Raw genomic sequence first — 54657 nt, forward strand, 5'->3', positions numbered from 1 at the left:
GCAGCACGCCGCCCGCGAGGTCCACGCGGAGCAGGGCATCGCCACCGAGGCGTGGTCCCCGCTCGGCTCGGGCAAGGGCATCCTGGAGATCCCTGCGATCGTGGCGATCGCGCAGAAGCACCAGCGCACCCCGGCCCAGGTCGTGCTGCGCTGGCACCTCCAGCTCGGCAACGTGGTGATCCCGAAGTCCGTGACGCCGTCGCGGATCAAGGAGAACATCGACGTGTTCGACTTCTCCCTGGACACCGAGGACCTCGCGGCGATCAGCGCGCTGAACGAGGACCGCCGGCTGGGCCCGGACCCGGCGGAGTTCGACGTCGCCTGACCCGCGCACGCCCGGAGGGGCCCGGTCCCACGGACCGGGCCCCTCGGCGTCGGCGCGTCAGACCGTCGGCCGCACCGCGGTAAGGAGTCCCCGGAGGTCTCCATGCTCGCCCTGCACCTGCTCCGGTCGGCGCTGGTGCATGTCACCCCCCTGCTCCTCCAGAACATCCTGAGCGAGGAGAAGTGGCAGCAGCGGCCCACCGACGCCGACCGGCGGGCCCTGTCCCCGCCGGTCCGGTCCCATGTGAACCCCTACGGCCGGTTCGAGCCGGACATGGACTCCCACCTCGAACTGGTCGCCGCCCCCAAAGTGCCCACTGCCCAGCCGGCGGGCGGCTGAGCAGCCCGGTGCCGCGGCAGGCGACGTTCGCCCGGTGAGGAGCGGCGTCCGGTGCGTGCTCCGGAGGTCCCCCCCGGCCGGAGGCTGGGGGGAGTGCCGGCCGGAAGCCCTCGCACTGGACGTACGCGGGCTTCCGGCCGGTGCGGCGAGCGGGGGCACCCCCTCCGGGGGGGGCGTGCCGGACGCCGCGACGGAGCGAACGTCGCCTGTTGCGGCACTAGCTGTGCCGGAGCCCGCTCACGGCAGGGGCGGGTAGGCGTTCTTCATCAGCTCCTGGAACTGCGCGGAGAACCACTTCCCGGAGAGGGGGGCGTCCGGGAGGGCGCCGGACATGCTGTTGCCGTTGCGGGCGTTGCCGGTGTACGTCGGGTCGCACATCCGGTCGAATCCCTTGCCCTCGTCGTTCGGGATCTCCTTGCTCGCGCCGTCCGACTCCCCCGGCGGCTTCATCCACACGTAGGCGTCGATGCCCGGCTCGGGGTTGGCCCTCGGCCGTTCGCCGAGGCCCGCTCCGGACTGGTTGCACCAGTTGCCGAGGTGGATGCGGCGGTCGTAGCGGCCGCCGTCGACGTAGGTGTCGACGTTGGTGGTGGCGCCGGGGCCGGCGGGCCGCTGGGTGCCGCCCCAGCCGTTGCGGGAGGTGTCGATCAGCATGCCGATGTTCTTGTCGAAGCCGATCGAGACCAGCTTGTCGCGCATGGCCTGGGCGTAGGAGAGCTCGTCGGTGTAGCGGTTCCAGTCGACCCACTTGGACTGGCGCACGGACGTGCCGTTCACACTGTCCGTGATCTTGAAGTGGTCCTCCTTCAACGCGCTGTAGTTGGCGGTGTTGACGATGAAGCCGTGGACGTCGTTCACGGTGGCGCCCTCGGTGGTGGCGGCCGTCTTGAACATGTCGGCCGAGGCGCCGAAGTTGTCGTCCCAGCCGAGCCATCCGTGGTGGCCGGCGTCGATGTAGTTGTAGACGTTGGGGATGTCGCCGAGTTTGTTCAGGGCGTAGCCGACGCCCTTCTGGTAGTTGCCGTTGGCCTTCATCACGTCGCAGTTGGGCGTGGCGGTCGGCCGGCCCGAGACGTTGGTGACGAGGTTGGGCAGCGAGTCGATCTCGACGGTGGTGACGATCCTGAGCGAGGCGTACTTCGGGTCGGCGAGGATCGCGGCGATGGGGTCGATGTACTGCGTCTTGTACTTGTCGATCTCCGTCGGGCCCAGCTCGCCGTTGGAGGCCAGGGCCGAGCAGTCGCGCCCGGGCAGGTTGTAGACGACGAGCTGGATGTACAGCTCGCCGGAGCCCTTCTGCCGCAGCGCCTCGTCGAGGTGGTCGCGCAGGCCCATGCCGTCGCCCACGCCCTCGACGGCCGCGATCCGGTCCAGCCAGACACCGGTGGGCTGGTCGGCGATCCGGCTGCCGCCGGGTTCGGCCGCCGCCTTCGCGGACCACTCCGGGTTCACGTACCCCTTGGCGCCGGCGTACGGGTTGTCCACCCGGCCGGACGGCCCGGTGGGGTCCGGCGGGTCGGTCGGCCCGCCGTCGACGTTGCAGGTCACCCCGTTGAGGGTGAAGGTGGCCGGGATCGCGTTGCCGCCGCTGTAGGTGGCCTGGAATCCGAAGCTCGCCGAACCACCGGTGGCGAGCGTGCCGTTGTAGGACTCGTTGACGGCCGTGACGGCGGCACCGCTCTGACTGATCTTCGCGTTCCAGCCGTTGGTCACCTTCTGGCTGCCGGCGTACGTCCAGCCCAGCGACCAACCGGAGGTGGGGGCGCCGTTGTTGGTGACGGTCACGGCGGCGGTGAAGCCGCTGCCCCAGTCGTTCTGCACCTGGTAGTCGACGGTACAGGCGGCGGCCGCCGCGCCGGCGGTCGCGGTGTGGGCGGCGAGGGCCGTGCCGGAGGCTCCGGCGACCAGCGTCAGAGCGGCGAGCATCGCGGTTCTCGTCCGGGTCATGTGTGGGGGTCCCTTCTTTCGTCGGGGTGGGGGGTGCGGGGTCGTACGCCTGCCGGGCGCGGGCCCGAGCCGGGCGGCATGGGGGCACCGCCGCGGCCGGAGGCCGGGAACGGCCCGTGGGCAGGGGGAGGCGGCCCGCGGGGGAGCTGTGCACCGGTACATCGGCCGATCACGCGTCGGACCGGCCGCAACGGCGGCTGGAGGTCCTGAGCGCGGGAGGTGGAGCGGGGGGTGACGCACGAGCGGCTCCTTGCGGCCCGGACGCGCCGTGGCGGCCGTACCGACCGGTGGAACCGCTCCCACTGGTTCAGCGAAGGTAGCGCCAAGTGACGGTGAAGAACAGAGGAGTCACCGACTTTCCGCGACTTTCCGTCCGCACCGCCTGTCGAATTTTTTCGACTCCTCACACGTCTTGACCGCCCGGAACCCCCTCCTCAGTATGGGAGCGCTCCCACTGGTTCACGGCTTGCCGCCCCTCCCCCCACTCCCCTTCGAGCCGCAAGGAGGAACCAGCACCATGCACCCCCGACGCGGGCACGGACGCCGCCGCACGCACCATGAGCCTGACTCCCCCTCAACTCCATTGATTACCAGGCATGTTGGACCGGAAGGGCCGTACGCCAGGGGATGAACACCGTCGGCCTCGGTGCCGTCACGGATCACGGGACGAACCTCCCGGGAACGGATGGGTTCCGCCTCCCGGTCGCCGCCGGGGACAGCCGGGTTGCCGCCCTGCGGTGAGCGACCTGACCGGTGGGTACGGGCCGTGAGACACCCGCGGGCAGGCCGGCCCCTGCCGATTGCGGGCCGCCATCACCGCCGTGCACGACGAGGCCGAGCACACCGACGCCACCGAGCGGCCCCAGGCCTTCGCCCTGTACGACCTCCTTCAGCGGTCCGGGCCGAATCCGTCCGGCCCGCCGTCGAAGTCCCCTTCGCCCTGCGACCAGTGCCACCCCACGGCCCAGCGGCCACAGTGCTCGACGAGGGCACACGACACGGCGTCCGCCCAGGGCCCGGCCACGTCCGGCTCCAGGCGCTCGTCGCCGGGTCGGCGAAGCAGACGCCGGGGCGTCACGGCGCGTACTCGGCCGGTCCGAGCGAGCGCACCGCCGACACGCTGTCGAAGGGAGGACGGCCCGCGCCGGAAACAACTGCGGCCCGTCGGTCCGCCGCCTCCACGCGCGCGTTCGAATCCGCCTCGTCCGGGGCCTTCCCCCTACACCCGGACGGACTAGTCGACAGAGCACGCCCCTTCTCCCACCTGGCCCGTGCACCCGTTGGAGTTGCGTCGTCACGGAGCGCATGAGTCCTTGGTAAGCGTGTCCTACCGGATCTCACCATCAGGAGGAGACATGGGCACTGTCCAGAGCGGCCAGACGGCCGAGAGGCTGTCCGTCGTTTTCGCGGTCCGTGTGATCGAGGGCGGCGAGCAAGGGTTCCTGGAGATGTACGAGCAGATGCGGAAATCCGTCGCTCGTACCCCCGGGCACATCGTCGAACGGCTGGGAGAGCCGGTCGACGGCTCCCGCCAGTGGGTGATCACCAGCGAGTGGGAGACCCCCGAGCACTTTTTCGCCTGGCAGCAGAGCGATGACCACCAGGAACTGGTGGCCCCGCTCCGCAACTGGGTCGACTCGACGCAGTCACTGCGGTTCCGGGTCGTCAAGGAGACCGTGAAGGAGAAGTCATGACGCACCCCACCGATGGCCCCGTCGCCGTCCTCGGCCTCGGCACGATGGGTGCCGGCCTCGCCTCACGCCTGCTCGCACAGGGCATATCCGTGCGGGTCTGGAACCGTACCCCCGAGCGGGCCGAACCACTCGTCCGGGCCGGCGCCGTCGGCGCCGGACGCCCCAGCGAAGCCGTCGAGGGCACGAGCGCCGTCATCTGCACCGTCTCCGACGGAGACGCCCTCAGAACCGTGCTGCGCGGCCCGGACGGCGTCCTGTCCAGGGGCACCTACCCCGGCGCACTGATCTGCGCCAGCACCGTCGCTCCCGAGGAAGTCGTCCGCCTCGCCGAGGACGTGCCCTCCGTCATGGACGTCGGCATGCTCGGCAACCGCGACCACGCCCGCGACGGCGAACTGCGGCTGTTCGTCGGCGGCGAGGAGCGGGTCTTCGCCGCCGGCCGGCCCCTGCTGGAGATGCTGGGCAAGGAGGTCGTCCACCTGGGCGCACTCGGCTCCGGCATGCGGATGAAGCTGCTCCTCAATCTCCTCATGGGGATAGAAGTGCAGGCCATGGCCGAGGCCGCCGAACTGGCGGCCGTCTCCGGCCTCGACAAGCAGCTCGTCCTCAGGACGATCGCGGGCAGCGGCTTCGCCTCGCCGGTCATGTCGTTCAAGTCGCGGCGCCTGGCCACCGGGCATTTCGACGAGCCGGACTTCCGGCTGCGTCTGATGGCGAAGGACCTCATGCTCGCCACGGAGCAGGCGGCCGCGGCAGGCCTGCGTCTTCCGCTCACCGCCGCAGCCGCACAGACCCACGCCCGTGCCACCGAGCAGGGGCTCGGCGACAAGGACTGTGCCGCGGTGATCCGCGCAGTCACATCGGAACAGGGAACCCACGCATGATCATCGACATCCACGGGCATCTGTCCCCGCCCCAGGCGGCCGGCCGCTTCCCCATGCCTCCGAGCCTGACCGACGTCGACGGCATGCTCGCGGCCCGCGCCGAGGCCGGGATCGACCTCACCATCATCGGCAGCCCGGTGGGCGCCGGCGCGATGGCACGGGTCCCGGGCGTGGACAACTACAAGCAGCCGCGCGACCGGCTGCGTGGTTTCCACGCCTGGATGTCGGGGCTGATCTCCCAGTTCCCGGACCAGTTGCGCGGGTACGTCTACGCCAACCCGTTCGGCGACGACGATCACCTGGAAGGGGTGCGGGAGACCCTGGCGGACCCCGCGTTCGTCGGCCTGATCACCACGTCCAGCGTCCACGGCGAGCTGCTCGGCTCGCCGCGGGCGGACTCCTTCTTCGCGCTGGCCGCGGAGGCGGGAGTCCCGGTCCTGGTACACGCACCGGCCGAACCGGCCGGCACGGAGAAGGTGGACACCATGGGCTTCGTCGAGCAGATCGGCCGGTTCGGCGACGTCACCCTGGGCATGGCCATGATCGCGTTCGCGGGATGGCTGGACAAGTACCCGGACCTGCGGCTGATCGGCGCGACCGGCGGCGGCGCGATGGCGCTGCTGCCGGAGCGCCTGCAGACGGCGGCGAGCCCTCGGCACTGGGGCGGCGGAGCGCCGCCCCCCGCCGCCGCGCCGCCCTCCGCCGCCCCGGCCGCCCGGCCGGCGGCCCCCGCCGCGCCGCCTTCCATCCCGCCGTCGGCCGACCCCGCCGCGGCCCTGCAGCGCATGTACGTCGACACCAGCCCGTCCAGCCCCGCGCACCTGAGTCTCAACGCGGAGGTCCTCGGACCCGAGCGGATGCTGTTCGGCAGCGACTCGCCGCCGTTGTCCGCGCCGCTGGGGGACCTCATCCGCATGATCGAGAAGCTGCCCCTGGACAAGGCGTCCCAGCAGCTCATCCTCGGCGGCAACGCCGAGGCCCTCTTCGACCTCGGGAGCCGCCCGTGACCACCACGCAGGACCCCGTCACCACAGCCGAGCGGTGCACCGCCGATTTCCGGCGCAATCCGCACCCGGTCTACGCCGCCCTCCGGGACACGGCGCCCGTCTGCCCGATGAAGCCGCCGCACGGCGTCGAAACGTATCTGATCACACGGTACGAGGACGCCCGGGCCGCGCTCTCCGACCCCCGGCTGGGCAAGGACATGTACGGGGCCATGGACGCCTACCGGAGAATCTTCGGTGACTCGTCGGTCTCGCTGGACGACAACATGCTCAACGCCGACGCGCCCAAACACACCCGGCTGCGCGAACTCGTCAGCGCCGAGTTCACCCCGCGCCGCGTCGAGGCGCTGCGGCCGAAGATCCAGGCGATCGTCGACCAGCTCCTCGACGCCTGCCCCACCCGCGAACCGCTGGACCTGCTGCCCGCGTTCGCGTTCCCCCTGCCGATCAACGTGATCTGCGAACTGCTCGGCGTGCCGCCCGGGGAACGGGCCCGCATGCAGCACCTGTCCACCACAGTGGCGCAGACAGGCTTCGGCAAGGAAGCCAAGCAGGCCCAGCAGAAGGCGGAAGAGGACCTGCACGCCTACTTCACCGAACTCGTCGCGCGCAAGCGCGAACACCCCGGTGACGACCTGCTCAGCGCGCTCACCGAGGTCCAGGACAAGGACGGCGGCCTCACGGAGAACGAGCTGGTCTCGACGGCGTTCCTGCTGATGTTCGCCGGCCACAAGACGACCGCGTACCTCATCGGCAACGCCGTCCACCACCTCCTGGCCAATCCCGCACAGCTGCACGCCGTCCAGGAAAACCCGGAGCTGGTCGGCCCCGCGGTGGAAGAACTGGTGCGCTACGACGGGTCGGTGGAAAGCGCTACGTTCCGGTTCGCGACCGAGGACGTGGAGATCGGCGGTACGCGGATTCCCAAGGGCGCACTGGTACAGATCTCGCTCCTCTCGGCGAATCGCGACCCACGGAAGTTCGACGCTCCGGACGACTTCGACGTGAACCGGCCGGGAAGCACGCACCTGGGCTTCGGCCACGGCAGCCACTACTGCCTGGGCGCACCCCTGGCTCGGCTGGAGATGCGACTGGCCCTCACCAGTCTGTTCGGCCGGTTCCCCGGGATCGCTCTGGCCGCTCCCGAAGCCGGGCCGAAGTGGTTGGAAGTCCCCTTCCCGGCCTTCCGCGGCCTGGCGGAACTGCCCGTCGTGCTCGACCCGCACAAGTGACCGGCCGACCGGCCACCGTTCAACTCAGCACTGCCGCCGCACCGCGCGCCGAGGACCGGCTCCCCGCCAAGGGAGCCGGCCCCGGCCGTTCCCCCTCCGGGTCAGCCGGCCCCGACCATCGTTGCGCCGCTCCTCGGCCACCTGCACGTCGTCTCATGTGGGTTCGTGACCTTGGGGCATGACGCTCGTGGAGCGGCTGGCCCCGGGCAGGTCGCGGGAGTTGTCCCAGCGGGTGGTACCGCCCGCTCCGACACGGCCGCAAGGCGGTGGGCGGCGTCGTCACGGTGACCGTGAGGTGCTCGCGGCGATCGTCTCCGCGGCCACGACGGGCTGCACGTGGCGGCGGTTGCCGCCGGTCTTCGGTCCGTCGGCGCCGACCGCGCACCGGTGTTCCACCGAGTGGAGCACCGCCCGGGTCCGGGCGGGACCGCACCGCCCGGTCGGGGACGGGACGGTTCCTGCTGCGGGGCCGCGGAGCGCCGCGTCGCCGCAACGGGTCGGACGCTCGTGCGTCTGGACCGCCTGGCCGTCAACGCGCGCCTGAACCCCTACTGCCCGGACACCGGTTACCGCGTCGTCGGCCACCAGGCGGGCAAGCCGCGGCCGAGCGGCACGCCCGAGTCGTTCACTCTCTGGAGAAGACCTGCGGGCCGGTCGCGGAATGGTCCGGCCGGTGCGCCGTCCTCGGCACGCTTGATCCATGTGCTCGCCGGTGCGGCGAGGTGAGGTACTCCCGCGGTCCGGCCTTCCCGCTACGGTTTCGCGAAGGCGCGGAGGGTGAACACCGGGTCGGGGCGAGGGCGTTCCTGGTCCGGTAAGGCCGCGAGGCGGGTGGCGAAGCGGTCGGCGAGTTCCCCGCCCGGCGGGAGCGTGACGAACCAGCCGCGTCGCAGGTCGGCGATCGTGCGGCGGGGGCTGCGGCCCTGGCCGTGGCCGGTGAAGCGGGCCTCACCGGCCGGTGTCAGGCCGTGGGCGCGGGCGTAGGACTCGACCCGCTCGGCGGCGTCGCGTGCCGTGCTGGGCGGCCGGGAGGCGAGTACGGCGTCGATGTCGCTGCCCACGTTGTGCGAGGCGCCCTTGTCGACCGTCGTGATGTACACCCCGCCGGGCCGCAGCACGCGGGCGCACTCGCCGACGACGGTGCGCGCGTCCTCCGCGCCGCCGGCCAGGTGCAGCAGCCACACGCTGCTCACGGCGTCGAACTCGCCGTCCCGGAAGGGCAGCCGGCGGCCGTCGGCCAGCACGACGGCGCCGGGCAGCCGGGCGGCGGCCCGGCGGGCCATGGCGGGGGCGAGGTCGGCTCCGGTCACGCGCAGGCCCGCCCGTCCGGCCGCGAGCCGTCCGGTGACGAGGCCGGTGCCGCAGGCGACGTCGAGGAGGCCGCGGGCGTGCGGCGGCACCAGGCTCAGGACCGCCCGGGCGGCCGCTTCCGCACGGGGCTCGCCGCCGCGCAGGACGTCGTACCGTTCCGCTTCCTCGTCGTAGTCGAGCACCCCGTCAGTGTGCCCCGTGGCTCCCGGCCAGGTCCTCCACCCTGCGGGCGAGCTCGACGTCCTTCTCGGTGACGGCGCCGCCCGCGCTGTGGGTGCTGACCGCCAGGGTCACCGTGTTGTAGCCGAGGGTCAGGTCGGAGTGGTGGTCGAGTTCCTCCTGCACCTGCGCGATGTGCACGACCATCGCGGTGGCCGCGAAGTGCGAGTCGAGCCGGTAGGCGCGGGTGAGGCGGTCCCCGTCGAGGGACCAGCCCGGCAGCTCGGCCAGCCGTTCCTCGATCTCCTTGTGCGACAGCGGTTCCACGGGCATGGGCTGCGCTCCTCGTCTGCTGGGATACGGGCACGGCACCGTACGACTCCGTCCCCTTCCAGCCTGCCACAGCAGGGCCGGGGCGGGCCCGCGGTCGGCTACCGTTCGGCGTATGACCGCACTCGTGTCCGGTACCACTCCCCTCGCCCAGGGCGTGGGCCCGCTGCTGCGGGCCTGGCGGGAACAGCGGCGGATCAGCCAGCTGGAACTGGCGCTGCGCGCCGACTCCTCCGCCCGGCACATCAGCTTCATCGAGACGGGGCGTTCCCGGCCCAGCGAGGAGATGGTGCTGAGGCTCGCCGAACGGCTCGACGTCCCGATGCGGGAGCGCAACGCGCTGCTCCTCGCGGCCGGCTACGCCCCGCACTATCCGGAGACCCCGCTGGACGACCCGGCCCTCGACGCGCTGCGCGCGGGCATGGAGCGCCTGATCAGGGGCTACGAGCCCTATCCCGCGCTGGTGGTCGACGCGCGGTACGACGTGCTGGCCGCCAACCGGGGCATCGCGATGCTGATGGACGGCCTGCCCGAGCACCTGCTCACCCCCCGGCCGAACGCGATGCGGCTGGCCCTGCACCCCGAGGGCCTGGCGCCGCGCATCCGCAACCTGCGCGAGTGGCGCGGCCACCTGCTGGAGCAGATGCAACGGCAGATCGCCCTGCACCGCTCAGGGCCCCTGCGGGCGCTGTACGAGGAGGTCGCGGCGTACCCGGTGCCGGACGACACGGCCGGTGAGGAACCGGACGAGCCGGTGCCGTACTTCGCGCTGCCGTTGCGCATCGAGCACGAGGGCCGGACGCTGTCGTTCATCTCGTCCATCTCCACCTTCAACACGCCGATGGACGTGACGGTCGCCGAGCTGGCCATCGAGACGCTGCTCCCGGCCGACCCGGCGACGGTCAAGTACCTTCACTCGCTGATGTCCTGACGCCACCTCAGCGCCGCGTACTGCAGCAGCGCGAATCCCGTGACGACGAGCGCCTGGAGCACCGTCCACACCGCGCCGGCCGTGGTGGGCGCGAGCCAGAGGGCCAGGGCGGCGCAACTCACCACCGCCCAGGCCAGGTTGGTCTCCACGACGACCCGCACCGCGAGCGCCGGCGGGTGTCGGCGCGCGGCCAGCAGGCCCACGGCCGCCGCGTACACGGCGAGGAACGCGCCGAGGCCGGTCAGCAGCCCGGAGCCGGCCCCGAGGAAGCGGCCCAGCGGCCCGGACAGGGTGAGGTAGGCGAGCGCGTTGGCGCCGGTCACGACCGCGTCCAGGGCCAGGAAGCGGCGGAGCGCCGGCTGCGGATCGAGGGTGCGGGCGAGTGCGGCGAGCTGGTTCGTGGACATGGTGGGTCACCCTCCGTCGGGATCGGCAGGCTGCGGGGACCGGGGGCCGGGCCGGAGTGCGCCGGCCCGGCCCCCGGTGTGTCTCCACGATCCCGTCCGCGCACGGAACGGTCGATTACCCGAGGGGTAATGCCGTCGGCGTCCGCCGCCCCTGTCGGGCCGGCCGGGGAACATGACAGACTGCGGGCGGACTTCGGCGCGTTGGGGAGGCGTGGCGTGAGCGAGCGGCGGGTGGCACCCACCGTGGGTCAGGTGGTGCTCGGCAAACGGCTCCAGGAACTGCGGGAGACGGCGGGCCTGAAGCGCGAGGAGGCGGCGAAGGTCCTCCGGGTGGCCCCGGCGACCGTACGGCGCATGGAAACGGCCGAGGTCGCGCTGAAAATACCGTACGTCCAGATCCTGTTGACGGCGTACGGCGTGTCCGAGGACGAGATCGCGGCGTTCGTCACGCTGGCCGAGGAGGCGAACCAGCCGGGCTGGTGGCAGCGCTACACCGACGTGCTGCCGGACTGGTTCAGCCTGTACGTGAGCCTGGAGGGCGCGGCACGGATCGTCCGCTCCTACGAACCGCACTTCGTGCCCGGCCTGCTGCAGACCGAGGACTACGCGCGTGCGGTCCTGGAGGCGGGGACGATAGGGGCCGCGGGCCGGGAGGCCGTCGAGCGGCACGTGTCGCTGCGCATGGAGCGGCAGCGGCTGCTGGACCGGCCCGACCCGCCGCACCTGTGGGTGATCATGGACGAGACGGTGCTGCGGCGCCCGGTGAGCGTCCACGGCCGGGTGATGCGCGAGCAGCTCGACCGGCTGCTGGAGTTCGCCGCCCGGGACCGGGTGACGCTGCAGGTCGCCGAGTTCGAGGACGGTCCGCACCCGGGAACGTACGCCCCGTTCACCCTGTTCCGCTTCGCCGAGCCGGAGCTGCCCGACATGGTCTTCACCGAGTACCTGACCGGCGCGCTGTACCTCGACTCCCGTGCGGAGGTCTCCACGCACCTGGAGGTCCTGGACCACATGACGGCACGCGCCGCCTCCACCCAGCGCACCGAGAAGATCCTGCGCGCATACCGCGAGAACCACTGACCGGACCACCCGAACAGCACCGCCCGAGGGAGAAGACACCGCATGACCGGATCCGACGCCGCGTCCGCCCCCATCGACACCAGTCGGCCGCACCCGGCCCGGGTCTACGACTGGTGGCTGGGCGGCAAGGACAACTACCCCGTGGACGAGGAGCTGGCCCGCAAGATCCTCGCCGCGGACGACACGGCGGTGCGCGGGGCCCGCGCCAACCGCCGGTTCATGCAGCGTGCGGTCCGTACGGTCGCCGAGGCCGGGATCCGCCAGTTCCTGGACATCGGCACGGGCATCCCCACCGAGCCGAACCTGCACCAGGTGGCCCAGGGCGTCGCACCCGAGGCGCGGGTGGTGTACGCCGACAACGACCCGATCGTGCTCCGGCACGCCGAGGCGCTGCTGCACGGCTCGGCGGAGGGGGCCACCGAGTACGTCCACGCGGACGTCCGGGAGCCGGACACCATCCTGCGGCTGGCGGGCGAGTGCCTGGACTTCGGCCGGCCCGTCGCCCTGTCGCTGGTGGCCCTGACGCACTACCTCGGGGACGCGGTGGACGGCGACGACGTGCACGGACTGCTGAAGCGGTACGTCGACGCGCTCGCACCGGGCAGCTACCTGATCCTTTCGCAGGTCACGCCCGACCTGAACCCGGAGGCGGTGGGCCGGGCCGCCGGTCTGTTCGCCCGCAGCGGCACACCGTTCTACCCGCGCTCGCTCGCCGAGTTCTCGCGGTTCTTCGAGGGCCTGGAGCTGCTGGGCCCCGGCGTCATCCCGGTGACCGGATGGCGGCCGGACCCCGAGGACGTGGCGGTCCAGGCGGAGGGCATCGTCCCGGTGTACGCGGGGGTGGCGCGCAAGCCCTGAGCCGTCCCCACGCCGCACGCCCTGACTCGTACGGGCGCCGCGAACGGGTGGGCGGCCCTCGCGGCCCCTGGGTTCGGAACCCGGGCGAGCGCACGTGACCGACACGTGGACACCGCCCACCGAACCGGGCGCGGCGCTGCTGCGCGCGGGCCGGTTCTTCCGGCCCGGCACCGCGGCGCCCGACCTGCACGGCATCGGGCTGGTCGGCGGCCGGGAGGCGGACGCGTTCTCCGGGACCGCTGGAGCCACGCCAAGGCCGTGACCTCCACGCACGGCGCGAACCGCACCGGATCCTGCCGCTGGAACGTGTTCGTCAAGGACGGCGTCATCACCTGGGAGGCCCGGGCGACGGACCACCCGTCCCCCTGCCCGGGCCGCCCCGGGCAGGGGGACGAGGAAGCCGACGCGGTGGGGCGGTCGGTGCGCTGCCCCGGCCCACCGCGTGCGAGAAGCCGGGCTTCACCATCCGCTACCCGATGGTGAAGCCCGGTGCTCTTTCCGGCTGTACGGCGCCTGCCGGCGGACCGACGACGACGTCAGGCCGTGGCGGGCGGCCTCAGGGCGCGGGCAGCACGGGCGCCGGTGGAAAAGGGCGCCGAGGTCAGGCCAGCTTGGCCGACAGGGTGATGGTCGTGCCGGTCAGGGCCTGGCTGACCGGGCAGTTCTTCTTGGCGTCCTCGGCGGCGGCGACGAACGCGTCGTTGTCGATGCCGGGGACGGTGCCCTCCACGGTGAGGTGGATGCCCTTGATGCCCTCACCCGGCTGGAAGGTGACGTCGGCCGAGGTGGTCAGCTTGGTGGGCGGGGTGCCGGCGCCGGCCAGGCCGTGCGACAGCGCCATGGAGAAGCAGCTGGAGTGGGCGGCGGCGATCAGCTCCTCGGGGCTGGTCTTCCCGTTCGCCTGCTCGGCGCGCGACGGCCACGACACCGGCTGCTCGCCGATGCCGGACGAGTCGAAGGTGACGACACCGCTGCCCTCGAGCAGGTTGCCTTCCCAGACGGTGTGTGCGGAGCGCGTGGTTGCCACGGCGAGTCCTTTCCGGATTCCCTTGCGGTACTGGGGCGGTGGGAGCCCGTGCCCGGGTTCCCGCCCCTATCCGATCACACTCCGGCCCGGCTCACCCGGAAGACCGGTCCCCGTGCGGGCTGCGCTGGCGCCGGGCCGCCATGACCGCGTAGACCAGCACGCCCGCGAACAGGAACAGCACGCCCTGGTAGACGGCCGCGTAGCCGGCGCCCGCGACCAGCCACAGGGAGAACGCGGCCGCCACGGAGGCGATCACGGCGTCGCGCGCCAGCCGGGCGCCGTTCACGCGCTCGCGCTGTCCGGAGACCAGGTGGAAGATCTGCGCGGCGGTGGCCAGCAGGTAGGGCACGGTCGCGGTGAAGGTGGTGACGAGGACGAGGACCTCGAAGACCTTCGCCGAGCCGGACGTGTAGTTGTAGACGGTGAGGAGGGAGGCGAGGACGACGGTGACGCCGACGCCGACCGTGGGGACACCGCGCCGCTTGCGGGCGAAGGCCGCGGGGAACAGTCCGTCGCGGGCCGCGGCGTACGGGGTCTGGGCGCTGAGCAGGGTCCAGCCGTTGAGGCAGCCGGTCATCGACACCAGGGCGGCGGCCGCGACGGCCCAGCCGCCCCAGGCGCCGCCGAACATGGTGTTCACGGCGTCGGAGAAGGGGGCGGTGGAGTCGACCAGGCGGTCGTGGGCGACGGTGCCGAAGACGGAGAGGGTGCCGAGCAGGTAGACGAGCGCGGCGCCGCAGGTGCCGATGACCGTGGCCCGGCCGACCGTGCGGCGCGGGTTCTTGACCTCGCCCGCGCTGACCGCGGCGGACTCCACCCCGAGGTAGGAGAAGAGCAGGATCGCGGCGGCGGCGGAGACCGCGCCGATGCCGCTGCCGCCGCTCGCGTTGAAGGGGCCGAGGTTGTCCGGGTCGAAGAAGAACAGTCCGCCGACCGCCACGAGCAGCAGCGGCGCGAACTTGAGCACCGTGGACACCAGCTGGACGGCGCCCACGTAGCGGGTGCCGGCGAAGTTGGCGAGCGCGGGCAGCCACTGGATGGTGAGCGCGGCCAGGCACGCGGTCCAGCGGTGGTCGTTCACCGGGAGCAGGACGTCGAGGTAGCCGACGGCGGCGACGGCGAGCGCCGCGTTGGAGACCCAGGTGGTGATCCAGTACGCCCAGGCGGCGAGGAACCCGGCGAAGTCTCCGAAGGCCTCGCGGGCGTAGACGTAGGGACCGCCGGTGCGCGGGTCGCGGGCGGCGAGCCGGCCGAAGACCAGGGCGAGGGCGATGGCGCCGACCGTGAGCACGCCGAAGGCGAGCAGGCTGATCGTGCCGAAGGGGGCGACGGAGGCGGGCAGCAGGAAGATGCCGCCGCCGATGATGTTGCCCATGACCAGGGCGGTGGCGACGGGCAGTCCGAAGCGGCGGGCGTGCTTGCTGCCGCCTGCTGCCGGGGCGGTGGCGACGGGAGTCTCCTGCGGAGCCGGAGCCGGTGGGGGGGCGGTCCCGGTGACGTGCATGGGGTGGTACGCCTTCCTTGGAACTGGGGCCCGGGATCGCCGGGACGCTTTCCATGGTCCGGCACGCCCGCGCACGGCTCCAAATCAGGCGGTTTTGTCCTGTGTGAGCCCCTCCGGGACCGCAAAAGGTGCGTCGGCCCGGCCCTGTGGCCGGGAATCGTCCAGGGGCACCTGGGGGCCGTTGGACTCGCGCAGCCAGCGGCGCAGGATCCGGTGGACGTGCTCGGCGCCGACGATGCCCGCGCCCTCGCCGTCCGGCGCGGACAGCACGACGGGCGACAGCAGGAAGGCCCGCGACTGGGCGCCGCCGAGTCCGCCGTGGGAGCCGATCTGCTCCTCGAAGGCGAGGACCTCGCCGTCGGCGGGGTCGTGGAAGGAGTTGACCATGATGTCGGCGGTGTGCGGGAAGGAGTGCGTGCGGCGCACGGCGTCCGCGGCCCCGGAGCCGTAGGGCGCGAGCGGGCCGGGGTCCTCGTCGAGCCGGTCCAGGGGGATCTCCGCGCCGCGCGCGCCGAGGACCACACCGCCGTGCTCCTCGCTGCGCACGAGCAGGAAGCCGATGCCGGGGTGGTTGGCGAGGGTGGGCAGCAGCGCGGGGTGGCGGGCGTCGATCTCCTCGCGGCTCATCCGGTGCGGCACGTCCGGGAAGGAGACGAGGCCGAGGTTGCCGGAGGCCAGCACGACCGGCTCCGAGTGGCGGCCGGCGGGCCGGTGCCGCTCCTCGCCCTCCTCGACGGGCCGGTGCAGGGCGGCCCGTACGGCGGTGCGCGCCTCGGCGCCGCTGCGGGTGCGCCGCGCCCGGCGCGGCACGGGCAGTCCGCAGCCGGCCCGCACCAGGTCGGCGAGGGTGAGGCCGTAGCGGGAGCGGAAGGTCTCGCCGGGGCTCTGGCCGTGGTCGGACAGCACGACGATCCGGTACCGGCGCGGCGCGTGCTCGGCGACCTTCTCGATCAGCGCGAGGGACCGGTCGAGCCGCTGGAGGACCTTCGCGGCGTCCCGGCTGCGCGGCCCGGAGTGGTGCGCGACCTCGTCGTAGGCGACCAGGTCGGCGTAGACGGCGGTGCGTCCGGCGAGCATGTCGCCCATGACGGCGGCGACGACGACGTCCCGCTCGACGACGGTCGCGAAGGCGCGGACGAAGGGGTAGAGGCCGCCGCGGGAGACCCGCGGGCGGACCTTGCGGACGCGGGCGCGGGTGGACTGGCCGATCTCCCGGCACACCTCGGCGACGAAGGACAGGGCGGTGCGGACCGCGTTGGCCGGGTCGGAGAAGTAGGCGAAGTAGCCGGACCGGGACCGGTTCTCCCGGCTGCGGCGGCGGGTGGCTATGGACAGCACGAGGGCCTGTTCGTCGGCGCCGCCGCTGAACAGGTTGCCGCGGCTGGCGCCGTCGAAGGTGAGCAGTCCGCCGTCGCCGGTGCGCTCGATGGCCCGTCGCTGGAGGTCGGCGGCGCTGGTGGGGCGGTTGCAGACGACCACCTCGCCGCTGTCCTTCTCGTACCAGCGGAACGCCGGGACGTCGTGGTTGCTGCCGTGCAGGATGCCGAGCTGGCTGGCGCCGGTCTGGCTGGACCAGTCGGTGCGCCAGGGGGCGAGCCGGTGGGTCGCGGAGGAGCCGTCGCGGCCGAGCCAGCGGGCGACGGTGGGCATCAGGCCCTCGTCGACCGCGTCCAGCAGCACGTCGTGGCCGACGCCGTCCAGTTGCAGGAAGACGGTGCCGGGGCCGGTCGGACAGGGCGGGCCGGATCTGCGGCGGCGGTCGGCGAGCCGGGAGAGCCGGCGCCGGTAGGCGTCGTCGTCGCGCACGGCCAGGGCACCGCCGGTGGCCGAGGCCACGGCGGACATCACGGCGGCCACCACCACGGCGGTCTCGGGGGCGACGCCGCCGCGCGCGGCCGGGTTCACGTCCAGTGCGAGGAGCAGCAGGGCGCCGTTGAGGAAGAAGACCAGCAGCCCGAGGACGAGCGCCGGCACCAGCAGCAGCAGCCGGACCAGCAGCGGCCACACCAGCGCCGACAGCAGGCCGAACGCGCCGGCGCCGAACGCGGCGGTGACGGCGATGTCGGTCGCGCTGTCGCCGTCGGGCGACTGGAGCCGGAAGTCGGGGAGGATCCCGGCGAGCACCAGCATGGTGACCGTGGAGACGGCCCACACCGCGATGCTCCGCCCGATCTGACTGGCGCCCCGCCGCCAACGCCCTCCGCCCACGCTCCGCACACCTCACGTCCCGGCCCGTCGTCCGCGCGGGCCCTCCCACCCTGCCACAACGCTCCGGAGCGCCCGTTCGTCCCCCCTGGTCCGCTTCGCCCGGGGCCGCGCCCGTGTCCGGCGGGCCGGCGGGGGTCAGCGGCCGTCGTATCCCGCCGTCGGCATCGAGAGTCTGCGGTGCACGCACGCCTTCATCCGGGCGTCGTACGACGGCTCCTCGTGCCCGACGGTCTCCACCCGCACCCCGCGCCGCGCGCACTCCGCGGTGAACTCCGTCACGGACGACAGCGCGCTCTCCAGCACCCGGCGGCTGGGCGCCACGAACAGGTCCTGCCCGGGGCGCACGCCGTCCCACAGGGCGTCGTGGTCGGGCCGCAACCCGCTGACCAGCAGTTCCCGGGTGACGACGTAGCCCTGCTCGGCGGCCCAGCGTGCGCACATGGCGTGCTGGCTGCGGGAGTCGACGAGGAACGGATCGTCGTCCAGCCGTTCCAGCGGCGTCAGGCTCGCGATCGCCGTCACCCGTAGCGGCCTCATGGTGTCCCCCTCACCTCCCGTTTTCGCCGCCGACCCTACTCCTGGACGTAGGCTTCGGGGAGTCGCGCGAAGGAGGCAAAGGAGTGCCGGTGGAGCTCACGTGGTGGGGTCACGCCACCTGCACGGTCGAGGACTCGGACATACGTGTGCTCACCGACCCGCTGTTCGTCCGCAGACTCGCCCATCTGCGCCGCAGGCGGGGCCCGGTGCCGCCGCCGGACGCCTGGCGCGCGGACGTGACGCTGGTGTCCCATCTGCACGCCGACCATCTGCACGTGCCGTCGCTCGCGCGTCTCGCGCCGGGCACGCGCCTGCTCGTGCCCCGGGGCGCACGACGGGCGGTGCCGGGGCTGCGCCGGCTCGGGCACCTGAGGCTGACCGAGGTCGCGCCCGGCGACGAGACGGTCGTCGGCGACCTGCGCATACGGGCGGTGCCCGCGCGGCACGACGGGCGGCGGCTGCCGCTCGGCCCGCACCGCTCCCCCGCGCTGGGTTACGTGGTCGAGGGCGAGGGCCGTACGTACTTCGCCGGGGACACCGGCCTGTTCGACGGGATGGAGAAGGAGGTCGGGCCGGTCGACGCGGCGCTGCTGCCGGTCGGCGGCTGGGGGCCGTACCTGGGGCCCGACCACCTGGACGCGGGACGGGCCGCCGAGGCGCTGGCCCGGCTGGCGCCGTCCGCGGCGGTGCCGGTGCACTACGGCACGTACTGGCCGATCGGGATGGACGCCGTGCGCCCCCACGAGTTCCACACGCCGGGCGACGAGTTCGTGCGCCTGTCGGCGCTGCGCGCGCCGGACGTGGCGGTGCACCGGCTGGGGCACGGCGAGAGCGTACGGGTGGGGGTCGCGAGGTGACCTGGCTGGGCGCCGCCGTGACGACCATCCCGACCGAACCGACGCAGCAGGCGCTGGGCTATCCGTCGCTGTTCCTGCTGGTGCTGATCGGGGCGTTGGTGCCGGTGGTGCCGACGGGTGTGCTGGTGAGTTCGGCGGCGGTGGTGGCGATGCATCAGACGCTGCCGTTCTCACTGCTGATGGTGTTCGCGACGGCGTCGTTGGCCGCGTTCTGCGGGGACATGGCGCTGTACTGGCTGGGGCGGCGCGGGGTCGGCTCGAAGAACGGCTCGCGGTGGCTGGAGGTGATCCGGTCCCGGGCGCCCGAGGACCGGCTGGAGCAGGCGCGGGAGAAGCTCGCCGAGCACGACGTCGCGGTGCTCGTGCTCTCCCGGCTGGTGCCGGCCGGCCGGATACCGGTGATGCTGGCCTGTCTGCTGGCCGAGTGGCCCTCGCGCCGCTTCGCCCGGGGCAACCTGCCGGCCTGCCTGGCCTGGGCGGTGACGTACCAGCTGATCGGCATCCTGAGCGGCTCGCTGTTCAGCGAGCCGTGGGAGGGCGTGGCCGCGGCGATCGCCCTCACGATACTGGTGAGCGCGGCACCGAGCGCCTGGCGCCGGCTGCGGGGGCCGGCGAAGGCGTAGGGGCGGCGCGGCGAGGTCCGTTCACGTCTCGTCCAGTCACTTCTCGTCCAGCACGCGGGAGCCGCCGACGGGCAGGTCCCACAGGTCCTCGCGGGGCAGGCCCGCCCGCCGCCAGGCGGCGCGTACGCGGGTGAGCGGCTCCATGACCGGTTCGGCCGACAGCACGAAGGTGCCCCAGTGCATCGGCGCCATCCGCCGGGCGCCGAGATCCTGCGCGGCCCGGACCGCCTCCTCCGGGTCGCAGTGCACGTCCCGGAGCCACCAGCGCGGGTCGTAGGCGCCGATGGGGAGCAGCGCGAGGTCGATGCCGGGGTGGCGGCGGCCGATGCGGGAGAACCAGTGGCCGTACCCGGTGTCGCCGGCGAAGTACACGCTCCGGCCGTCGGGGCCGGTGAGGACCCAGCCGCCCCACAGGGTGCGGCAGGTGTCGGTGAGGCTGCGCTTGGACCAGTGGTGGGCCGGTACGAAGTCGAAGCGGACCCCGCCCAGCAGGGCCCCCTCCCACCAGTCCAGCTCGGTGACGCGGGTGAACCGGCGCCGGTGGAACCAGCGGCCGAGCCCGGCCGGGACGAACACCGGGGTGTCCCGCGGGAGTCTGCGCAGGGTCGGGGCGTCCAGGTGGTCGTAGTGGTTGTGGCTGATGACGACCGCGTCGACCCGCGGCAGGTCGCTCCAGGCGACGCCGACCGGGGTGACGCGGGCCGGGGTGCCGAGGATGCGGCGGGACCAGACCGGGTCGGTGAGCACGGTGAGCCCGCCGATGCTCACCACCCAACTGGCGTGCCCCGCCCAGGTGACGGCGATGGTCCCGGCGTCCACGCGGGGCAGCGGGCCGGGGGCGTACGGCAGCCTGGGGACGTCGGCGAGACCCCCGGGACCGGGCCTCACCGCGCCCTCGCGGGCGAATCTGGCGAAGGCCCTCAGACCGGGCAGCGGGGCGGTCAGCCGGTCGTGGAAGGTCCGCGGCCACACCCGGCGTTCGGCCAGCGGCCGGGGCTCGGCGAGCGGCGGGGAGGGGGAGGCCGTGACCGGCGGGGCGTCGGTGTCCTGGTCCTGGACGGGCGTGGTGGCGCTCGCGGTCGACCGGGGCTGCTGCGTCATCGAGGAGGCTCCCATCGCTGAGCGTCGCGGAGATCGTCGAAGACCGACTTCAGACCGATCAACGCGCCGTGCACGTGCGGCAGTTCCAACGGGTCCGGAGAGGTGAGGCATTCCGCGCGCCGCTCGTCGGTGTCCCCCAGCAACGGGCCGGTGGACAGCCGGACGCGCAGGGCGAGGAGGTCGTCGCCGAAGCGGTGGCCGCCGGGGGCGGGCATACCGAGCCGGGCGGTGAGGAAGTCCTCCAGTTCCTGGGCGTCGCCGACGCCTCGGGCGGCGAGCGCGTCGCGCAGCGGGCCGAGGTCGGCGTACAGGTGGCGGCCGGCCTGCGGGGGCCGGGCGGTGGCGCCCGCGGCGACGACGGCCGCGTGCACGGCGGCGGCCACGCGCGCGTGCAGGCGTACGGCGGCCGACCGGCGGGCGGTGACCGGCTCGGGCTCGGCGAGCGCGTACCCGGCCGCGGCGGCGAGGGGCGCGGCGACGCGGGCGCCGAGCGCGGTGAGCACGTCGAGCACGCGCGCGTGGAGGCCGTTCCCGGCGGCGGACGCGGGGAAGCGGGCGACCGCGGCCGGCCAGCCCGCCGGCAGCAGCGCGCCGGCCAGGTCGGTGACGACGGTGACGTGGTCGGGCCACATCTCGGCGGGGCTGAGCAGCACGGTGGCGTGCGGGTCGTGCAGGGTGTCGCGCCAGGTCTCGTCGCTGACCAGGTGCAGTCCCTCGCCGACGGCGGCCTCGACGGTCTCGTGCAGCAGCTCGGGCGGCGCGACGGTGCCGGTGGGGTCGTCGGCGACGGACAGCACGAGCAGCCGCGGGTCGCCGCCCTCGGCGCGGATGCGGCGCACGGTCTCCAGGAGGGCGTACGGATCGGGGACGCCGCCGGACTCGGCGGGGGTGGGGACGTGGAAGACGGGACGGCCCAGCAGCCGGGCGTACGGCGCCCACCAGGCGGCGCAGGGACGCGGCACGAGGACGTCACCGCCGAGCGCGGCGGTCAGCGCGAGCAGCAGGGCGCCCGCGCCGGGGGCGGCGGCCACGTGGTCCGGGTCGGTGGGCAGGCCGCGCCGGTCCCAGTAGCCGCAGGCGGCGTCCAGGAGGGCCGGGGCGCCGCCGGCCGGCTCCTCGTGCGCGCGGCCCGCGGCGGCGGCGAGGACGGCGGACAGCTCGGTCAGCACCGGCAGTCCGTCGTCGGGAAGGCGCGGGCCACGGCGCACGGCGCCGTGGCCTTCGGGAGCGTGACCTCCGGAGGCGTGACCTCCGGAGGCGTGACCTCCGGGGCCCCCGTCTCCGGGTACCGGGCCTCCGGGATCCTCGCCTCCGGGCGTGCGGCTGACCGGGGCCTCACCCCCGCGCGCGTGGCTTCCGACGGCTTTCTCCCCGGGTGCGGGGCCTCCGGGATCCTCGCCCCCGGGCGTGCGGCTGACCGGGGCCTCACCCCCGCGCGCGTGGCTTCCGACGGCTTTCTCCCCGGGCACGCGGCCTCCGGGATCCTCGCCTCCGGGCGTGCGGCTGACCGGGGCCTCACCCCCGCGCGCCTGGCTTCCGAAGGCTTTCTCCCCGGGCACGCGGCCTCCGGGATCCTCGCCTCCGGGCGTGCGGCTGACCGGGGCCTCACCCCCGCGCGCGTGGCTTCCGAAGGCTTTCTCCCCGGGTGCGGGGCCTCCGTGGTTCTCGCCCCCGGTCGCGTGGTCTCCGGCGGGGTCCCCGTTTCCGGGCACCGTAGGGCGTTCCGAGGCGTCGCCTTGGGGGTCCGTCCGCCGCATGGGTGCCTCCGCGCAGTCCGTGGTGCCGAGTCCCGTCACCGCCGGGCCGTGGTCCTCTTCCTCGGTCGTGCTCCGGTCGGGCACCAAGTACCCCCCGGGCCGCCGGGCCATGGCTCCGTCCCGTGTCGCGTCGATCACCGCGCCGACCGGGACGGGACCGGCGCGGGGTCAGTGGTCCCGGGTCTCCCCGCGCAGCCGCAGTCGCAGCCGGTACGCGGCTCCGCCGAACGCGCCCGCGATCAGGATCCCGCCGGCGGCCAGGGCGGGCACGGAGTCGGTGAAGGTTCCCCCCGTACCGGCCTGCACCCCGTGCTCCGCCTTCACGCCACCGCAGGGCGCGCCCCACGTGGTGGGCTCGGGGCACGGCGGCTCGGACGTGCAGGGCATGCCGCCGTGTCCGCCCGTCTCACCGCGCGTGCCCGTCTCACCGTGTGTACCGGAGTCACCGTGCGTGGCGGAGTGGCCGGCGGGGGCGGACTGGCCGGGCGGGGCCGGCCGGTCGTAGGGGACGGCCTCGTCGTAGGGGGCGGGCTCCTCGTCGGGAGCTGCCGCCACGCCCGGGACCGCCCCATCCGGCACAGCCTCGTCCCCGGGCACCGCACCGACGTCCGGCACCGCCTCGTCGCCCGGCACCGCCTCGTCGCCCGGCACCGCCTCGTCGCCCGGCACCGCGGGCACGTCGTACGGCACCGCCTCGTCACGTGCCGTCGGCCCGCCGCCGGGACCGGTGGGCTCCTTGCGCGGGACGGCGGCGTCACCGCGCGGGGCGGTGGACGGGGGACACGAGGGCTCGGGGGCGGCACTCCCCCACGACCGCGCCGACCCGGCGGTGCCGCTGCCCGAAGACACCGTCATCGCCGCGCTCCACGGCCTGCCCTCACCGCCCGGTGTTCCCGGGCAGGTGCCGTCGACGGTCCACGGCGAGGCGGGGCCCGCCGCGTCCGGGTCGGCCTCCAGGTCCTCGGCGGGGGCTATCCGCGCGGTGCCGCGATAGGCGGTGGCGGCCGCGGAGGTCCTGCCGTCGGCGCGCGCCACCTTCAGGAGCGCGACGGTGCCCCCGTCGAAGGCCGGCGAGACCGCGTCGAGGGTGTCCGGTGCGGCCTGACCGGCCGGGCCGCAGGTGACCGAGACGGTGACGGTGCCGCCCGGGCCGGCGTCGGCCGGGCTGACCTCGGCGACGGGTTCGCCGGCCCCGGCCGGCCGCGGGGTGCCGCCCGGGTCCGCCGAGCCGGATCCGGCGAAGACGCCCAGGGCGGCACCGGCCAGTACGGCGGCGGACAGGACACGGGAGGTGCGGCGCATGGGTTCGGGCTCCTTCGAGCGACGGCTGCGGGGGCACGGCGCTCGCGCCCCCGGCCATCACAGCCCGCCCGGCCCGGTGGCGCGCGCCGCCGTGCGCCGTTCGCGGGACCGGGGCGCCCGTGTGGGTGAGGAACAGGTTTCGCCCCCGGGCCGCGCCGCGGCCCGCGGCGGTCAGGCCGCCGGATCCCGCAGCACCTGCTCCCGCACGCGGTCGCAGCACCGGCTGATCAGCCGGGAGACGTGCATCTGGGAGATGCCGAGCTGCTCGGCGATGCGGCTCTGGGTCATGTCGTCGAAGAACCGCATGTAGAGGATGGCGCGCTCCCGCTCGGGCAGGGCGGCCAGCCGTTCCTTGACGGCCTCGCGGTCGACGACGGTGTCGAGGGCCGGGTCGGGGGCGCCGAGGCCGTCGGCGAGCGAGTAGCCGTCGTCGCCGCCGGCGACCTCGGCGTCCAGGGACAGGGCCGTGAAGCTCTCCAGGGCCTCCATGCCCACCCGGACGTCCTCCTCGCTCAGATCGGCGCGTTCGGCGATCTCGGTGACGGTGGGCCTGCGGTCGGGGGCGTTCTGGGACAGGTCCTGACCGGCGGAGCGGACGCGGTTGCGGAGTTCCTGGACCCGGCGCGGCACGTGCAGGGTCCACATGTGGTCACGGAAGTGGCGCTTGATCTCGCCGGTGACGGTGGGTACGGCGTAGCTCTCGAAGGCGCTTCCTCGGGCGGGGTCGTACCGGTCGACGGCCTTGACGAGGCCGAGGGCCGCGACCTGGCGCAGGTCCTCGTAGCTCTCGCCGCGGTTGCGGAAGCGCCCCGCGAGCCGTTCGGCCATGGGCAGCCAGGCCTCGACGATCCGGTCCCGGACCGCGTCGCGCTCCGGTCCCGCGGGAAGGGTGGCGAGGCGACGGAATGCGTCCGTGGTGTCGGGGGCGTCGTCATGCGGATGCTTCGCGGCGGCGTGGATCGGCATGGTGGGTCGCAACTCCCTCGGAGTGCGGGGTCCTGTCGCGGCGCCGGGCAGGGTGCCCGGCCGGCACCGGGGCTCGCGGAGCTCTCCGGAGCACGGGACGGGCGCCGGTGGTGCGGCGACACGGCCCAGGGTTCGGGCGGTCACCGTGGGAGGGCGTCCGGGACGCGGACGGACGCATCCGTGGCGGCGTCGCGCCGCTCCCACGGGCGTGCCTCCTGTCCGAAGCACTGGACCTGTGCCTGCCCCCGCGCCTTCGCGTCAAACATCCCGAGGTGACGTGCGGCTCCGGCGCGGAGAACGGGGGTGGCCCGGCACCGTCGCGATCGCCTCGGCTACGTTGTCACCGCGTCGTGGCCTCGGGGGCGGGGCCGTCTCGTCGGCCCGTCAAGGCGTCGCAGGCAAGGAGTTGACCATGGAGGCACAGGACACGCGGGACGCGCAGGACACGGCCAGGAGGCTGCGGGCGATCAGCGACGAGCTGTCGGACCGCTTCTACGAGCGGGCCGACGTGGTGCGGACGCTGGTGGTGACGCTGCTGGCCGGACAGCACTCGCTGGTGCTCGGTCCGCCCGGGACGGCGAAGTCCGAGATGGCCCGGGAGCTCACGGGCAGGGTCGAGGGGGCGTCCTACTGGGAGATCCTCCTGTCGAAGTTCACCGCGCCGACGAGGATGTTCGGCCCCGTCGACGTCGCCGCGCTGGCCCGGGGCGAGTACCGCCAGGTCTACGAAGGCCGCGCCACGACCGCGCACATCGCGTTCATCGACGAGATCTTCAAGTGCTCCACGGCCGCGCTGAACGAGACGCTGGGCTATCTCAACGAGCGGATCTACCATCCGGAGAACGGCGGCGCGCCGATCCGCTGCCCGCTGATCGGCGCCATCACGGCGAGCAACGAGCTGCCCGGTGGAGAGGACACGGCCGCGATCTACGACCGGCTGCTGGTGCGGATCGAGGTCACGTATCTGGAGGACCCCTCGAACTTCGCCGCGCTGGTCCGCTCCGCCGTCAGCCGCCCCGCGGCACCGGCACGGACCACGGTCGAACTGGCCGCCCTGCGGCACGCCGTGTCCGAGGCCGTCCCGGCCGTGGACGTCCCCGACCCGATCGTGGACGCGGTGTGCACGCTGCGGGCCGCCCTGCGCCGCAAGGAGCTCGTCGCCTCCGACCGTCGCTGGCGGCAGGCGGTGGGTCTGCTCCAGGCGTCCGCGTTCCTCGACGGCCGTCCGGCGGTCACCGAGAGGGACCTGTCGGTGTTGACCCACGTGCTGTGGGACTCCCCCGCCCAGCGCCCGATCGTCGAGCGGGAGGTGCTGCAGCTGGTCAACCCCGACGCCAAGGAGGCGCTCGACCTGGCCGACGTCATCGAGGAGCTGGAGGCCCAGCTGGACGCGATGGCCGGGCAGTCCCGCGAGGCGCTGAGCGAGTGGGTCATCAAGAAGGCCCACAACAGGCTCGCCATGGCGGGGAAGCGGCTGGAGAAGCTGCGCGAGGAGGCGGCGGGTGCCGGCCGCTCCACCGCCACCATCGACCGGGTCGCCGGCCGCCAGCGTGCCGTCCGCGCCCGTGTTCTCACCGAGGCCCTCGGCGTGGACGCGAGCACGGTGCGGGACCGGCTCTGAGCACCGGGACGGCCGGGACCGTGGAGACGGCGTCGAGCGGACCCGGCGAGCCGGCGAGCGGGGCCGGGGCGCGTCCGGTGCGGGCCATCACCGCTTCCGGGCGGCACACCGCGGCCGTGGTCGCGGACCGGTTCGACCGGCTCACCTGGCGCGACACCTACGAGCAGTCGGCCGCACTGCGCGATCTGGCCGAGGAGCTGTCCGAGCGCCACGAGCACGCCGCCGACCTCCTGACCGACGCGTTCCTGGCCGCCTACCAGGCCCGCCCGCGGTTGCGCGAGCGCACGGAGATGTCCGTCTCCCGGCTGGTCAACCACCAGGCCGTCACCGCGCTGGTGAAGTCACCGGAGTTCGCGGAACTGCGCCGGGAGACGGTCGGGGACCCCTACGCCGCCGCCATGGCCGTGCTCGCCCAGGCCTCCGCGCTGCGCGGACTGCTGGAGCGCTCCCGGGACGCCCAGGAGCGGGCGGAGCGGGCGAGGAGGGCCCAGCGGGACACCGAGGACGAGGCGCGCCGGGGGGCCGGGGCCGAGGAGCACGGCACCGTGCCTGCGCCGGCCGCCGACGCCGCGCGGCAGACGGCCGAGGCCGCCGCGCGGCAGGCCGCCGAGGCCGCCGCGCAGGCCCTCGCCGCGGCGGTCCCCGATGTGCGCGCCGCGGCGCGGAACGCGGCGGCGAAGGCCTCGGCGGCCGTGCGGCAGGAGGCGGCGCTGATGCGGGCCTGGGGCGTCGGTGCCGGCGAGCTGGAGCGGATGCCGTTCGACGAGCGCGCCCGGCTCGCCGAACGGTTGCGCACCGGCCGGCTCGCCCGGTGGGCCGAGCTGATCGGCCGCTTCCGGCGGATGGCGGACGGGGAGCGCGCCCGCAAGGTGGAGAACACCCCCGGCGAGCTGGTCGGCGTCACGCTCGGCGACGACCTCTCCCGCGTCGTCCCCTCCGAACTGGCGGTCCTCGGACTGCCCGAGCTGCGCGCGGTGTTCGCCGCGCGCTACGCCGCCGGGGAACTGATGCTCTACGACAGCCGGGGAGAGCGGAGCACCGGCAAGGGCGCCGTCATCGCGTGCGTGGACACCTCGCACTCCATGTACGCGGAGGGGCCCGGCGGAGTGACCCGGGAGGCGTGGTCCAAGGCGTGCGCCCTGGCGTTGCTGGACCAGGCCCGGCACGCGGGGCGCGACTTCGTCGGCATCGTGTTCTCCGCCGCCGACAAGGTCCGGGTCTTCCGCTTCCCGGCCGCCTCGCCCGCCGGCATCGACCGGGTCGTCGACTTCGCGGAGACCTTCCTCGGCGGCGGCACCAGCTACCAGACGCCGCTGACGGCGGCCCGCGAGCTGCTGGAGGAGGAGTTCGACGACGCCGCCCGCGCGCGTGGCGACATCGTGATGATCACCGACGACGACTGCGGCGTCACCGAGGAGTGGATGCGCGGCTGGAACGACGCCAAGCACCGGCTGGGCTTCCGGTTGTTCGGCGTGGCCGTCGGCACCCCGCGTGCCGCAGAGGACGGCTCGGTGCTGGAGGCCCTGTGCGACAACCTCCGGTCCGTCGAGGACCTCACGGACGTCCATGCCGCCGCCGACCTCTTCCGCCTGATCTGACGGTCCGGTCCCCTCACGGGCCGGTGCCGCCGTCGCTCACCGGGTCGCCGGGGGCACTTCCGCCGCGGCGGCCGGTTCGGGGTCGCCGGACGGCGGTGGGGCGCCCGGCAGCATCACCTCCTCGTACCTGCCCATGGCCAGCACCACGCCGAGCATGAGGACCGGAACGAACACGGCGAGCAGCACCGCCATGGGCCGTCCTTCCCGAAAGGGGCGGGCGTGGGGGGTGGTGGCGCGCGGGACGGGTTCCCCGTGCCCGCCGGGTGAACCCTCGGTGCGCGCGGCCGTACGCACCGTGTCCGGGCATATCGGAGCAGACCCGTCCGGGGGAATCCGTGTCGGCCGTCGGTGGCCGGGTACGCGGTCCGCACCCCCTGAGGATGTGGAGGGAGACATGCAGCGAGGCAGTGACCGGATGAGCGTCCACCGCGACGACGAGATGAAGCACGAACTGCAGGGTCTGCTCAGGTCCGGGCACCCGACCCGCACCGAGGAGTGGAACGACCCGGAACCGGTCGCGGACGACGATCCGGAGGTCATGTACGGGCCGGTGACCCCGGGCCGCGGGCCGACGTACCTGGAGTCGCTCCGGCTGGAACTGGCCCGGAACCTGACCCGGGGCACCTTCCCCGCGGGCCCCCGGGAGCTGGGGCGTGCCCTGCGTCGCGGCAACGCGCCCGACGCCCTCGTCGAGGAACTGGAACGGCTGCCGCAGAAGGCGCGCTACGACAACGTGCAGGAACTGGCCGTCGCCCTGACCGAGAGCGGCGGGCCGGGGAACGCCGGGCCGAGGAGCGCGTAGGCGCCGGAAGGGCGGGGCGTGGTGGCCGAGTACGTGAGGGACGTCATGACTCCGGGTGTGGTCGCCGTCCGCCCGGACGCCTCCCTCGTCGAGGCGGCGCGGCTGATGCGCGCGCAGGACATCGGTGATGTGGTGGTCGCGGACGGCCAGGACGTCGTGGGCGTGCTGACCGACCGGGACATCACGGTGCGGGCCGTGGCGGACGGCATCGACCCCATGGCGGTGAGCGTCCGCGCGGTCTGCACCCCCGATCCGCTGACGGTCTGCCCCGGTGACCCGGTGGCGGACGCGGTCACGCTGATGCGTGAGCACGCCGTGCGTCGGCTGCCGGTCGTGGAGGACGGACTGCCGGTGGGGGTGGTGAGCCTCGGCGATCTGGCCGAGGCCCGGGACCCCGACTCGGTGCTCGCCGACATCAGCCGCGCGGAACCGGACACCGGGGACGGCACCTGACAGCGCGCCGCGGGGCACGCGGGACCTCCGGGCCCCCAGGGCCCTCGAGGCCGCGGCCCCGCGGCCGAACGAGACACGCGCGCCGGGCGGCGACGTCCGGTGGCGCGCCAGGAAAGGAATCCGAACCACATGCGCATCGCATTTCTGACCGCACCCGAGGGTGTGGAGCAGGTCGAGCTGACCGAGCCGTGGCAGGCGGCGAAGGACGCGGGGCACGAGCCCGTGCTCGTCTCCACGCAGTCCGGTGAGATCCAGGCCTTCGACCACCTCGACAAGGCGGACACGTTCCCCGTGGACGAGGTGGTGGGCGAGACGTCGGCCGACTCGTTCGGCGGGCTGGTGCTGCCGGGCGGCGTGGCCAACCCGGACTTCCTGCGGATGGACGGCAAGGCCGTGGCGTTCGTGAAGGACTTCTTCGCGCAGGGCCGGCCGGTGGCCGCGATCTGTCACGCCCCGTGGACGCTCGTCGAGGCGGACGTCGTCCGCGGACGGGTGCTGACCTCCTGGCCGAGTCTGCGGACCGACCTGGAGAACGCGGGCGCCACCTGGGTCGACGAACAGGTGAAGGTCTGCGGCCACGGTGACAACACCCTGGTCACCAGTCGGAAGCCGGACGACCTCGAGGCGTTCTGCGAGACCTTCCTCGCGGAGTTCGCCAAGGCCGGCGGCTGAGCCCGCGGGGCGGCACCCGGCGTTCCCGGCCCCGGCCGGCCGCGCGTACCGGACGCGTCGGCCGGCCGGGGCCGGGTGCAGGCGCGGGCCGTGTACGGGCGTCGCACGCGGGTGTCGCACCGAGCGCGGGCGCGGTGCTCAGGCGCCGGGGGCGGCGCCCTCTCCGGAGTGCCGCTCCCGGGCGCCCTCGCGGGTGCGGCCCGCGGCGACCGGGCGCCGCGGATTGCGGCGCAGCCATTCGCCCTCGAGCTGCGCCATGCGCTCGTTGTGGGCCCGCAGCGCGTCGTTCGACCCGTACAGCAGGGTGTCGTGGCGCGTGCGGTGGATGGTCTCCAGCTCCTTCATGAGCTGCTGGTCGTCCAGTCGGCCCGGGTCCACCCCGGTCGCGGTGCCGTCCCGCGTGTCGTGTTCGTTCATGCGGTCCGGGTACCCGCACCGGAAGCACTACCACCCCCGAGCGGCATCCGGGAGGGAGCCATGGATCTCTCGTTTCTGAACCCCCTCTACGACCATCAGGGCCCCTGGGCCTCCGTGTACGTCGACCTCTCCCGGCACACGGAGGACACCCCCCACGAACGTGAGCTGACGGCCGCCGCGGTGGCCCGGGAGCTGGCGGCGCAGGGAGCGGACGACGCGACCTGCCGGGCCGTGCGGGAGGCGGTGGACGGGCTGCGCCACTCCACCGACCCGCACGGGCGGGCGCTGTTCGCCTGTGCCGGGCGGGTGGTCCTCGACACACCGCTGGCGCGTGTCCCGCGGGGTGGCACGGAGACCTGCTGGGCGCCGCTGCCGCACGTGTCGCCGCTGCTGGAGCTGGCGGGCGAGGACCCCGTGTGCGTCGTGGCGTACATCGACCGCAAGGGCGCCGACTTCGAGCTGCGCAGCGCGCTGGGCAGCCGGGACGCGGGTTCGGTGACCGGCCGTCAGTGGCCCGTGCACCGCACGAGCAGCGTCGACTGGTCGGAGCGCCACTTCCAGCTGCGGGTGGAGAACACCTGGGAGCACAACGCGGCGGAGATCGCCGACGCGCTGGCCGTGTGCCAGGAGGAGACGGGTGCGGACCTGCTGATCCTGGTGGGTGACGACCGCGAGCGGCGGTCCGTGCACGAGCGGCTGCCCAAGCGGCTGCAGGACCGGATCGTGGAGTCCACGCGCGGTGCGGGCAGCAGGCTGCTGGACGACGAGGTGGAGCGGCTGCGCGACGAGCACGTACGCGCGCGGGCGCGGGAGGACCTGGACAGGTTCCTGGCCGCCCGCACCCCCGACGGCGAGGGCCGGGCCGCCGCGGCCGAAGGCGTGCCGGCGCTGATCGAGGCCGCCCGGGAGCACCGCATCGACGAGCTGCTGATCATCCCGGACGGGCCCGACACGCACCGCGAGGTGTGGATCGGCGAGGACGCCGACCAGCTGGCGGTGCGCCGTACGGAACTGAAGACGCTGGGCGAGCAGAACTCCTGGTCGGCCCGCGCGGACGACGCGCTGCTGCGGTCGGCGGTGATGACCGGCGCCCCGGCGATCTCGGTGACACCGGCCCTGCCGCAGGAGGCGGTGGACGACGCGCCGGTGGGCGGCCTGGGCGCCCTGCTGCGCTGGCGCTGACGCGCCCCGGCGGGTCCGCGGTGTTCCCGGTGACCGGCTACCGGGCCCGTTCCACCCGCCGTTCGTCCCAGACCGGCTCCGGTGTCTCGCGGACGCGGCCGTCGCTGCCGAAGACGAGGTAGCGGTCGAAGGAGCGGGCGAACCAGCGGTCGTGGGTGACCGCGAGGACCGTGCCCTCGAAGCCCTCCAGGCCTTCCTGGAGGGCTTCGGCGCTCTCCAGGTCGAGGTTGTCGGTCGGTTCGTCGAGCAGCAGGGCGGTGACGCCCTGGAGTTCCAGCAGGAGGATCTGGAAGCGGGCCTGCTGGCCGCCGGAGAGGCGGTCGAAGGTCTGCTCGGCCTGCTGGGTCAGCTCGTAGCGGCGCAGCCGGGACATGGCGGCGCCCCGGTCCTGGGCGTGTTCCGTCCACAGGATGTCCAGGAGGGTGCGCTCCTGCAGCTCGGGGTGGGCGTGGGTCTGGGCGAAGTGCCCGGGCACCACGCGCGCGCCCAGCTTCCAGGTCCCGGTGTGCGCCACGTCGTCGCCGGCCAGCAGCCGCAGGAAGTGCGACTTGCCGGAGCCGTTGGAGCCGAGGACGGCGACCCGTTCGCCGTAGAAGACCTCCAGGTCGAAGGGCTTCATCAGGCCGGTGAGTTCCAGGCCCTCGCAGGTGACGGCCCGGACGCCGGTGCGGCCGCCCTTGAGCCGCATCCGGATGTCCTGTTCGCGGGGCGGCTCGGGCGGCGGGCCGGCCTCCTCGAACTTGCGCAGCCGGGTCTGGGCGGCGGCGTACCGCGACGCCATCTCGTGGCTCACCGCGGCGGCCTGACGCAGCGTCAGTACCAGTTTCCTCAGCTGCGCGTGCTTCTCGTCCCAGCGGCGGCGCAGCTCCTCGAAGCGGGCGAAGCGTTCGCGGCGGGCCTCGTGGAAGGTGGCGAAGCCGCCGCCGTGCATCCAGGCGTCGGCGCCCGCGGGGCCGGGTTCGACGGACACGATCTTCTGGGCGGCCCGGGCGAGCAGTTCCCGGTCGTGGGAGACGAACAGCACGGTCTTGCGGGTCTCGGCGAGCCGCTCCTCCAGCCAGCGCTTGCCGGGCACGTCGAGGTAGTTGTCCGGCTCGTCGAGCAGCAGCACCTCGTCGGTGCCGCGCAGCAGCGCCTCCAGGACGAGGCGTTTCTGCTCGCCGCCGGAGAGGGTGCGCACCTGCCGCCACCGGGCCTTCTCGTAGGGGACGCCGAGCGCGGCCGTGGTGCAGATGTCCCACAGCGTCTCGGCCTCGTAGCCCTGGACCTCGGCCCAGTCGGCGAGGGCCTGTGCGTAGCGCATCTGGGCGGCCTCGTCGTCGACCGTCATGATCGCGTGCTCGGCGGCGTCGACGGCGCGCGCGGCCTCGCGGATGCGGGGCGGCGCGACGGACACCAGCAGGTCGCGCACGGTCGTCTCGTCCCGCACGGAGCCCACGAACTGGCGCATCACCCCGAGCCCGCCGCCGACGGTGACGGTCCCGCCGTGCGGCTTGAGCTCCCCGGCGAGGAGGCGGAGCAGGGTGGTCTTGCCGGCGCCGTTGGGTCCGACGAGGGCCACGACGGCCCCCTCCCCCACCCGGAAGGACACGTCGCCGAGCAGCGCCCTCCCGTCGGGGAGGTAGTACTCCAGGTGCGCTGCTTCGAGATGGCCCATGGGACCGGATTCTGCGGCCCCGACCGCCCGCCGGGCAAACGCGTTTCCGCCGGGGCGGGCGGGGACGCGGGCGGGTGCGGTACGCCACCGGCAGGAAACCCCGTCCGCCGGGTAGGCGGGAGGAATGAGCCCCGACGTAGACCTCACCGCCCCGACGCCCGGCCCGCATCCGCTCCGCGACGGCCTGCTGCGGCTGGACCAGCGCGTGTTCGAGGCGGTCGCCGCCCGGCACTGGCCCGGCGCCGACCCCCTGCTGCCCCGGCTCAGCCGCAGTGCCAACCACGGTGCGCTGTGGTTCGCGGCCGCCGCCGCGCTGGCCGCGTCCCGCACCCCGCGGGCCCGTCGCGCCGCCGTGCGGGGCCTCGCCTCGCTGGGCCTGGCCTCCTTGACGATCAACACCCTCGGCAAGCGCTCGGTCCGCCGTCCCCGGCCCGTGCTGGACCCGGTGCCGCTGGTCCGGCAGCTGAAGCGGCAGCCGATCACCACGTCCTTCCCGTCGGGGCACGCCGCCTCGGCCGCCGCGTTCGCCACCGGTGTCGCGCTGGAGTCGCCGGCGTGGGGCGCCGCGGTGGCGCCGGTGGCCGCCGCGGTGGCCCTCTCCCGGGTCTACACGGGGGTGCACTTCCCGAGCGACGTGCTCGCCGGGGCGGCGCTGGGGGCGGGTGCCGCGTTCGCCGTCCGGGGGATGGTGCCGACGCGCGCCCAGCTCGTCCCGCCGGCCAGGCCGCGCGCCGACGTTCCGGCGCTGCCCGGGGGCGAGGGTCTGGTGATGGTGGCGAACACCGCCTCGGGCACCGCGGACCGGGTGCGCGCGCTGTGCGACGCGCTGCCCCGGGCCGAGGTCGTCGAGTGCGAGCCGGGGGACGTCGGCGCCGAACTGGAGAAGGCGGCGGGCCGGGCCCGGGTGCTCGGCGTCTGCGGCGGCGACGGCACCGTGAACGCCGCCGCCGAGATCGCGATGCGTCACGGCGTCCCGCTGGCGGTGCTGCCGGGCGGCACGCTCAACCACTTCGCCTACGACCTGGGGGTGGAGGACGTCCGGGACCTGTGCCGGGCGCTGGAGGGCGGTGAGGGCGTGCGCGTGGACGTCGGCCGGTTCGCCTCCGGCGAGCGGAGCGGCATCTTCCTGAACACCTTCAGCCTCGGCGTGTACCCGGAGCTGGTGCGCGAGCGGGAGCGCTGGTCGTCCCGGATCGGCGGCTGGCCGGCCGGGGTGCTCGCGGCCGTGCGGGTGCTGCGTGCCGACCGGCATCCGCTGGAGGCCGAGGTGCGGGGGCGCAGGCGCCCGCTGTGGATGCTGTTCGCGGGCAACGGCACGTACCACCGGATGGGGCTGACCCCGGGCCGCCGGCTGGACCTGGCGGACGGGCAGCTGGACGTGCGGGTGGTGCACGGGGGCCGCCGGCCGGCCCTGCGGCTGCTGTCCGCGGCCCTCGCCGGGCCGCTGACCCGTTCCCCCGCCCACGCGGCCGTACAGGTCGGCCGGCTCCGGCTGGCCGGCGTCGCGCCGGGCACCCTCCTGGCGTACGACGGCGAGATCACCGAGACGCGGGGGGATCTGTTGCTGGAGAAGCTTCCCGAGGCGCTCACCGTCTACCGCCCGCTGGCCGGCAACACCGCCGTGAAGGAGCCGTCCTGGCGGCCCGGCGCTCACACCTGACGCAGTGTCAGTCCATATGGCAAAACGCCGGTCTCATCATGTGGTGCGCGGGCGTACGGTGATCCTGCCGCCGGGCGGGGTCGCCGCACCCCGCGCACCGGCGTCTCGCGCAGTCGCACCGAGGGGATCCGCCATGGCCGCACAGCAGGAGACCGCCGTATACACGCACGGGCACCACGAGTCCGTGCTGCGCTCGCACACCTGGCGCACCGCCGCCAACTCGGCCGCGTACCTGCTCGCCTCGCTGAAGCCGCACATGAAGATCCTGGACATCGGCTGCGGTCCCGGCACCATCACCGCGGACCTGGCGGAACTGGTGCCCGACGGGCACGTGACCGGCGTGGACCGAGCCCCGGAGATCGTGGAGCGGGCCCGCGCCACCGCCGCCGGGCGGGGTCTGGCCAACACCGACTTCGCGGTGGCGGACGTGCACGCCCTGGACTACCCCGACGACACGTTCTGCGTGGTCCACGCCCACCAGGTGCTCCAGCACGTGGGCGACCCGGTGCAGGCGCTGCGCGAGATGAAGCGGGTGACGAAGCCGACCGGGTTCGTCGCCGTCCGCGACTCGGACTACGGCGCCATGACCTGGTACCCCGCCTCCCCGGGCATGGACGACTGGCGGGACCTCTACCAGAGGGTGGCCCGCGCCAACGGGGGCGAGCCGGACGCCGGGCGCCGACTGAAGGCGTGGGCGCTGGAGGCCGGGTTCACGGACATCACGGCGACCTCGGACACCTGGACCTTCTCGACGCCGGACGAGCGGGAGTGGTGGAGCGGCCTGTGGGCGGACCGCACCCTGGCCTCGGCCTACGCCGAGCGGGCCGTGGCCGGCGGCCACGCGACGGCGGAGGAGCTGCGGGCCGTGTCGCGGGCCTGGCGGGACTGGGGGAAGCGGCCGGAGGGCTGGTTCAGCGTCCTGCACGGAGAGATCCTGTGCCGAAAGGAAGCCTGAAATACGTCTGATCAGTGCATTACGGGAAATCAGTATGGTAGGAGGTACATATTATGGTTCCACTTCTCCTCGTGCTGCTTCTCGCGCTCGTCCTGTTCGGCGCCGGATTCGCACTGAAGGTGCTCTGGTGGGTCGCCCTGGTGGTCATCATTCTGTGGCTGCTGGGATTCCTGGTTCGCGGGACATCCGCAGGCGGCGGCCGAGGCCGCTGGTACAGGTGGTGAACGGCAAGCGGTGAGGCTGCTGCCCCGGGAGGCTCACTCCCGGGGCAGCAGCGGTCCCAGCGGCCCGAGGTCCAGGTTCAGGTCCTCGGGCCGCAGTCCGTACCGCTCGCGCAGCTCGGTCATGCGGTCGTCGAGCAGCATCAGCGTGAGCCCGATCCGCTCCTCCTGCTCCTCGCTCAGGTCGCCCTCGTCGAAGCGGCGCAGCGCCTGGCGTTCCATGAGCTGGCGGAGCAGCTCCACGACGGTCAGCACCAGCTTGACCAGGTCGCGCTCGACCGTGTCGGGTTCCAGGTCGAGGCTCTTGCGGCGTTCAGGTCGGTCGCTCACGTCACTCCCCGAACGGCGACGGCACGGTGCGGTTGACCGAGCTGATCAACGCGTTGAGGTCGATGCGGACCAGGTCGACGTCCGCGATGCGCAGCGTGATGTCACCGGTGATGACCACACCGCCGGCCAGCAGCCGGTCGAGCAGGTCCACGAGGGCGATCTCACGGCGTTCGACGACGGTCATGACTCCTCCCCCGCCGGCTCCGCGTCCGCCGTCTTCTCGCCGGCGGTCTCCCCGCCGGAACTCTCCTCGCCGGCGGTCTCCTCCCCCGCGAAGGAATAGGCGGCCCACGGGCCGGTGAGTTCCACGCGCATTCCGGGGGTGTCGTCCTTCGTGCGGTCCACCATTTCCACGAATTCCTCGGACACGTCCCGCGGCACCAGATAGGCGGCGTTGAGGACGTTCCGTCCGGCGGCGCCGGAGAGCGTGGGGTTCTGCGGGGCGTGCAGTCGCGCGTCGTCGGCCCGGGAGGACAGGGTCGCGTGCAGACGCGTCGCGAACTCCTCGGCCCTGGCCCACAGTTCCTCGTGCGCGCGCGTCCGCATGCGCCGCTGCCGCAGGTAGTCGCGGCCCGAGACGGGCTTCGGCGCGGGCTCCGCCGGGCGTTCCGGCTGCCCGGGCTCCGTCTCGACGTACACCTTCACACCCCATTCGACCCGGCCCTCCAGCCGGTCGAGGGTGCGCCGGAAGTCCTCCTCCCGCTCCTCCAGCATCACGCGGACGCCGCTGTCGTCCCGGAAGACGGTGGCCAGCCGGAGCGGCAGCGGCGTGGTGACGACGGTGAGCGCGTCGACGACCTGCTGGTGGGCGCGGGCGGTCCCGGCGAGCCAGTCCAGGTCCTCCAGGTGGGCCCGCAGCGCCTCCTCCGAGAAAACGGCCTCGGGCACATGGCTGACCACGGCGACCAGACCGTGGTGGGTCAGCAGCCTGGGCGGGTCGCCCGCCACCCCGGTCAGCTGGGACTGGAGGGGGACGTCGAAGGGCCGGCAGACGGCGTAGACGTACCGCAGTCCCGTCATCGTTCCTCCCTCGGTACGCGGCCCGACTCCAGCTCTCTGAGGCGTTCACGCAACTCGGCGTTCTCCCGGGTCAGTTCGTCGCGCCGGGCGCGCGAGGAGAGCGCCGGGTCGCTCTCCCACCAGTCGATGCCCATCTCCTTGGCCTTGTCGACGGAGGCGACGATGAGCCGCAGCTTGATCGTGAGCAGCTCGATGTCGAGCAGGTTGATCCGGATGTCGCCCGCGATGACGACGCCCTTGTCGAGCACTCGCTCCAGGATGTCGGCGAGGTTGGCGCTCTGTCCCTGGCCGTAGGGATCGGGCAGCCGGCCGGGAGTGGTCATCGACGGCTCCCGCGGTCGGCGTACTCGTCCTCGTCCGCATCCGCGTCCGCGTACTCACCGCGGGACGCGTACTCGTCCTCGGCGTCCGCGCCGTCCTCCTCCTCGTACTCGTCCTCGGGTTCCTCCTCGTCCTCGTCCTCGTACTCGTCCTCCGAGTCCTCGGGCTCGTCGGATCCCTCCTCCGTCTCGTACTCGTCCTCGTCCTCGTCGTACGGAGCGTCCTCGGCGCCTTCCTCGTCCTCGTAGGCGTCTTCCGCCTCGTCGGACTCGTCGTGTTCGCCGTGCCCGTCGTTCTCCCGGGACCCCTGCTCCTCGTCCTCGTGGTCCTCCCTGTCCTCCTGGCCTTCCCGCTCCTCCTGCTCCTCCTCCGCGACCGCGTCCTCGTGGCTGCGGACGACCTCGCCGTCGCGGATCTCACCGCGCCAGCCGTCGTCGGCCTCGCCCTTGAGGGTGATGTGGCGGACGTAGTTCTTCAGGTCGAGGCGGGCCCGGCGGCCCTGGGCGCGCCAGAGGTTGCCGGTCTTCTCGAACAGACCGCTGGGGTAGTACTCGATGACCAGGATGACGCGGGTCAGGCTGTCGGCGAGCTTGTGGAAGCTGACGACGCCCTTGGTGGTGCCCTTGGCGCCCTCCGACGTCCAGGAGATCCGGTCGTCGGGCACCTGCTCGGTGGTCTTCGCCTTCCAGCTGCGGTTGGACCAGAAGACCTTCAGCTGCCAGTCGGACGTCGTGTCGTCGGCGCGGTTGGCGCTCTTGACGCCCTTGGCGAAGGTGCTGAAGTCCTGGTACTGGGTCCACTGGTCGTAGGCGGTGCGCAGCGGCACGCCGACGTCGACGTACTCGATGATGACGGTCGGTTTCTGGCCGCCGCCGCCCTTCTTCTTGCCCTTGCCGCCGCCGAGGTTCTTGAAGGCGCCGAGCACGCTGTCCTTCGCCTTGCCGGCGCCGACCTCGAGCGCGGCCCGCATCGGGCTCTTGCCCTCGGCGAGCTTGCGTCCGCCGTCGAGGGCGAGCTTGGCGAAGCCGGGGCTGTTGCCCTCGGCGATGTCGGTCAGCTTGCCGGTGGTCTCGCCGAGCTTGCGGCCGACGCCGGTCAGCATCCGTGTGGCCTGGGCGGCGAGGTAGTCCTGCACCTCCGCCTTCAGGCGGTCGGCCGCCTCGCTCCGGGCCACGTCGGCGAGCGGGTTCTTCTTGGCGGCCTTGCCTGCCGCGGAGGCCGCGGAACCGAGGGTGTCGGTCATCGCTCACCATCGCCCTTCGACTGCCGGGGCCCGGCGCCGCGGGCGGGGGCCGTCCTCTTGCCGGCCGCCTTCTTGGCGGGCTGTGCCCGCTCGGCGGCCGTCTTCCCCGCGGGCGCCTTGGCGGCGGCCTTCTTCGCCGGCCGCTTCGCGGGGGTCTTCTTCGCCGCCCCGCGTGCCGTCTCGGCGGCCTTCTTCGCGGGCCGTCCGCGGCGCTGCCCGGCTTCTTCCTCTTCCCGCGCGTCCTTCCCGGGCTCCTCGCCCTCGTACTCCGTGTCCTCCGAGGCCTCCGAGTCCCCGGAGTCACGGGAGTCGTCGGAGTCCGCGTCCGGGGCCTCGGACTCGACGCCGGAGAGCTGGTCGCGCACCTGGGCGGTACGCCCGTGGAGGCGGTCGGCGAGCGCGTCGATCTGCCGCTCGACCAGGGCTCCCGAGGCGGCCTTGCCCACGCCCCGCAGGTCCGTGCGCACCTGATCCCCGATCTCCTTGAACTGCGGGTTGTTCTGCAGCTGGGTGGAGACCAGTTCCGCGATGCCCTTCGGGGTCAGGTTCAACTTCTTGCCGGCCACCATGGTGCCCACGGCGACGGCCATTTTCAGTTTCTTCGTGCGTCCCAGCAGATAGCCGGCCCCTACGGCGAGGCCCAGTGCCGTTCGGTTCATGGTGCCGTCCCGTTGCCCAATCCCGCGCTGTGGCGCGTAGCGATCTCCAGCCGGTCCAGGAGCGTGTCCTCCTCCTGGTCGAACTCCTCCTCGGTGATCTCCCCGGCCTCCAACCGCTCCTCCAGGCGGGCGAGTTCGGCCCGGATCGTGGAGGGGTCGTAGTAGATGCGCTCGGCCTCGGTGAGCACCTGTCTGATGGCCCAGCCGGCGCCGCGCGCCGGGGCGAGCGGCAGCAGGAGGATCTCCGAGATGAGTCCCACGTCGTCACCCCGCTCCGGCGTCCGCGCCGCCGGCCGCGGTGCCCGCGGGCTCGGCCGGGCCGGGCTCGACGAAGCTGTACGGCGGCAGCGGACCGTTCACGCGCACCTCCAGGTGCGGCATCTCCCTGCGGGCCCGCTCCACGGCGGCCAGGAACTCCTCGGCCGACTCGCGCTTCACCAGGAACGACACGTTGGCGAGCCAGCCGGTGGACTCGGGGCCCACGCTCACGGCGTCGGCGCTCGGCTCCAGGGCGCGTTCCAGCGCGCCGGCGTCCTCGCCCTCCTTGCGCTTGACGGCGTTCGCGACCATCTCGCCGAGCTGGATCTTGCTCTCGTAACTGCCGCCGCCCGCCTTCCGGTTGGCCTCCGCGAGGGCGCGGATCTCCGGGTTCTCGGCCATCACGTGGTGCAGTACGGCTTCCTCCACGTGGTTGGCCTTGATGTTGTACTCGACCCGGTCGTCCAGAGCCCGCAGACGCTCCTTGTAGTGCTCGGCGCGCTCCGCGAGGACACCGGTGACCGCGCTGTCGTCCGGGGCGACGCTGCCGAACCGCATGGGCAGCACGCAGCCGGCCGCGCCCGCCTCGCTGAGCACGTTCTGGTGGGCGAGCAGTTCCCTGCGCTTGGGGCGCAGGTCCTCGGGGGCGTCGCTGACGACCGCCGCCAGGTCGCCCTCCTTGAGGATCCGCACCTGGCCCGGCGGGTCGCCGACGCCCGTCAGCCCTTCCGGGAGCGGGGGGTGGGATCCGGCGGTGATGCCGTAGACGTACGTGCTCACTCCTGCTCCTCCTTACGGCGCGAGGGCGCGGCCTTGCGGCGCGGGCGCGAGGCGGTCTCCCGCTCGGAGCCGCTCTCGTCACGGGCCTGCTTGAACGCGTCCGAGATGGTTTCGGCGGCGCCGGACAGCGCCCCCTTGGACTTGCCGCGGGCGCCGGACTCGGTCATCTCTCCGACCAGGTCGGGCAGGCCCGGGGCCTTGCGCGGCCCGGCCTCCAGGTCGAGCCGGTTGCACGCCTCGGCGAAGCGCAGATAGGTGTCGACACTGGCGACGACGACACGGACGTCGATCTTGAGGATCTCGATGCCGACCAGGGAGACGCGCACGAATGCGTCGATGACGAGCCCCCTGTCCAGTACGAGTTCGAGCACGTCGTAGAGGCCGCTGCTGCCGCCTCCGCCGCCGGTCTGCTGTGCCGGTACGACAGTCATGCCGGATGTCCTCCATCCAGTGGGTGAGTGTGTGGTCCGGGCGGTTCAGCGTCCGCCGGAACCGCGCGCGTCGGCTCGTCCGCGCTCGTAGCGCCTGACCCTCCGATAGCCGGTGAGCTGCCCCTCGGGGTCGAGTTCCACCTGGTAGCTGCCCATCAGGCTCATCGTGTCGGGCACCCGCTCGAGCTCGAGGACCTCGACCTCCAGCGACCAGCCCTCCTCCGTCTGCTCGAAGGACGACACGGATTCCGCGCTCATTCCGGTGAGTTCCGCGAGCTGGGCACGCGCCTCGCGGAGGATCTCCATCGGCCGCGGCCGACGCGCCGTCGGTGAGTGCTGTGATTCCTGTGAATCTTGTGGTTCCTGCGGCTCCTGTGATTCCTGCGACTTTCCAGAACTATGTGTTTTATGTGAACTCTGTTGTGGTCTCTGCGATTCGGACGTGTTGTTCGTGTTCGTCATGGCCACCTCTCCCTCCGTGTGGCCGCAAGCGTGTTCGCCAAACCTCCACGGGCCCATGCATGTGTCACACGCCCGCGCAACCGGAGCGGTCGGCACGCGGACGGCTCGGGATGCGCGGTGGTCAGCCGCGCAGGGCGTCCAGCCGTCGCCGGGCGGGTTCCAGCGCCCGCGCGCGGCTCATGATCCCCGACCAGGGCCGGGCGCGTGCCTGCTCGACGGCGTCCGCGACGGTCCAGCGACGGGCGTGCAGGCCGGGATCGTCCAGCTGGTCCCAGGACAGGGGGGCCGCCACCGGCGCGCCGGGCAGGGCGCGCACGGTGAAGGGCGCCACCGCGGTCTGCGCGTAGGCGTTGCGCTGGATGTCGAGGTAGAGGCGGTCGCCGCGGTCCTTCTTGCGGGCGGCGGTGGTGAGCCGCTCGGGGTGGGCCGCGGCCAGGGTGTCGGCGACGTCGCGCGCGAACTCCCGCACCTCGTCGAATCCGTGACGGGGCCTCAGGGGAACGACCACGTGCAGGCCGCGGGAGCCGGTGGTCATGAGGGCCGAGGGGAGCTTCAGCTCGTCGAGCAGTCCGCCCAGCAGCCCGGCCGCCTCGCGGACCCGGGGGAAGTCGTCACCGGCCGGATCGAGGTCGAAGACCATCAGGTCCGGCCGGTCGATCCGCCCGGCGCGTGACAGCCAGCGGTGCAGGGTGAGGGCGGCCTGGTCGGCGAGGTACAGGAGGGTGGCGGTGTCGTCACAGACGGTGTGGCAGACGGTGCCGCCCTCCTTGTCCACCTCGACGCGGGAGATCCGGTCCGGGTAGTGCTCCGGGGTGTTCTTCTGCATGAACCGGGGGCCGTCCACGCCGTCCGGGTGCCGCTCCAGCATGAGCGGGCGGCCCCGCAGGTGCGGCAGCATGAACGGCGCGACGGCCCGGTAGTAGTCGACGAGGTCGCCCTTGGTGTACTCCTCGGCGCCGCCGTCCCCGTCCCGGCCGCTCCCGGCGGGGAACAGCACCTTGTCGGGCCGGTGGACCTCCACGGTGTGCCGGCCGGCCCGGACGGTCCGTACGGCGTCGCGGCTCACGCGACGACCGCCTCCCCCACCAGCAGCCGGCCGGCCGCCGCGATGGAGCCGGCGTCGATGCCCGCGGCGCGCAGCTGCTCGTCCGGGGACGCCGAGCCGGGCATCGTCCGTACGGCGAGCCGGACCAGGCGCGGTACCGGGCGCCCGTCGGTGAACGCGTCGAGGACCGCGTCGCCGATGCCGCCCTCCTCCCGGTGGTCCTCCACGGACAGCAGGCAGCCGGTCTCCTCGGCGGCCCGCCGCAGCGTGTCGCGGTCCACGGGCTTGACCGAGTACAGGTCGACGACCCGGACCGCGATGCCCTCCCCGGCGAGGGCGTCGGCCGCGGCCAGCGCCTCGTGCACGGTGTCGCCCGCCGCGACGACGGTCAGCCGGTCGCGGTCCGAGGAGCGCAGCACCTTGCTGCCGCCGACGGGGAACTCCTCGTCGGGCCCGTAGACGACCTTGCTCTCGCCGCGGGAGGTGCGCAGGTAGCGGATGCCGTCCAGGCCGGCCATCTGGGCGACGAGGCGGGCGGTCTGGTTGGCGTCGCACGGGCAGAGCACGGTGGAGCCGTGGATCGCCCGCATCATGGCCAGGTCCTCCAGACCCATCTGGCTGGGCCCGTCCTGGCCGATGGCGACGCCCGAGTGGGAGCCGACGAGGTTGAGGCCGGAGCCGCTGATCGACGCCATGCGGATGAAGTCGTGGGCGCGGGTGAGGAAGGCCGCGAACGTCGTGGCGTACGGCACCCAGCCGCGTGCCGCCATGCCGACCGCGGCGGCGACCATCTGCTGCTCGGCGATGTAGCACTCGAAGTAGCGCTCGGGGTGTTGCCCGGCGAAGAACTCGGCGCGGGTGGAGTCGCCGACCTCGCCGTCGAGGGCGACGACGTCGCCGCGGGCGGTGCCGAGCGCGGCCAGCGCCTCGCCGAAGGCGTTGCGGGTGGCCAGCTCGTCGCCGATCTCGTACCGGGGCAGTTCGAGCTGTCCGGAGCCGGCCGAGTGCAGGGCCCGCGCGGACGGCGGCTCGTGCACGCGGACGGTGAGGTCGCGGGGGCCGCCGAGTTCGGCGATCGCCTCGTCGGCGTCCGGCACCGGCTTGCCGTGCTGGCCCTCACGGTCCTCCACGGCCCGGACGCCCTTTCCCTTGAGGGTGCGGGCGATGATCGCGGTGGGCTGGCCCCTGGTGGACAGGGCCTCGCCGTAGGCGCGGTCGACGGCGTCGACGTCGTGGCCGTCGATCTCGATCGTGTGCCAGTCGAAGGCCCGGAAGCGGCGGGCGTAGGCGTCCAGGTCGTGGCCGTGCCGGGTGGGGCCGCGCTGGCCGAGCCGGTTGACGTCCACGATCACGGTGAGGTTGTCGAGGCGCTCGTACCCGGCGTGCTCGGCGGCCTCCCACACCGATCCCTCGGCCATCTCGCTGTCGCCGCACAGCACCCACACCCGGTAGTCGGCGTGGTCCAGCCGCTTGCCGGACAGGGCGATGCCGACGCCGACGGGCAGGCCCTGGCCGAGCGAGCCGGTGGCCGTCTCGACCCACGGCAGCCGTTGCGGCGTGGGGTGCCCCTCCAGGCGGCTGCCCAGCTTGCGGAAGGTGAGCAGTTCCTCGTCGTCGAGGGCGCCGACCGCCTTGTAGGCGGAGTACAGCAGGGGCGAGGCGTGGCCCTTGGAGAGGACGAGGCGGTCGTTGCCCGGGTGGTCGGGGTGCTGGAAGTCGTAGCGGAGGTGGTGGGCGAACAGGACCGCCATCAGATCCGCGGCGGACATCGAGGACGTGGGGTGCCCGGAGCCCGCGGCGGCCGAGGCGCGCACGCTGTCGACGCGCAGCTGCTGTCCGAGTTCGACGAGTTCACCGGTGTTCATGAGTCTCCTTCGGGGGTGGGTGGCTGCTGCCGGGAGCGCGTGTGCACGGGTTCGAGCGGGATCGATCGTGTGATGTCCGGCTCGCGAGCCCGCGGCGCGCCGGGCCGGCCGGGGCGGCGTGATCGTGCGGTCCGGGAGGGGACCGGCCTCCTGGGACCGGTCCGCGCACGGGACGCGTGTCACCTCCCCGGGGCCGGCTCACGGCTCGCCTCCGGGCCGTCGCGTACCTCATGGGCTTCCCGCGTCCCCTCGGCCAGGGCCCCCAAACGTCCGGGCGGGCCCGCGCCGCCGGTTTCCGGACCGGCGCCCGGGTACCCGGGCCGGGACACCCACCCGAACAGTCCTGGAGGCAGCCCATGCCCGAGTACGGCTATTTCCTCTCGTGCGAACAATTCGCTCCCGCCGAGCTGATCGAGCAGGCGCGGATGGCCGAGCAGGCCGGATTCCAGGCGTTGTGGATCTCGGACCACTACCACCCGTGGAACGACGAGCAGGGACAGAGCCCGTTCGTGTGGTCGGTGATCGGCGCCTTGTCCGAGGCCGTGTCCCTGCCGATCGAGACGGCGGTGACCTGCCCGACCGTACGCACCCACCCGGCGGTGGTGGCCCAGGCCGCGGCGACCAGCGCGGTGATGACCGAGGGCCGTTTCCGGCTCGGCGTCGGCTCCGGCGAGGCGCTCAACGAGCACATCCTCGGTGACGCGTGGCCGGCCGCGCACGTGCGCCTGGAGATGCTGGAGGAGGCCATCCTGATCATGCGCCGGCTGTTCACCGGCGAGGAGGTCAACCACCACGGCACGCACTACACGGTGGAGAACGCCCGCCTGTACACGGTCCCCGACGAGCCCGTCCCGATCGACGTCTCCGGCTTCGGTCCGGCCGCGACCAAGCTGGCGTCCCGGGTGGGCGACGGTTACATCACGATGATGCCGGACTCCTCGATGGTGGAGCAGTACCGCAAGGGCGGGGGCGGCGGCAAACTGGTCAGCGGGGGCACCAAGGTCTGCTACGACACCGACAGGGACGCCGCGGTGCGGACCGTGCACCGGCTGTGGGCCAACGAGCAGCTGCCGGGCGAGCTGAGCCAGGTGCTGCCCTCGCCGAAGCACTTCGAGCAGGCGCAGACGCTGGTCACCGAGGACATGGTGCGCGAGAACCGGGTGTGCGGCGACGACGTGGACGAGCACGTCGCGGAGCTGAAGAAGTTCGCCGACGCCGGCTTCGACCGCGTCTACGTCAACCAGATCGGCCCCGACATGCGCGGCTTCTTCGACTTCTACCGTACGAAGGTGCTGCCGCAGCTCCAGGAGAGCAGCTGATCCGCGGCTCCTTCCACGCGCGACGGCCGCGCCCCCGGACGGGTGGGTCCGGGGGCGCGGCCGTCGCCGTGGGCTTCCGTCAGGCGCGGCGGTGCGGGTCCTCGGGGCCGGCGCCGTCCCGGCGCGGCGCCGCGGTGCCGCCCGGGGCACCCGTCGGGCCGCCGGGGGCGACGGGCGGCACGGGCGGCACGGGCGGGTACGGCGCGGCGGGGGCGTGCCCGCCGGCGGTGTGCCCGTGGCCTGCACCGTGCCCGGAGCCCGGCACGGCCCCCGGTCCCGACGCGTGCGGCCGGGCCGCTGCGCGCAGCAGGTGGGCCGCGACGCCCAGGAGGGCGGCCGTGATCAGTGCGGCGGCCCAGTCGGGCAGGCCGATGGCGAGGGCCAGGCCCACGGTGAGCGCGAGGGCCGCGCCCGCGTACAGCGCGGCGGCACCGGAGGCGGCGTAGAGCGTGGCCTTGCGGCGCTGCTTGCGCGTCTGCTCGCGCAGCTCGTCGCGCACGGTCTCGCGTGCCACCTGCGCCAGTTCGTCGACCAGTTGCCTGTCCAGGTGTTCCAAGTGATCCATGCGGTCCATGACATGCGGGTACCCGCGCTCGAAGGGTCCATGGGGTCCACGCCCGGCAGCCGCCAACTAGGCTCGTCCGTATGGACATTCTGGGAGCCACACTGCGTATCTGTGTCGACGACCTGGACAAGGCGATCCCCTTCTACGAAGGCCTGGCCGGCGGCCCGGCGCAGCGCTTCGAGCGCGGTGGCGTCCAGGTCGCCGCGGTCGGCTGCTTCCTGCTGATGAGCGGGCCCGAGTCGCAGCTCGAGGTGCTGCGCAAGGTGGCCGCGACGATCGCCGTGACGGACGTCGAGGAGACCCACCGGATCCTGACCGGGCTGGGCGCGGACATCATCGCGGGCCCCGTGCCCACGCCCGTGGGCCGCAACCTGATCGCCCGTCACCCGGACGGGGCGGTCTACGAGTACGCGGACCGGCGCGCCTGACCCCCGCGCGCCGCATCGGCCGCGAGCCGGGCGGGCGGGGTCGCCCTCCGTCCGGCCGCATCCGGAAGTCGCGGCGGGCCGGGAGCGGCTCGTCGGTGAGCCGGGCCCACAGCCTGCCGACGCCCTCGTCGCCCTCGCGCAGGTCGGCGACCTCGAAGCCCTCGTGGACGGCCCGGGCGCCGTGGAGATCAGCCGGACGTCACGGTCTCGGCGGTGATCGCCCAGCGCTGGTGGTCGCGCCAGGCCCCGTCGATGTAGAGCATCCTCGGCGAGAAGCCCTCCAGGTGGAAGCCGCAGGCGCGGGCCAGCGCGATGGAGGCGGTGTTGCCCGGCTGCACGTTGATCTCCAGGCGGTGCAGCCGCAGCGGCCCGAACGCGTACCGCACGACGAGGTCCAGTCCCTCGCGCATCAGACCGCGGCCCGCGGCGTGCGCGAAGGCGCCGTAGCCGAGGGCGCCGCTGAGGAAGCCGCCCCCGACGATGTTGTTGATGTTGATGAAGCCGGCGATGCCGCCGCCGTCCTTCTCGCACACCAGGAACCCGGCCTTGGTCGGGTCCTCGATCAGCCGGGACGCGTAGGCGGCGTACGCCTGGGCGCTGTCCGGCGGGAAGAGCCACGGATGGTGCAGGTCCTTGCTCTCCCGGACCCGGGCGGTGAACTCGGCGCCGTCCTCGTGGGTGAAGTGGCGTATGCCCACGCGGGGGCCCTCGGCGAGGTGGCGGGAGGCGGTGTGCGGCATCCTGCCACTCTACGACGGGCCGGGACGGGGTGCCCGGTCAGCGCAGTGCCGGTTCGTCCAGCGCCAAGGTGCCCGCGTCCGCGTCGAGTTCCGCCGTCACTCCGAAGGGGACCGTCAGCGCCCCCGCGCAGTGGCCGAAACCGAAGTCCCAGGCGACCGGCACACCGAGACCGGCCAGCCGGTCGGCCAGCAGCGGGCGCAGCAGCTCGGCGGGCTCGCACCGTTCCCACGACCCGAGCAGCACCCCGGCGACGCCGTCGAGCCAGCCGGCGCGCAGCAGCTGGGTGAGGTAGCGGTCGATGCGGTACGGTTCCTCCCCCACGTCCTCCAGGCACAGCAGCCCGCCGCGCGCGGCGGGCCGGGCGTGCGGGGTGCCCAGCTCGGCGGCGAGCAGGGCGAGGCAGCCGCCGAGGGTGACGCCCCGCGCGCGGCCGGGCACCATCGGCGTACTGTCGTCGGAGGCGATGACGCGGACCGTCTCCGGAGCGAACAGGGTGGCCTTCAGGTGTTCCTGGGCCCGCGCGTTCTTGAGGAAGTCGATGCCCGCGGCCATCGGCCCGTGCAGGGTGACCAGGCCCAGCCGGCGGGCGAACGCCTCGTGCAGCGCGGTGATGTCGCTGAAGCCGACGAACACCTTCGGCCCGGCCGCGCGCATCGCCTCCCAGTCGAGCAGGTCGGTCATGCGCTGGACGCCGTACCCGCCGCGGGCGCACAGCACTGCGTCCACGGCCGGGTCGCACCAGGCCGCCTGGAGGTCGGCGGCGCGGTCGGCGTCGGCGCCGGCGAGGTAGTCGAAGGCGGCGTGCCGGTCCAGGACGTGCGGCGCCACGACGGGGTCGAGGTCCCAGCCGCGCAGGACGTCGAGGCCCGCCTGCAACCGCTCCTCGGGCACCGGCCCGCTGGGCGCGACGACGGCGACGAGGGCGCCCGGTCCGAGCCGGGACGGCCGCAGCAGGGGCTTCACTCCGTCAGCTCCAGGGCCGGGACACCGGGCGCGTCGAACCCGAAGGTCTGGGCGTACAGGGAGAGTTCGGACTCCAGGGCACGCACCATGGTCTCCGCCCGGCGGAATCCGTGCCCCTCCCCCTCGAAGGCGAGGTAGGCGTGCGGTACCCCGCGGCCCGCCATGCGGGTGAGGAACCGCTCGCACTGGACGGGCGGGCAGATGACGTCGTCGAGGCCCTGGAGCAGCAGGAACGGCGCGGTGACGCGGTCGGCGTGCTCGGCGGGCGACCGCTCGGCGTATCTGTCCGGTACCTCGGCGAGGGGGCCGACCAGGCTCTCCAGGTACTGCGACTCGAAGTCGTGGGTCTCCCCCGTGCCCCAGCCGGTCAGGTCGAGGATCGGGTAGATGATCGTGCCGCAGGCGTAGACGTCGGTGGCGGTGAGCGACGCGGCCGCCGTCCAGCCGCCCGCGCTGCCGCCGCGTACGGCGAGCCGCGCGCGGTCCGCGGTGCCCTCGTCGGCGAGGGCCAGGGCGACGGCCGCGCAGTCCTCGACGTCGACGACGCCCCACCGCTCGCGCAGCCGGTTGCGGTACTCCCGGCCGTACCCGGTCGAGCCGCCGTAGTTGACCTCCGCGACACCGATGCCGCGCGAGGTGAAGTAGGCGATCTCCAGGTCCAGCACCAGGGGCGACCGGCTGGTGGGGCCGCCGTGCGCCCAGATCACGTACGGCGGCAGTTCGCCGTCGGGGGCGGCGCAGCCGGGGTGGTGCGGCGGGTAGACGTGCGCGTGGATGTCGCGTCCGTCGGGGCCGGTGAAGGTGCGGACCTGCGGTTCGGGGTAGTGGGCGGGGTCCACGGCGTCGTGGTGCGGGGCGCCGATCACGCGGGCCCGGCCGGTGCGCGTGTCCAGTTCCACCACCTCGTAGGCGCTGCGCGGACCGGCGCCGACGGACACCACCCGCTCGCCGTGGACGGCGAGGGTGGCGGCGAACTCGGTCCAGGGGCCGGCCGCGTCGACGACCTCGCCGCTCTCCGGGTCGAGTATGCCGAGGGCGGTGGCGCCGCGGCCGTGCACGACGGCGATCAGGCCGTTGTCCAGCGGCGCGAACCATCGCTGGCCGAGCTTCCACAGCGGTCCGCCGAACTCCTCCTCGCGGGTGCACAGCGGCCGCCCGTCGCGGTACAGGTTCCACCAGCCGGTGCGGTCGGAGGCGTACAGCAGTGAGCCGTCGGGCGCCCAGTCGGCCTGGGGGATCGACTCCTCGGGCCCGCCGGCGACGGTCCGGGCGTCCCGGAAGGTGCCCTCGGGGCCGATGTCGGCGACGATCAGCTCGGTGCCGTCCCACGGCATGCGCGGATGGTCCCAGGCCAGCCAGGCGGCGCGCCGCCCGTCGGGCGAGACGCGCGGCCCGGTGACGAACCGGTGCCGGTCGTCGGTGAGTTCGCGCACCGCTTTCCGGTCGTCGGCCGCCGATCCGTCCAGCGGCACCGCCGCCAGGACCCGGCGCACGTCACCGGGCCCGTCGCCGGTGAACTCCTCCAGCACGCACCACACCTCGCCGTGTTCGGGGCGCGGCTGCGGCTCCGCCCAGCGCAGCCCGCCGCCCACCGGGGAGACGGGCGTCAGCGGACGCGGCTCGGCGCCGCCCGGCTCGTAGGCGTACAGCCGCTGGTCGGCGAAGTTCACGAAGACCACCAGCGGCCCGGAGGGGGTCGTGAGCGCGGCCCAGGGCCGGCCGCCGTACTCGATGACGCGGCTGCGCACGTTCCACGGCGCGGGCAGCACCGGTTCCTCGGTGCCGTCCGGGTGCCGCCGCACCAGTGTGCGCCGACCGCCCTCGGTGGGCCTGGGCGCGGTCCACCACACCTCGTCGCCGACGAAGCCGACGTCCTCGGGCCGCCCGTCGTGCGCGGCGGCGAGCGCCGCGTCGATCGGCGAGGGCCACGATCCGTACGCCAGAGTCTGCACCGACTCCCCCATTGCTTCTCCTCCAGAGCCTTGTCGGGCGGGCGCGCTAGGCCGTGCGCAGGAACCGGTCGAGGACGCGGACGCCGAAGTGCAGCGCCTCGACGGGGACGCGTTCGTCGACGCCGTGGAAGAGGGCCTGGTAGTCGAAGCCCTCCGGCAGCTTCAGCGGCGCGAACCCGTAGCCGGTGATGCCGAGCCGCGAGAACTGCTTGGCGTCCGTGCCGCCGGACATGCAGTACGGCACGACGTGCCCCTCGGGGGCGAACTCCTCGACGGCGGCGCGCATCCTCGCGTACGTCGGCGAGTCCACCGGCGCCTGCAGGGCGACCTCGCGGTGGGCGAACTCCCAGTCCACGTCCGGCCCGGTGAGCCGGTCGAGGGTGGCGCGGAACTCGTCCTCGCAGCCGTACAGGAACCGCCCGTCGACGTACGCCACGGCCTGGCCGGGGATGACGTTGAGCTTGTACCCGGCGTCCAGCATGGTCGGGTTGCTGCTGTTGCGGACGGTGGCCTCGACCAGTCCCGCGGCCGGTCCGAGCTTGTCCAGCAGGGCGTCGACGTCACGCAGATCGGTGTCGATGCCGTACAGGGCGGCGAGTTCGGTGAGGGCGGCGCTGACGGTCGGGGTCAGGCGCAGCGGCCACTCGTGCTCGCCGATCCGGGTGATCGCCGCGGCGAGCCGGGTGACCGCGTTCTCCCGGTTCACCTTGGAGCCGTGTCCGGCCCGGCCGCGTGCGGTGAGCTTGAGCCAGCCGGTGCCGCGCTCGCCCGCGGCGATCGGGTAGATCTGCCGGCCGGCGCCGTCGTGGAAGGTGAACGCCCCTGACTCGCTGACGCCCTCGGTGCAGCCCTCGAACAGGGCGGCGTGCCGGTCGGCGAGGAAGCCGGAGCCGTCCTCGGCGCTGGCCTCCTCGTCGGCGGTGAACGCGATCACGACGTCCCGCCGGGGCCGGACGCCCTGACGGGCCCAGGTGCGGGCGACGGCGAGGATCATCGCGTCCATGTTCTTCATGTCGACCGCGCCGCGTCCCCAGACGACGCCGTCGCGGATCTCCCCGGAGAACGGGTCGACGCTCCAGTCGGCGGCCTCGGCGGGCACCACGTCCAGGTGACCGTGGACGAGCAGCGCGTCGGCGGACGGGTCGGTGCCCTCGATCCGGGCGACGACGTTGGTGCGGCCCGCGGTGCGCTCCAGCAGGGTGGGCTCGATCCCGGCCTCGGCGAGCCGCTCGGCGGCGTACTCGGCGGCGGGGCGTTCCCGGCAGTCGCCGCCGCCGCGGTTGGTGGTGTCGATGCGGATGAGGTCGGAGGTGAACCGGACGACCTCGTCCAGCGCCTGCGCGTCCGTGCTCGCCGACGTGTCCACGGACCTGCTGCTCTCGAGCCGCTCAGCCATACTGCTCCTCCACCGCGGCCGAGGCGATCGTGGTGACCGCCTTGAAGGTACGGATCGCCTCGAACATGGTGTCGTGGGTGTACGCCACCTTCCGCTCCCCGACGCGGGCCACGCCCGGCACGACGGTCGCGGCGTCCGCCAGGTGCTCGGCGTCGAACTCGACGGCGACGGTGAACGGACCGCCGCTCACCGGCTCGTGCCGCACCGCGAGCGCCGCCGCCTCCTTGGCCGCGGCGCGGATGTCGGAGGCGGTCCTGGCCGGGGTGCGGCACACGGCCGCGTACCGCGAGACATGGTCCTTGACCGCGACCTTCAGCGCCCCGGGCGCGTAGCCGAGCGCGTCCTCGCAGGCCACGTCGTCCCCGGTGACCAGGACGACCGGCACCCCGTACTCGGCGACGACATGGGCGTTGAGCAGGCCCTCGCTGGCCCGTACGTCGTTCAGCCACACTCCGGTGATCTGGTTGGCGAGGTAGGTGTGCGCGAGGACGCCCTCCATGCCGGCGCCGGCGTGGTAGCCGATGAAGGCGATGCCGTCGACGTCCCCCTGCTGCACGCCCTCGACCATGGACAGGGCCTTGTGCCGTCCGGTGAGCATCTGCGTGCGCTCGTCGAGCCGCTCCAGCAGCAGGTTGCGCATGGTCCAGTGGGCCTCGTTCACGAGCACCTCGTCGGCGCCGCCGTCGAAGAAGCCCTGCACGGCGGCGTTCACGTCCGAGGTGAACATCGACCGGCACCGCTCCCACTGCGGAGTGCCCGGGAGCACGTCGGCCGGCCAGGTGACACCGGTGGCGCCCTCCATGTCGGCGCTGATGAGGATCTTCATGGCTCGAAACCGTACGCGGTGCCCGGCCGCCTCTGCCAGACCTGTGGACAACTGCCGGCGGTCCGGACCGGTGGCCGCGCGCCGGAACGACGGTTCGGCGGCCGCTCCTACTGGAACAGGAGGCGGTCCCGCACCGACAGACGCGGTGTCACCCGGATGTCCATGACGCCCGCGCACTCGCCCGTGTGGAAGTCGACGGAGAGGTGGGCGGCCGGTCCCCCGCCGGAGACGGACAGCCGCGTCGCGCCCTCACGGTAGACGTCCAGCAACTCCGCGCCCCGCTCGTCCGTCCAGCGGAGCCTGACCGACCTCGTCGGCACGTCGTAGGAGAAGACGAGCGTCCGCCCGGAAACGTCCCGGAAAGCGAGCGTCCGCACCCCGTCCTCGTCCGAGGAGGGCCATTCACCGAGGACCTCGTGGACTTCATCGTCGTCAGGGGTCAGGAACTCCCGGTACACCTGATGGACCTCTCCCGCTCCGGCTCACGCGGAACGCACGAACACGCTCAACCGGTAGGTGGTCGGCTGCGACAGGCGTCCGCACAGCGTGTCGATCCGGGTCGCCGCCCAGTCGATCCGCTCCTCCCCCGCGCGCAGAGCGCGAAGGTGAGCATGCCACTGCCGCTCGTCCTGCGTCTCGAAGAGGACGTCCCAGTGGCCCGTGTCCGGATCGGCGCGAACGGCCGTGCGCCGGCTCGCGTCCCGTTCCGCGCGTCTCCGCTTCCGCTGTCCCGGCACCGGCCCATGATCCCCGTCCCGGCACCACCACCGCAAGGCCGCACAGCACCGCTCCCCGCCGGGCGGGGGGAAGGGAGCGGGTTCACCAGCCGGTGGGGGGCGGGCTCAGCCCGTCCCCCACCCCCGGCAGGCCGGCACACGGCTGGACGCGGGTGTCAGTCCTCGTGTCCGAGCTGGAGGTCGCGTTCGGTGCGGCCGCCGCCCGCCACCTGGAGGACGGTGGCGACGGGCGGGTAGCCCGCGGCGATGACCGTGTACTCGCCGGACGACAGGTCGACGAAGCGGAAGGTGCCGTCGGGGCCGGTCGTCAGCGTGTCCACGACGTTCCCGGCGGCGTCGAGGAGCGTCACGCGGGCGTCCTCCACGGCCCGTCCGCCGCCGGCCCGCACGGTGCCGCGCAGGACGGCCCCGCCGGCCAGCTCGACGTCCTGCCGGGTCTCGCGGGCGGCCTGGACGCTGACCGGCAGGGCGGCCGGCCGGAAGGCGGGCGCGCTGGCGGCGAGGGTGTACTCGCCGGCCACCAGCTCGGTGATGACGTAACCGCCCTCGCGGGCGCTGCGGGTGGTGGCCACGACCTCGCCGTGGACGTTGGTGAGGGTGACGATCGCGTCCCGGACGGGGCTGCCGTCGGCGGTGACGACGCTGCCGGCCAGGCGCCCGGCACCGCCGAGGACCACGTCCAGCTCGACCGGACGCTCACCCACGGTCACGGAGACCGCCTGCGGCTGGTGGCCGCCGGCGGCGGCGATCAGGACGTACGACCCGGAGCCGGGCGTGGCCAGCGCGTACCTCCCGTCCTCGCCGCTGGCGCCGCGGCCGATCTGCTGCCCGCCGACGTCGATCAGGGTGAGCGCGGCGCGGGGCACCACGGTGCCGTCGGGGTGCTGCACCGTGCCGCAGACGGGGACCCCGGCGGTGTACGGCGAACGGGCCTGGGGGACCTGGGCGGTGGGCTGTGCGGTCTCGGGCTCGGTGACGGGGGCGTTGTGGGACACCAGTGGTTTCTCCTTGAGGAAGAAGGCGATGAGCAGGCCGAGGACGAGTACCGGCACCAGGTACAGGAAGATGCGCGGCATGGCGTCGGCGTACGCCCCGATGTAGGCGTCGCGCAGCGCCGGGGGCAGGGTGTGGACGAGTTGCGGGGTGATGGACTCGGCGTCGGGCAGTCCGGCACCGGCGGGCAGGCGGTCTGCCAGGGCGTCGGTGAGCCGGCCCGCGAAGAGGGTGCCGAAGATGGCGGCTCCGACGCTGCCGCCGATCTGCCGGAAGTAGTTGTTGGCGCTGGTGGCGGTGCCGAGGTCGGCGGGGCGTACGGAGTTCTGCACGGCGAGGACCAGGACCGGCATCACCATGCCGATGCCGGCGCCGAGGACGGCCATCCAGACGCTGTAGTGCAACCGCGGCGTGTCGATGTCGAGCCGGGAGAGCAGCCACATGCCGAGAACGGACAGCGCCCCGCCGAGGAGGGGGTAGATCCGGTAGCGGCCGGTGCGGCTGATGAGCTGTCCGGAGACGATCGACGCGCCGACGATGCCGCCCATCATGGGGAGCATCAGCAGGCCGGACTCGGTGGCGGTGGCGCCGTCGACCATCTGCAGGAAGGTCGGCAGGTAGCTGGCGGCGCCGAACAGGGCGACGCCGACGACGAGGCCGACCAGCGCGGTGACGTTGAAGACGGAGTCACGGAACAGCCGC

At 73.6% G+C, this 54657-nt stretch carries 59 protein-coding genes and 2 pseudogenes (2 of these 61 running past the window's edge); 24 read left to right on the forward strand and 37 right to left on the reverse strand.

Annotated features, from left to right (window positions below):
* On the forward strand, window positions 1-325 hold the 3' portion of the coding sequence (locus ACIRFH_RS11430) for an aldo/keto reductase (protein ID WP_403519234.1). It extends 512 nt beyond the left edge of the window; only the last 325 of its 837 coding nucleotides appear in the window; its start codon lies beyond the left edge, outside the window; the stop codon is at window positions 323-325.
* An 87-nt stretch (window positions 326-412) separates the two neighbouring features.
* Window positions 413-664: pseudogene (locus ACIRFH_RS11435) on the forward strand (Tn3 family transposase); the annotation flags it as partial.
* Between the two features lie 237 nt (window positions 665-901).
* On the opposite strand, the gene ACIRFH_RS11440 reads toward ACIRFH_RS11435, so the two are convergent.
* On the reverse strand, window positions 902-2611 hold the full coding sequence (locus ACIRFH_RS11440; protein WP_403519236.1) for a glycoside hydrolase family 6 protein: 1710 nt from the start codon (window positions 2609-2611) through the stop codon (window positions 902-904).
* Window positions 2612-3500: 889 nt separating this feature from the next.
* Complete coding sequence (locus ACIRFH_RS11445) at window positions 3501-3689, reverse strand: hypothetical protein (RefSeq protein WP_403519238.1); 189 nt, start codon at window positions 3687-3689, stop codon at window positions 3501-3503.
* Window positions 3690-3966: 277 nt separating this feature from the next.
* On the opposite strand from ACIRFH_RS11445, the gene ACIRFH_RS11450 reads away from it, so the two are divergent.
* The 5 genes and pseudogenes from ACIRFH_RS11450 to ACIRFH_RS11470 all read left to right on the forward strand — a co-directional run.
* Entirely contained in the window at window positions 3967-4305 is a 339-nt protein-coding gene (locus tag ACIRFH_RS11450) for an antibiotic biosynthesis monooxygenase family protein (RefSeq protein ID WP_403519240.1), read from the forward strand.
* Window positions 4302-5189: an NAD(P)-dependent oxidoreductase gene (locus tag ACIRFH_RS11455; RefSeq protein WP_403519242.1), complete on the forward strand. Its 888-nt coding sequence runs from the start codon at window positions 4302-4304 to the stop codon at window positions 5187-5189. The genes ACIRFH_RS11450 and ACIRFH_RS11455 overlap by 4 nt, the downstream gene beginning before the upstream one ends.
* Entirely contained in the window at window positions 5186-6196 is a 1011-nt protein-coding gene (locus ACIRFH_RS11460) for an amidohydrolase family protein (RefSeq protein WP_403519244.1), read from the forward strand. Before ACIRFH_RS11455 ends, ACIRFH_RS11460 begins: the two co-directional genes overlap by 4 nt.
* Complete coding sequence (locus ACIRFH_RS11465; protein ID WP_403519246.1) at window positions 6193-7425, forward strand: cytochrome P450; 1233 nt, start codon at window positions 6193-6195, stop codon at window positions 7423-7425. The genes ACIRFH_RS11460 and ACIRFH_RS11465 overlap by 4 nt, the downstream gene beginning before the upstream one ends.
* Window positions 7426-7603: 178 nt before the next feature.
* Window positions 7604-7873, forward strand: a pseudogene (locus tag ACIRFH_RS11470) (transposase); the annotation flags it as partial.
* Window positions 7874-8177: 304 nt separating this feature from the next.
* Here the strand turns inward: ACIRFH_RS11470 and ACIRFH_RS11475 are convergent.
* Window positions 8178-8918 carry a class I SAM-dependent methyltransferase gene (locus ACIRFH_RS11475; RefSeq protein WP_403519248.1) on the reverse strand — a complete coding sequence of 247 codons (741 nt, stop codon included), beginning with the start codon at window positions 8916-8918 and terminating at the stop codon, window positions 8178-8180.
* A gap of 4 nt (window positions 8919-8922) precedes the next feature.
* A complete protein-coding gene (locus ACIRFH_RS11480) occupies window positions 8923-9228 on the reverse strand; it encodes a 4a-hydroxytetrahydrobiopterin dehydratase (protein WP_403519250.1) in 306 nt (101 codons plus the stop codon).
* A 112-nt stretch (window positions 9229-9340) separates the two neighbouring features.
* Here ACIRFH_RS11480 and ACIRFH_RS11485 point away from each other — a divergent pair, with 112 nt between their 5' ends.
* A complete protein-coding gene (locus ACIRFH_RS11485) occupies window positions 9341-10156 on the forward strand; it encodes a helix-turn-helix domain-containing protein (RefSeq protein WP_403519252.1) in 816 nt (271 codons plus the stop codon).
* On the opposite strand, the gene ACIRFH_RS11490 is transcribed toward ACIRFH_RS11485, so the two are convergent.
* Window positions 10138-10563, reverse strand: coding sequence for a hypothetical protein (locus ACIRFH_RS11490; protein WP_403519254.1), 426 nt, complete (start codon window positions 10561-10563; stop codon window positions 10138-10140). The two genes, ACIRFH_RS11485 and ACIRFH_RS11490, sit on opposite strands and share 19 nt — an antisense overlap.
* A gap of 216 nt (window positions 10564-10779) precedes the next feature.
* Between ACIRFH_RS11490 and ACIRFH_RS11495 the strand changes: the two genes are divergently transcribed.
* The 3 genes from ACIRFH_RS11495 (at window position 10780) to ACIRFH_RS11505 (ending at window position 12763) form a co-directional block, all read left to right on the forward strand.
* Window positions 10780-11643, forward strand: coding sequence for a helix-turn-helix domain-containing protein (locus ACIRFH_RS11495; RefSeq protein WP_403519256.1), 864 nt, complete (start codon window positions 10780-10782; stop codon window positions 11641-11643).
* A gap of 42 nt (window positions 11644-11685) precedes the next feature.
* A complete protein-coding gene (locus tag ACIRFH_RS11500) occupies window positions 11686-12501 on the forward strand; it encodes an SAM-dependent methyltransferase (protein ID WP_403519258.1) in 816 nt (271 codons plus the stop codon).
* 94 nt (window positions 12502-12595) lie between these two features.
* A complete protein-coding gene (locus tag ACIRFH_RS11505; protein WP_403519260.1) occupies window positions 12596-12763 on the forward strand; it encodes a hypothetical protein in 168 nt (55 codons plus the stop codon).
* 339 nt (window positions 12764-13102) lie between these two features.
* Here the strand turns inward: ACIRFH_RS11505 and ACIRFH_RS11510 are convergent, their stop codons facing one another.
* The 4 genes from ACIRFH_RS11510 to ACIRFH_RS11525 all read right to left on the reverse strand — a co-directional run bounded on the left by ACIRFH_RS11510 (window position 13103) and on the right by ACIRFH_RS11525 (window position 17777).
* Window positions 13103-13528 carry an OsmC family protein gene (locus ACIRFH_RS11510; RefSeq protein ID WP_161163892.1) on the reverse strand — a complete coding sequence of 142 codons (426 nt, stop codon included), beginning with the start codon at window positions 13526-13528 and terminating at the stop codon, window positions 13103-13105.
* Between the two features lie 91 nt (window positions 13529-13619).
* The gene (locus tag ACIRFH_RS11515; RefSeq protein WP_403519262.1) at window positions 13620-15032 is read right to left on the reverse strand and encodes an amino acid permease; all 1413 of its coding nucleotides are present in this window, start codon (window positions 15030-15032) and stop codon (window positions 13620-13622) included.
* An 84-nt stretch (window positions 15033-15116) separates the two neighbouring features.
* Entirely contained in the window at window positions 15117-17249 is a 2133-nt protein-coding gene (locus tag ACIRFH_RS11520) for a phage holin family protein (RefSeq protein WP_403519264.1), read from the reverse strand.
* 126 nt (window positions 17250-17375) lie between these two features.
* Entirely contained in the window at window positions 17376-17777 is a 402-nt protein-coding gene (locus ACIRFH_RS11525; protein WP_403519265.1) for a hypothetical protein, read from the reverse strand.
* 83 nt (window positions 17778-17860) lie between these two features.
* Here ACIRFH_RS11525 and ACIRFH_RS11530 point away from each other — a divergent pair, with 83 nt between their 5' ends.
* Together ACIRFH_RS11530 and ACIRFH_RS11535 are read left to right on the forward strand one after the other, a co-directional pair.
* Entirely contained in the window at window positions 17861-18634 is a 774-nt protein-coding gene (locus tag ACIRFH_RS11530) for an MBL fold metallo-hydrolase (RefSeq protein WP_403519267.1), read from the forward strand.
* Window positions 18631-19257 carry a DedA family protein gene (locus ACIRFH_RS11535; protein WP_403519269.1) on the forward strand — a complete coding sequence of 209 codons (627 nt, stop codon included), beginning with the start codon at window positions 18631-18633 and terminating at the stop codon, window positions 19255-19257. The genes ACIRFH_RS11530 and ACIRFH_RS11535 overlap by 4 nt, the downstream gene beginning before the upstream one ends.
* 36 nt (window positions 19258-19293) lie before the next feature.
* Here ACIRFH_RS11535 and ACIRFH_RS11540 read toward each other — a convergent pair whose 3' ends face one another.
* The 4 genes from ACIRFH_RS11540 to ACIRFH_RS11555 all read right to left on the reverse strand — a co-directional run bounded on the left by ACIRFH_RS11540 (window position 19294) and on the right by ACIRFH_RS11555 (window position 24383).
* Window positions 19294-20358: an MBL fold metallo-hydrolase gene (locus tag ACIRFH_RS11540; protein ID WP_403519271.1), complete on the reverse strand. Its 1065-nt coding sequence runs from the start codon at window positions 20356-20358 to the stop codon at window positions 19294-19296.
* Complete coding sequence (locus tag ACIRFH_RS11545) at window positions 20355-21566, reverse strand: aminotransferase class I/II-fold pyridoxal phosphate-dependent enzyme (RefSeq protein WP_403519273.1); 1212 nt, start codon at window positions 21564-21566, stop codon at window positions 20355-20357. The genes ACIRFH_RS11540 and ACIRFH_RS11545 overlap by 4 nt, the downstream gene beginning before the upstream one ends.
* A gap of 717 nt (window positions 21567-22283) precedes the next feature.
* The gene (locus tag ACIRFH_RS11550) at window positions 22284-23417 is read right to left on the reverse strand and encodes a hypothetical protein (protein WP_403519275.1); all 1134 of its coding nucleotides are present in this window, start codon (window positions 23415-23417) and stop codon (window positions 22284-22286) included.
* 171 nt (window positions 23418-23588) lie between these two features.
* The gene (locus ACIRFH_RS11555; RefSeq protein ID WP_403519277.1) at window positions 23589-24383 is read right to left on the reverse strand and encodes an RNA polymerase sigma factor SigF; all 795 of its coding nucleotides are present in this window, start codon (window positions 24381-24383) and stop codon (window positions 23589-23591) included.
* A gap of 412 nt (window positions 24384-24795) precedes the next feature.
* Here ACIRFH_RS11555 and ACIRFH_RS11560 point away from each other — a divergent pair, with 412 nt between their 5' ends.
* A complete protein-coding gene (locus ACIRFH_RS11560) occupies window positions 24796-26004 on the forward strand; it encodes an AAA family ATPase (RefSeq protein ID WP_403519279.1) in 1209 nt (402 codons plus the stop codon).
* 20 nt (window positions 26005-26024) lie between these two features.
* Window positions 26025-27602, forward strand: a complete 1578-nt coding sequence (locus tag ACIRFH_RS11565) for a VWA domain-containing protein (RefSeq protein ID WP_403519280.1) — start codon at window positions 26025-26027, stop codon at window positions 27600-27602.
* Between the two features lie 36 nt (window positions 27603-27638).
* On the opposite strand, the gene ACIRFH_RS11570 is transcribed toward ACIRFH_RS11565, so the two are convergent.
* On the reverse strand, window positions 27639-27794 hold the full coding sequence (locus ACIRFH_RS11570) for a hypothetical protein (protein ID WP_403519282.1): 156 nt from the start codon (window positions 27792-27794) through the stop codon (window positions 27639-27641).
* 202 nt (window positions 27795-27996) lie between these two features.
* Here ACIRFH_RS11570 and ACIRFH_RS11575 point away from each other — a divergent pair, with 202 nt between their 5' ends.
* The 3 genes from ACIRFH_RS11575 (at window position 27997) to ACIRFH_RS11585 (ending at window position 29529) form a co-directional block, all read left to right on the forward strand.
* The gene (locus ACIRFH_RS11575; protein WP_403519284.1) at window positions 27997-28404 is read left to right on the forward strand and encodes a DUF2795 domain-containing protein; all 408 of its coding nucleotides are present in this window, start codon (window positions 27997-27999) and stop codon (window positions 28402-28404) included.
* Window positions 28405-28425: 21 nt separating this feature from the next.
* On the forward strand, window positions 28426-28857 hold the full coding sequence (locus ACIRFH_RS11580) for a CBS domain-containing protein (protein ID WP_403519505.1): 432 nt from the start codon (window positions 28426-28428) through the stop codon (window positions 28855-28857).
* A 129-nt stretch (window positions 28858-28986) separates the two neighbouring features.
* Complete coding sequence (locus tag ACIRFH_RS11585; RefSeq protein ID WP_403519286.1) at window positions 28987-29529, forward strand: type 1 glutamine amidotransferase domain-containing protein; 543 nt, start codon at window positions 28987-28989, stop codon at window positions 29527-29529.
* Between the two features lie 138 nt (window positions 29530-29667).
* Here ACIRFH_RS11585 and ACIRFH_RS11590 read toward each other — a convergent pair whose 3' ends face one another.
* Window positions 29668-29946, reverse strand: a complete 279-nt coding sequence (locus ACIRFH_RS11590; protein WP_403519288.1) for a DUF6158 family protein — start codon at window positions 29944-29946, stop codon at window positions 29668-29670.
* Between the two features lie 60 nt (window positions 29947-30006).
* On the opposite strand from ACIRFH_RS11590, the gene ACIRFH_RS11595 reads away from it, so the two are divergent.
* Window positions 30007-31128, forward strand: a complete 1122-nt coding sequence (locus ACIRFH_RS11595) for a Vms1/Ankzf1 family peptidyl-tRNA hydrolase (protein WP_403519290.1) — start codon at window positions 30007-30009, stop codon at window positions 31126-31128.
* A gap of 37 nt (window positions 31129-31165) precedes the next feature.
* Here the strand turns inward: ACIRFH_RS11595 and ACIRFH_RS11600 are convergent, their stop codons facing one another.
* Window positions 31166-32785 carry an ABC-F family ATP-binding cassette domain-containing protein gene (locus tag ACIRFH_RS11600; protein WP_403519292.1) on the reverse strand — a complete coding sequence of 540 codons (1620 nt, stop codon included), beginning with the start codon at window positions 32783-32785 and terminating at the stop codon, window positions 31166-31168.
* Between the two features lie 124 nt (window positions 32786-32909).
* Here ACIRFH_RS11600 and ACIRFH_RS11605 point away from each other — a divergent pair, with 124 nt between their 5' ends.
* From ACIRFH_RS11605 to ACIRFH_RS11615, 3 genes are all read left to right on the forward strand, one after another.
* The gene (locus ACIRFH_RS11605) at window positions 32910-34445 is read left to right on the forward strand and encodes a bifunctional phosphatase PAP2/diacylglycerol kinase family protein (RefSeq protein WP_403519294.1); all 1536 of its coding nucleotides are present in this window, start codon (window positions 32910-32912) and stop codon (window positions 34443-34445) included.
* Between the two features lie 133 nt (window positions 34446-34578).
* Window positions 34579-35400 (forward strand): methyltransferase domain-containing protein, encoded by an 822-nt coding sequence (locus ACIRFH_RS11610; protein WP_403519295.1) that lies wholly within the window; start codon window positions 34579-34581, stop codon window positions 35398-35400.
* Between the two features lie 53 nt (window positions 35401-35453).
* Window positions 35454-35624 (forward strand): hydrophobic protein, encoded by a 171-nt coding sequence (locus tag ACIRFH_RS11615; RefSeq protein WP_403519296.1) that lies wholly within the window; start codon window positions 35454-35456, stop codon window positions 35622-35624.
* A 33-nt stretch (window positions 35625-35657) separates the two neighbouring features.
* Here the strand turns inward: ACIRFH_RS11615 and ACIRFH_RS11620 are convergent, their stop codons facing one another.
* The 12 genes from ACIRFH_RS11620 to ACIRFH_RS11675 all read right to left on the reverse strand — a co-directional run bounded on the left by ACIRFH_RS11620 (window position 35658) and on the right by ACIRFH_RS11675 (window position 44035).
* Window positions 35658-35951, reverse strand: coding sequence for a gas vesicle protein K (locus ACIRFH_RS11620; RefSeq protein WP_403519297.1), 294 nt, complete (start codon window positions 35949-35951; stop codon window positions 35658-35660).
* A gap of 1 nt (window position 35952) precedes the next feature.
* On the reverse strand, window positions 35953-36135 hold the full coding sequence (locus ACIRFH_RS11625) for a gas vesicle protein (RefSeq protein WP_403519298.1): 183 nt from the start codon (window positions 36133-36135) through the stop codon (window positions 35953-35955).
* On the reverse strand, window positions 36132-36971 hold the full coding sequence (locus ACIRFH_RS11630; protein WP_403519300.1) for a GvpL/GvpF family gas vesicle protein: 840 nt from the start codon (window positions 36969-36971) through the stop codon (window positions 36132-36134). Before ACIRFH_RS11630 ends, ACIRFH_RS11625 begins: the two co-directional genes overlap by 4 nt.
* Entirely contained in the window at window positions 36968-37294 is a 327-nt protein-coding gene (locus tag ACIRFH_RS11635; RefSeq protein WP_403519302.1) for a gas vesicle protein, read from the reverse strand. The genes ACIRFH_RS11630 and ACIRFH_RS11635 overlap by 4 nt, the downstream gene beginning before the upstream one ends.
* The gene (locus ACIRFH_RS11640) at window positions 37291-38535 is read right to left on the reverse strand and encodes an SRPBCC family protein (protein WP_403519304.1); all 1245 of its coding nucleotides are present in this window, start codon (window positions 38533-38535) and stop codon (window positions 37291-37293) included. Before ACIRFH_RS11640 ends, ACIRFH_RS11635 begins: the two co-directional genes overlap by 4 nt.
* Entirely contained in the window at window positions 38532-39194 is a 663-nt protein-coding gene (locus ACIRFH_RS11645; RefSeq protein ID WP_403519306.1) for a DNA primase, read from the reverse strand. The genes ACIRFH_RS11640 and ACIRFH_RS11645 overlap by 4 nt, the downstream gene beginning before the upstream one ends.
* Window positions 39191-39454, reverse strand: a complete 264-nt coding sequence (locus ACIRFH_RS11650) for a gas vesicle protein GvpG (protein WP_403519308.1) — start codon at window positions 39452-39454, stop codon at window positions 39191-39193. Before ACIRFH_RS11650 ends, ACIRFH_RS11645 begins: the two co-directional genes overlap by 4 nt.
* 4 nt (window positions 39455-39458) lie before the next feature.
* Window positions 39459-40232 (reverse strand): GvpL/GvpF family gas vesicle protein, encoded by a 774-nt coding sequence (locus ACIRFH_RS11655; protein ID WP_403519309.1) that lies wholly within the window; start codon window positions 40230-40232, stop codon window positions 39459-39461.
* The gene (locus ACIRFH_RS11660; protein ID WP_403519311.1) at window positions 40229-40663 is read right to left on the reverse strand and encodes a gas vesicle structural protein GvpA; all 435 of its coding nucleotides are present in this window, start codon (window positions 40661-40663) and stop codon (window positions 40229-40231) included. Before ACIRFH_RS11660 ends, ACIRFH_RS11655 begins: the two co-directional genes overlap by 4 nt.
* 45 nt (window positions 40664-40708) lie before the next feature.
* Window positions 40709-41125: a gas vesicle protein gene (locus ACIRFH_RS11665; protein WP_403519313.1), complete on the reverse strand. Its 417-nt coding sequence runs from the start codon at window positions 41123-41125 to the stop codon at window positions 40709-40711.
* Between the two features lie 121 nt (window positions 41126-41246).
* Window positions 41247-42191, reverse strand: coding sequence for a non-homologous end-joining DNA ligase (gene ligD, locus ACIRFH_RS11670; protein WP_403519315.1), 945 nt, complete (start codon window positions 42189-42191; stop codon window positions 41247-41249).
* Entirely contained in the window at window positions 42188-44035 is a 1848-nt protein-coding gene (locus ACIRFH_RS11675; RefSeq protein ID WP_403519317.1) for a transketolase, read from the reverse strand. Before ACIRFH_RS11675 ends, ligD begins: the two co-directional genes overlap by 4 nt.
* A 356-nt stretch (window positions 44036-44391) precedes the next feature.
* Between ACIRFH_RS11675 and ACIRFH_RS11680 the strand changes: the two genes are divergently transcribed.
* Window positions 44392-45354: an LLM class F420-dependent oxidoreductase gene (locus ACIRFH_RS11680; RefSeq protein WP_403519319.1), complete on the forward strand. Its 963-nt coding sequence runs from the start codon at window positions 44392-44394 to the stop codon at window positions 45352-45354.
* 79 nt (window positions 45355-45433) lie between these two features.
* On the opposite strand, the gene ACIRFH_RS11685 is transcribed toward ACIRFH_RS11680, so the two are convergent.
* A complete protein-coding gene (locus ACIRFH_RS11685) occupies window positions 45434-45928 on the reverse strand; it encodes a phage holin family protein (protein WP_403519321.1) in 495 nt (164 codons plus the stop codon).
* Window positions 45929-45999: 71 nt separating this feature from the next.
* Between ACIRFH_RS11685 and ACIRFH_RS11690 the strand changes: the two genes are divergently transcribed.
* Window positions 46000-46347, forward strand: coding sequence for a VOC family protein (locus ACIRFH_RS11690; protein WP_403519322.1), 348 nt, complete (start codon window positions 46000-46002; stop codon window positions 46345-46347).
* A 188-nt stretch (window positions 46348-46535) separates the two neighbouring features.
* Here ACIRFH_RS11690 and ACIRFH_RS11695 read toward each other — a convergent pair whose 3' ends face one another.
* The 8 genes from ACIRFH_RS11695 to ACIRFH_RS11730 form a co-directional block, all read right to left on the reverse strand.
* On the reverse strand, window positions 46536-47087 hold the full coding sequence (locus ACIRFH_RS11695) for a GNAT family N-acetyltransferase (RefSeq protein WP_403519324.1): 552 nt from the start codon (window positions 47085-47087) through the stop codon (window positions 46536-46538).
* A 37-nt stretch (window positions 47088-47124) separates the two neighbouring features.
* A complete protein-coding gene (locus ACIRFH_RS11700) occupies window positions 47125-48051 on the reverse strand; it encodes an LD-carboxypeptidase (protein ID WP_403519326.1) in 927 nt (308 codons plus the stop codon).
* Window positions 48048-50015 (reverse strand): prolyl oligopeptidase family serine peptidase, encoded by a 1968-nt coding sequence (locus ACIRFH_RS11705; RefSeq protein ID WP_403519328.1) that lies wholly within the window; start codon window positions 50013-50015, stop codon window positions 48048-48050. The genes ACIRFH_RS11700 and ACIRFH_RS11705 overlap by 4 nt, the downstream gene beginning before the upstream one ends.
* Window positions 50016-50049: 34 nt before the next feature.
* Window positions 50050-51399 carry a M20/M25/M40 family metallo-hydrolase gene (locus ACIRFH_RS11710; protein WP_403519329.1) on the reverse strand — a complete coding sequence of 450 codons (1350 nt, stop codon included), beginning with the start codon at window positions 51397-51399 and terminating at the stop codon, window positions 50050-50052.
* Window positions 51392-52225, reverse strand: coding sequence for a M55 family metallopeptidase (locus tag ACIRFH_RS11715; protein ID WP_403519331.1), 834 nt, complete (start codon window positions 52223-52225; stop codon window positions 51392-51394). Before ACIRFH_RS11715 ends, ACIRFH_RS11710 begins: the two co-directional genes overlap by 8 nt.
* Window positions 52226-52332: 107 nt before the next feature.
* Entirely contained in the window at window positions 52333-52683 is a 351-nt protein-coding gene (locus ACIRFH_RS11720; RefSeq protein ID WP_403519333.1) for a hypothetical protein, read from the reverse strand.
* Window positions 52684-52707: 24 nt separating this feature from the next.
* The gene (locus tag ACIRFH_RS11725) at window positions 52708-52962 is read right to left on the reverse strand and encodes a hypothetical protein (protein WP_403519335.1); all 255 of its coding nucleotides are present in this window, start codon (window positions 52960-52962) and stop codon (window positions 52708-52710) included.
* A 155-nt stretch (window positions 52963-53117) separates the two neighbouring features.
* Window positions 53118-54657: the 3' portion of an MFS transporter gene (locus tag ACIRFH_RS11730; protein ID WP_403519337.1), read on the reverse strand. The gene runs 857 nt beyond the window's last position; only the last 1540 of its 2397 coding nucleotides appear in the window; its start codon lies beyond the right edge, outside the window; its stop codon occupies window positions 53118-53120.

Origin of the sequence: Streptomyces sp. NPDC093586 (assembly GCF_044764905.1) — a bacterium.
Classification (GTDB): Bacteria; Actinomycetota; Actinomycetes; order Streptomycetales; family Streptomycetaceae; genus Streptomyces.

Coding starts and splice junctions, on each gene's coding strand:
- ACIRFH_RS11460 (WP_403519244.1), top strand. CDS start 5,186: ATGATCATCGACATCCACGGGCATCTGTCCCCGCCCCAGGCGGCCGGC.
- ACIRFH_RS11600 (WP_403519292.1), bottom strand. CDS start 32,785: ATGGGCCATCTCGAAGCAGCGCACCTGGAGTACTACCTCCCCGACGGG.
- ACIRFH_RS11590 (WP_403519288.1), bottom strand. CDS start 29,946: ATGAACGAACACGACACGCGGGACGGCACCGCGACCGGGGTGGACCCG.
- ACIRFH_RS11630 (WP_403519300.1), bottom strand. CDS start 36,971: ATGACGGGACTGCGGTACGTCTACGCCGTCTGCCGGCCCTTCGACGTC.
- ACIRFH_RS11585 (WP_403519286.1), top strand. CDS start 28,987: ATGCGCATCGCATTTCTGACCGCACCCGAGGGTGTGGAGCAGGTCGAG.
- ACIRFH_RS11500 (WP_403519258.1), top strand. CDS start 11,686: ATGACCGGATCCGACGCCGCGTCCGCCCCCATCGACACCAGTCGGCCG.
- ACIRFH_RS11485 (WP_403519252.1), top strand. CDS start 9,341: ATGACCGCACTCGTGTCCGGTACCACTCCCCTCGCCCAGGGCGTGGGC.
- ACIRFH_RS11595 (WP_403519290.1), top strand. CDS start 30,007: ATGGATCTCTCGTTTCTGAACCCCCTCTACGACCATCAGGGCCCCTGG.
- ACIRFH_RS11675 (WP_403519317.1), bottom strand. CDS start 44,035: ATGAACACCGGTGAACTCGTCGAACTCGGACAGCAGCTGCGCGTCGAC.
- ACIRFH_RS11570 (WP_403519282.1), bottom strand. CDS start 27,794: ATGGCGGTGCTGCTCGCCGTGTTCGTTCCGGTCCTCATGCTCGGCGTG.
- ACIRFH_RS11575 (WP_403519284.1), top strand. CDS start 27,997: ATGCAGCGAGGCAGTGACCGGATGAGCGTCCACCGCGACGACGAGATG.
- ACIRFH_RS11605 (WP_403519294.1), top strand. CDS start 32,910: ATGAGCCCCGACGTAGACCTCACCGCCCCGACGCCCGGCCCGCATCCG.
- ACIRFH_RS11550 (WP_403519275.1), bottom strand. CDS start 23,417: ATGCGCCGCACCTCCCGTGTCCTGTCCGCCGCCGTACTGGCCGGTGCC.
- ACIRFH_RS11440 (WP_403519236.1), bottom strand. CDS start 2,611: ATGACCCGGACGAGAACCGCGATGCTCGCCGCTCTGACGCTGGTCGCC.
- ACIRFH_RS11645 (WP_403519306.1), bottom strand. CDS start 39,194: ATGAACCGAACGGCACTGGGCCTCGCCGTAGGGGCCGGCTATCTGCTG.
- ACIRFH_RS11525 (WP_403519265.1), bottom strand. CDS start 17,777: ATGAGGCCGCTACGGGTGACGGCGATCGCGAGCCTGACGCCGCTGGAA.
- ACIRFH_RS11540 (WP_403519271.1), bottom strand. CDS start 20,358: ATGACGCAGCAGCCCCGGTCGACCGCGAGCGCCACCACGCCCGTCCAG.
- ACIRFH_RS11665 (WP_403519313.1), bottom strand. CDS start 41,125: ATGACGAACACGAACAACACGTCCGAATCGCAGAGACCACAACAGAGT.
- ACIRFH_RS11560 (WP_403519279.1), top strand. CDS start 24,796: ATGGAGGCACAGGACACGCGGGACGCGCAGGACACGGCCAGGAGGCTG.
- ACIRFH_RS11555 (WP_403519277.1), bottom strand. CDS start 24,383: ATGCCGATCCACGCCGCCGCGAAGCATCCGCATGACGACGCCCCCGAC.
- ACIRFH_RS11710 (WP_403519329.1), bottom strand. CDS start 51,399: ATGGCTGAGCGGCTCGAGAGCAGCAGGTCCGTGGACACGTCGGCGAGC.
- ACIRFH_RS11625 (WP_403519298.1), bottom strand. CDS start 36,135: ATGACCGTCGTCGAACGCCGTGAGATCGCCCTCGTGGACCTGCTCGAC.
- ACIRFH_RS11705 (WP_403519328.1), bottom strand. CDS start 50,015: ATGGGGGAGTCGGTGCAGACTCTGGCGTACGGATCGTGGCCCTCGCCG.
- ACIRFH_RS11615 (WP_403519296.1), top strand. CDS start 35,454: ATGGTTCCACTTCTCCTCGTGCTGCTTCTCGCGCTCGTCCTGTTCGGC.
- ACIRFH_RS11515 (WP_403519262.1), bottom strand. CDS start 15,032: ATGCACGTCACCGGGACCGCCCCCCCACCGGCTCCGGCTCCGCAGGAG.
- ACIRFH_RS11610 (WP_403519295.1), top strand. CDS start 34,579: ATGGCCGCACAGCAGGAGACCGCCGTATACACGCACGGGCACCACGAG.
- ACIRFH_RS11695 (WP_403519324.1), bottom strand. CDS start 47,087: ATGCCGCACACCGCCTCCCGCCACCTCGCCGAGGGCCCCCGCGTGGGC.
- ACIRFH_RS11635 (WP_403519302.1), bottom strand. CDS start 37,294: ATGACCACTCCCGGCCGGCTGCCCGATCCCTACGGCCAGGGACAGAGC.
- ACIRFH_RS11690 (WP_403519322.1), top strand. CDS start 46,000: ATGGACATTCTGGGAGCCACACTGCGTATCTGTGTCGACGACCTGGAC.
- ACIRFH_RS11640 (WP_403519304.1), bottom strand. CDS start 38,535: ATGACCGACACCCTCGGTTCCGCGGCCTCCGCGGCAGGCAAGGCCGCC.
- ACIRFH_RS11480 (WP_403519250.1), bottom strand. CDS start 9,228: ATGCCCGTGGAACCGCTGTCGCACAAGGAGATCGAGGAACGGCTGGCC.
- ACIRFH_RS11450 (WP_403519240.1), top strand. CDS start 3,967: ATGGGCACTGTCCAGAGCGGCCAGACGGCCGAGAGGCTGTCCGTCGTT.
- ACIRFH_RS11660 (WP_403519311.1), bottom strand. CDS start 40,663: ATGACTGTCGTACCGGCACAGCAGACCGGCGGCGGAGGCGGCAGCAGC.
- ACIRFH_RS11685 (WP_403519321.1), bottom strand. CDS start 45,928: ATGGACCGCATGGATCACTTGGAACACCTGGACAGGCAACTGGTCGAC.
- ACIRFH_RS11680 (WP_403519319.1), top strand. CDS start 44,392: ATGCCCGAGTACGGCTATTTCCTCTCGTGCGAACAATTCGCTCCCGCC.
- ACIRFH_RS11490 (WP_403519254.1), bottom strand. CDS start 10,563: ATGTCCACGAACCAGCTCGCCGCACTCGCCCGCACCCTCGATCCGCAG.
- ACIRFH_RS11455 (WP_403519242.1), top strand. CDS start 4,302: ATGACGCACCCCACCGATGGCCCCGTCGCCGTCCTCGGCCTCGGCACG.
- ACIRFH_RS11715 (WP_403519331.1), bottom strand. CDS start 52,225: ATGAAGATCCTCATCAGCGCCGACATGGAGGGCGCCACCGGTGTCACC.